The organism is Photorhabdus hainanensis (assembly GCF_018448965.1).
Taxonomy (GTDB): domain Bacteria; phylum Pseudomonadota; class Gammaproteobacteria; order Enterobacterales; family Enterobacteriaceae; genus Photorhabdus; species Photorhabdus akhurstii.
In genome coordinates this window covers 1-49,377 of the sequence record NZ_RCWD01000040.1, presented here as the reverse complement: position 1 = coordinate 49,377, position 49,377 = coordinate 1, and the positions used below count along the sequence as shown (strand labels likewise).

The following is a 49,377-nucleotide window of genomic DNA, read 5'->3' as shown; positions in this document are numbered from 1 at the left end:
GTTTGAATGTCGGGAAGCGCGCTTTCAGCTTCGGATTAAAAAAGTGGGAAAACGCCATATCGAGGTTAATCACCGCCTGCTGCAAGGCGATGGAATCATACGCTTTGAGCCAGGCATACCGGCGGGACTTTTTTGCCACTGACAGTAAGGGCTTGAGGTCTTTACGCAGGCTGAGGTTCACCCCGTGGCGTTGATGAGCGTGCTTCTTGATGTGCAGCGCCTTGTTGTACGCGAAACGAACTGCACCGAACTGAGCATTGAGATAATCAGCCTGTTCGGGTGTCGGGTAAATGCGGACTTTGGTGGCTCTTAACATCATCAGCGCTCATCGGGATAGTTTATGTATTTTAACCGCTTTTTGGGGCCGTGTCCCCCCCGGGCTGCCAGTGAACGTGATGGTTAATAACCTGAGAGCCCTGCGGGCTTTTCGCCTTATATCACCGCCCGCATTGGGCGAGGGTTTACGGCGGATTTTGCTAAAATCGCTGAGTATGAAAACAACAATGAACGCTTTGCTGCATTTAATAAAGCAGTGGATGACATACCAACCGGTGTAGCAGCGCTGCGTGTGTTGATGGATCAATACAGGCTCTCTTACTCAGACCTGAAAGAAGAAATTGGCTCCAAATCACTTGTCAGCCAGATTCTATCTGGTAAGCGCTCATTAACGATTGCGCATATTAAAGCGCTTTCCAAGCGCTTCAACGTAAGGCCGGATCTATTTCTGTGACTGCTCCCCGCCCTGTCGAGGGTTTACGGCGGATTTTGCTAAGTAAAGACTTTGCAACGCGGAGCCATATTGATTTGTACTTCCAGAAACAAGGAATCACACCGCGTATTGCAATTGAGGTCAACTCCATCAGTGCAATCGTAGAAATTGTCCGTCGAGGACGACTCGCAACTTTGTTACCTGATGTCATAGCCCACGAGCAGGCCGGACTCTATTCCATCGCAATTCAACCTACGTTACCACAGCGTAATGCGGTGCTATTGTGGCGCAGCGGTGCATATCGAAGCGCTGCAAGCCAAGCATTCGCCAATCTAATCACGCACCGTTTCGATGTACACCAAGAAAGTGATGATTTTTGATAATATGGAAAAAATATCGTGTCTGGCGGCTGCTGTAGTTAGGTATATAGTTAGGACAGCCAATTCATAAGCTTGTTTCTAATGTAATCAGATGAAAGACGCTCCTGCTCTAAACGTGAAGATTGGAACCGGCCAGAGATAAGATTATTAAACAAATTTGTTTCATCTTCATTTAGCGATGAAGGATTGGATTCAACTGGATTTGGTTCAGGAACCATTCTATCTTCATGAGCTTTAACGGTTTCAACATCCATCATCAGAGGCTCAATATCTACAAACTTGTTTCTGGCATCACTGAGAATAAACAACCCCCAAGTATCAATATCTCCCCAATATCCTACACGTTTACTTCTCAACCATGCCGCATCCATCCAAGCAATGTTTTTCCCGCCGCCAATCACCGCTATCGTGTCAGGCATTTCGGGTAATGACAAACCAGACTGTAGATTTTCTACTACTAGAATATTCGATGCCGGTAGTTCATGTTTTCTAAGTAATTCGCCGGGTATTTGTAGTATCGGCATTCCCCCAAGCGCCGCAGTCGCGGCATGGCAAAGCGGCCTGATAGTTAACCAACCTTTGGGATTTATTGCACACCCCAACCAAGCGATAAGGCCCCCTGACGCCGAAACAGCCCCCTTGTGAATGATATCGGCTAACTCTTCGATCAGGATTTGGTGGTTCTCAAGAAACTTAGTATCAATCCCAATGAGCGGCAGTGCTCTTAAATATTGTCCTTCCCCTAAGCCTTGCTTTAATTGTGGCAGCAATTTTGCCAATAATTCCGCGTCTCTCAACGAGAGTTTTTCCACAATATCTATACATTTAACCAATGCAGGATAGAGATCTTTATCAATCCGCAAAAATGGCTTCATATTTCTTTCCCATACCTTACTTCGGGAAAGGGCATCATTCCCTAAAAATTGAATCAAATGTCGCATTGATTCAATGACAACAAAAGTCGGGATTCGTTGCTCAGATAGTTCCCGGAAATTTTTGGAAGACCACTCCACAACATCTTGATAGGGAAATGATCTCCACTCATCAATAAATCGTTGAAAATGAGCGATATCTAATATGGCAGAATTCCCTTTGGGTGGTTTCAAGCCAACGCGAATAGGAAATGCCTTGTTGCCCAGTAGCCGGTCTTTTAGTGAGGAACGGTTATCCCACTCACGCTGTCTAATAATGCTCTTAACTTGCGCCGGCAATAACCCCCAACGCACCTCATACTGCCCTTTTTTCATGTCAGTTTCTCAAGCTCGATCCCCAGATTAGCAGCCTCATCAGGCAACTTTTTCTCCTTCTCTTCGCCCATTCTCCGGTCAATCTCTTCCCAAGTCACTTCACATAAATGGCTGTCATGGTTTTCCTGATCTCTTTCCGCAATGAGTAGTGAACGAGCCGATTCTCTTGCCAGATTCAAGTTTTTATAAGGCGTGATCAAATTAACGTGAATGTGAAGCTCTCTAAATACTCGGAGCACCCGCCGACTTACCGTTTCAGCCGTATTTGAGAATGCTTCGTCCAAGAAAACAGTACAGTAAACTGGTCGATCATAACCATCTGGCGTCAAAACATAGGCCAAACTTGCCGCTACAATAGTCGCCGCAAATGACTCTTTCTCCCCACCTGACTTTCCACTGGATGACTCCAATACATCACGAATCTCACCGGTATTACTATCCAACTCTTCGGCATAAAATGACATCTGATAACGAGGATCAAGTAACCTTAAACTTTCCAATGTATTTGAGGAACCCGGCGCACTTGCTTTCCCAAGTATTTCAACTACCTTAGCCAATTGACGAAACCGAGCTTCATGGTCATCACTGGTTACCTGACTAAGCACCTTACGCAAATGCTGTTCAAACTCATTAACATGTGGGAATTTCTCTCTCTTTGAGCCTAGCTTTAAATGTGTCCCTGCTCGAAACTCGGTACGCTTGAGGACCCGGTTAATGATATCAATCCGCTCAAGGATATCTTCCCGTTCAGATTCAAGCTTAGTTTTAATCCGCGCTAGCGACTGCGTTGCATGCTTATTCAAACGTTCAATAAACTGCTCCACAAGGTTGGGAAGCCCTTCTTCTTCCAGTTGTTGTAAATGATTAAGATAGTCAGGCAGGCTGCCAATATTACTTTGCCAGTCAACCGTGAAGACTTGCCATTTATCGTTAGACCTGAATGAAACCATAATGCTGATGGCGGACCTTTCCGCTCTGTCTTTACTGTTTCGACTAATATCTAACAAACGCTCCAAATCTTCTTCAACCTTCGACACCAATTCAGACATCTGGCTTAAATCATTTGTACTAAGCACGCCAACCCGCATAGCAAGTAATTGTCTGGCTGAATCAGGTAATCCTTTTGATGCTTTTGCCTGCGCTTTGCTCCATTCCTCTTTTGCATTTTTCAGCGTATTTTTGACGCCGCCAGAATCAGAGTTGAGCTGATTTAATACCGATTGGATTTGAACTAACTGCTCTTTCGCCGACTCCCAACGCTCTCTGGCCTTATCAAGATCGCCGCCTGACTGTTCTAATACCTTAAGGTCAGCCTGCAAATCCGAAAGCTTTTCGTGCCAATAAGGGGCGTTAATATCATCCCAACAATAACTTTGGATCTTCTCCCAAAGTATTTTACGATCAGAAACAGTATTCAAATCTTGACGGGCCTGACTCACCTTTTTCTCGGTTTCCGCCAATTGCAGAGTTAACTCTTTTTTATCGTTATTAAGAATGGCTAAACGTGATTTGTTTGAAAAACCCAAACACCAGCGTCTTCTGTCATCTATTCGGTGTTGATCCTTTTTCTCAAAGCGCCCCTTATCCATGTGCATTAGCCCCTGTTGTGTCATCGAAAACGGGGTCTTATCCAATTCTTCCGTATTCGAGACACATTGCAGGTCAAATCGCTGCAAATAATGCTTGAGCCACTCTCGATAAGGGTGAGTACGCCATACCAGTTTCTTTAAATAACCATCAGGCTTAAACTCCGCCGAATGACCCCGGTTAATCGCAGAATCATTCACAACTTGAACACGGACATGTAAACCTGTATGCCGGACGTTTAACCAGCGAGTCACCATCGAATAACAATGATGTGGCACAGCAAGCGTTGTTCGTAACCCGCCTAACGCCCTCTCTATCGCGCCTTGCCAGATTTTTTCACTATCTTCGACGTCGATAAGCTCACCAATAAATACGCATTGGTCTTTACTTAATTCTAAGGAATTAACCAGTTCATCCCGCAGTTGCTGATATTTCACATCGATATTGGAATCCGGCCTTGCCTCGATTTCCCGGATTTCCTGAGAGATATCATGGATATTGGCTTGTAGCTCACTGAATTTAGCACTGATGGCGGCAAACTTGTCCTGATACTCTTCCTCGTCTCGTTGAATACAGGCAAGTCTGGCTGATGCCGCGGATTGATTTTTAAGAAATACAGCCTCCTCCAATACCGAAGGCAGAGACAGCTCATTAACATGAGTTTGATATTGCGATGAATTCCTAACCACCCGATTCAACTGAGTTTGGGTATGACCAATTTCCTTTCGAAGCGACTCTATTTTATCCCCACCAAACTGAAGGTATTCCTCATGCCTTCTCTCAACCAACTTATCCGCATCTGTTTTCTGCTCTTCCGCTTGCTTAATTTCAAAGAGTAGTGCTTCGAGTTCAGACTCAATATCGGCAATTTTTTCGCTCCACAGTTGCGCGAAGACTTCCCCAAAGTAAACCGGAAGACTATTTTTTTCGGCCGTTAATTCTTCAAATTCTCTCGTCGTTTTTTCGATAATTGAGCTAAGTTCGGGTAACTTAGACAAGTGCATTTTTTGCGCTCTTGCATCCACTAATTGACTATGAATCGCCACCAAATCAGCAAACTCTTCCACGACCTTTTTAGCATCATCTTTAACTGTGCTCGGCTCAAGTACCAACTCACGAATCAACCCAGTTAAATCATCAATTTTTTTTAGACCTAACGCCCGTGACAACAGTGCAGGCGCATTCTTATTGTCCATATACAAAAGCTTTCGGTACAATTCCTGATAATCAGAAAAATTATCATCACAGCACGTAATCGCCGGGTCATCACGCAACCATTGCTTGAATGCCCGGGCATTACCATCGCCAAAAGCATTGAGCATTTCCTTAAGCGTCAGGTCTCTTTTGGCAACAACATAAACTCGCGTCACATCCGCCAGCACATTCGTCGATTTAGTAATCCAGAAAAGTGCCGCAAGCGTGATTTTTGAACCATCATCACCCTGATATAAAGCTCTAAGCCCGGTCACTACGCCAAACTCACGCTTACTTCTGACCCTCGTCCCCGCTCCGTCATGGGCAGATCCAAAACTTCCCCGCATATAGGAAAGTAAAGTCCGGTCAGAACGATCACCTTGAGCCGCGGCCACATTAAAAGTTGCCTTTCCGGCAGGAAGCAGCAAAGCCATAAGGCCATCAATAAACGTCGATTTACCGGCGCCATTATCTCCAGTGACCAGCGTTCCCATAGGATCGATCAACGCGGTATGCAAGCCATTAAATGACCCCCAGTTATAAACTGAGAGTTCAGCTAATCTGATTTGACCAACGTGAAATAACGAATTAGCCGAAAGAGTTTGATCAGTCATTTTCATCTCCTGTCTCTTTTCCTTCATCTTGATAATCAACAGCGTCGCCGCCATTTTTATTTAGCTCAATACCCTTCTCTCTCGCCATGTTCAGGTATTCATTAAGCATACTCTCAAGAAATTCAGCGCTGACTACATAGCGGATCACCGGCGTAATCTCGAAGCGATCTTCGCTTCCCCGGACCGAACTCAATATTTTTTTCGTCACCATTTTATCAAGAGCGCCCTTGAGTTTTCTCCGGTCAGATTTAGTACTGTTTGTCAGCGGTAAAAACGGTGTCAGGTGGGATTCTATACGTTCAATATCAATGATAATCCTTTGTTCTCCCGATGTTTCCCGATCTTGATAGTGTTTACGCAGCACTAACAGCAACAATGTATCGTATAAAGAGAGCGTCCTTCGGCTAATCAGAGAGACAACCTCGTCATCATCTATACCCAATGATTCAGTATCTTCCTCATTTTGAAAGCCAGCTATAAAGGCAACACCTGCTTTTTCATCCAAAACTAACTTCAAATAGACTTCTGATAGATGTTTGCGTACAGCAGATTGGTATCGACAAAGTAATTCAAACAATTTGGCTTTCTGTGAAGACAAAATAACGCCCTGACGCAGCAAACTAACCAGCACCCGACGCGCATCAGGCGGCATATCACTGTTTGAGTTCTCAGCGTGCTCACTGACTAATACATCATCAACGTCACAGGATGGGCTTTGATTAACAACCGAAAAAGCAACATTAGATTCAACACCGGCTGTATCTGTAAGCGGGTTATACTCTGATTGCGTATGGTGTTTTATCAACTGATCGAAGAACCCTGTTTTCTGTTCTTCTTGAGGATCAGAATTAGACTTCCCAAGGGTAGCGAGGATGCCATTATCTTTATTCAACTTTTTACCTTTGTGCATTTCAACCCTCACTATATAAATCTACAACCACTTTCTTTTCACCATTTAAAGAACCAATTCATCCAAACTGTCTGGAAACAGGTCGGCACTCAACAGAAAAGTAGGTATAGACGCCCGCAAGCGAACTCCCCGTTTATCGCTGATTTCAATTGATTCTTTTCCTTCCAATGATGCAGCCCCGACAGATTTCGCCACCCGCAAATAGGCAACTAACTCCTCCAACCCTGAATTAAGTGGGTGATAATTTGCAACAGATGCAATCGTCATTGGGCCAAACTCTTTTAACGTTGCTAATGTTCTCTCAGCGATTAATCGAATTTGAACAACATCAAGACAATCCAGCATCTGCATACTCGGTTCTCGAGAGTTGATCTGTTCTTCAGCACCTGAAGTATCTAGTTTTTCATCAGGTGATTTAAGGAGCATGCTTTCAGGAGAGCTAATACTTGCCGCGCCAACGGGCAGTGACAGAGTTGTCGCCGTTTGCAAGTCATAACCTGAGTTCCTCAATTCAACGGCGAGTCGTTCCAATTGACCAAGCAATCTATCAACAGCACGATTTTCTTGCGCAGTGCCACTCTCTATATAAGCACGCAAACTCTCTTCCGTTCTTCGCCTGATTTGAAAAACTCTGTCACTCTCGCGGCTCAGTTCCCTCATGAGCTGATTTAAGAACTGTCGTTGCTGGGTAGTCAAATGTTCTGCTGCGGGACGATTTAAAATGCTTCGAAGTTGATCCCGCAGTTCCATTGTTCTATTTTGATCGCATAACAAATCAAAGAAACTTTCAAACGCACTACCCGCATCCGTTTTCGCCAATAGCGCTTCTTTTTCTAAAACAGAGAGAAGAACATCCCCTCTGGTGGAATCTCCTTCAATAATTTGAATGCGAATTTCCTGATCCAGTTGACGAATTTCATCTTCAACACGACGAAAATCACCCGTTAAAACAGAGGCCAATTGGTAGATCTCACGAATTCTCTCCCGCTGCTCAAGCTCAGTCAGTTCAAGCACCACGCCAGCTCTCAGGGCATCAATCTCTCTTTGGATTTCAGCTTTTCTATGTTCCAAAAGCGTGACACGCTCATCAATATTTGGGCTAATAGCCACCGCAAATTCTCTGACCGCTTCTTGAACAATTCGAAGATGAGACGCGGTGGTTCCTGTACTGCGTTCATCAAGCCCCTGACTAAAACGAAGTGCAACTTCACTGGCATCCGTTTTGGTTAACATGTCGTCCATCTCACGCAACCAGCCTTCCCGAATCCATTTATTAAGATACGTACCCGCTCCCGTTTCAGTTTCCCAAAGACCAAGTTCACGACAGCGTACCAGTTCTGCATCAAGTGACACCCGGGCACGACTAAAAGGGACTTCACTTTCCTCGGAAAACAACTCCCCCAGAAACGCCAAAATTAAAGGGGAATTATCGGCTCTTAACAGTTTCCAGGCGGCACTTTCCTGAAATAGACGGCGATACTTTGCCTGTAACCCTTGGAAATTCAACTCGCCTCCCTCTGTGTGGTAACAAGTAAAAAGCTACCACCAAGAATTTTGTATAATTCACAATCGAATAAAAACCATATCATCACATTTTTTTATTATGTCAACCCGAATTACTGACTTTTATAACTATTAAGCGCTGTGACCAATGGGAAAATTAAGCTTATAAAGCCACCTATTTTGTGAAGAATAGCAGCAAGACGATAACGAAAAACAAAGAGTGATAATGTAGGAATATAATAAGGAGATAAATAATGCCTCAATTATCATCAGCAAGGAAAGCGGCGGGAGGACCCTTTCAAGGTAAAAATGGGCGGTCTGGACAAACCGCCCCGATGCAAACAATAGAAAATTCCTGCGTGTTACTTCCTGCGGACAGGCAAACCAGTACCACGAACACCATCCTGTGGCAGAACCAGCACCGCTACTGACCAGGCTGGTAACGTGACCGTGCCATCTTTCGCAATTCTAATACCCGCAGCCAACGAAGCTCTGCCTAGCTCGCTCTGAATATCATTCAACTTCAACTCTCTGACGTTAAGATCTCTTACGGTGGCAGGATGTGGAGCCGCATTAATCATCACCACCAAGCCGTCAAATCGCAAATCACGGTCATCACCAGTAGTATTACCGTCATCTATGGTCATCACCAGCAACCCAAGCTGCTGATACGGCCCAACGTTACGGAAATCAACACGTTGTTTAACCGATGCGCCATCACCAAGAGCCATCAATGGTGAAAATTGACGCAAACGCAACAATTCCTGATAAAAAGCCGTCATCTGTAATAATTCAGTCCGGCCCGGTTTATCTACCACATTTTTCACTTTTTCAATCAATGCGTAATTTTCGCCATCAACACGCTGATCCGGCATACCAACATCATAGTTATTATCCTGGTAGGTGTAGCTAACACGATTAAACCAATCACCGGAATTATAGGAATCGCGGGTAAAAGATTTTGAGCGCAGTAGCTCCGATCCATGTTGAGCAAAAGCCAGCCCCTGCCCAAGGAATGTCGTGGCGAGGGATATTGCCTGCATACGAACTCGTGTCGCCAAATCTGCCTCACGCGCCGCTTTGTAGCTGATTATGTCCCACAACGTTTGGTTATCATGCTTAGAGACATAATTAATCACCTCAATTGGATCAGCGGCATAACCGGCTATAGCGCCTTTGTAGTTAATGTCTCTACCCGTTTTCACTGCCCCATCTTTATCGATCATCACAAAATCAGCCAAATTACCCGCCATACCGAGACGTACCAAATCCGCCAGATGACGCGCCTCATTAGCATCGAACCACGCCATTTCGTTAAGTAACGTTCCAGCGCCGTTGCCTACCCCCTGATTAATGCGAATGCTATCAGCGGAATCAAACGGCCCGCCACCCTGTACCGCATCTCGTAGCCGATCAGAGAAAGTACCCACCCCTGTGCCTTTAAGATTAATCTGTGAAGCAATCTCGAAGCGGTCCTCCTGCCCTGAGTTCCAACCTTCACCAAAAAAATAGACCGATGGGTTAATCGCACGTACTTTTGCCAGCGCCGATAAAATCTGAGCCTTCGGATGATAGCCCATTAAGTCAAATCGAAATGCGTCGATCTTATAGTCCTTAACCCAAGTCACCAGCGAGTCTTCAATGAGTTTAGCGAACATGCGGTGCTCTGGCGCTGTATCGTGACAACAAGTGTTGGATTCAACATTACCACTGATTTCATTCAGGCGATGATAATACCAAGGGACTATCTTATCTAACACGGAAGATCTGTCTGTTGGACCTGCCGCATTGGTGTGGTTGTACGCTACATCCATAACCACATTCATTCCCAACTGCTGCTTAATAGCCTGAATCATGGCACGAAACTCTTTTATACGTACTGAACCTTCTGCATCAGTAGCATAAGAGCCTTCCGGTACCGAGTAATGAAATGGATCGTAACCCCAGTTGTAGGAGTCGGTTTCCGCAATCATTGCATTTAACTCTTGTACCTGCGGGTTATTGGCACTGTCACCACGCTGTAACTCCTGCAATACTTCACCCACAGTCTGTGAAATATTGCAATAATCAGCGAAACGGCTGCTCCTCACCTTTGGGTTGACTTGGTACAAACGACTGAATGGATGGTTGAGATCGGCTACTTGGTTGCTAAATTCATTAATGGAAGCCACATCGAATACTGGCAATAGCTCCATATGAGTCACCCCTGCCTGACTCAATGCCTTAAGGTGTTTGAACATATCGCTATTGTCAGCGGTGAGAGCCAGATACTTACCGCGCCAAGTTTCTGGCACTGTTTCATCTGCAACGGAGAGATCACGGACATGAGCTTCATAGATGGTCATACGCGCAATATCCGCCGGTGTATTTTGCGAATGCGGCATGAGCAAGCTATCCCAGTTGTATGGTTTTAGCGCTTCATCATCCAAGTTGATGACTTGGCTGTATTCCGAATTGGTGGACAAACTGTGGGAATAGGGATCGGTAACCTCATAGTGCTCTACATTACGGGAATATGGGTGGTATACCGTTAAAGCATAGCGGTAATAAGCACCAATCAAATCCTTATCACCTTGCCATGACCAAGAACCACTAGCAGGATCACGGTTCATGTCATGATTGGCAATGGCCTGTTTATCTTTATCGTAGATAACCAACCCAACATGTTGAGCAGTAGGCGCCCACAAGCGGAAAGTAACACTGGTATCGTTGATTAGCGCACCATATTCCAGTGTGTCAGCAGCACTGGCGAAATGGTCGTCCAAAACACCAGCCGTTTGTACTTGAGTAGCTGATAACAGCAAGCCCGCTTCATTGGTCGCTAATGCCACCAGATCACCGGTAAGTAACGTATCGACATCCGTATCCGCAGGCAAACGAAATGCGGTTAATTGCCTCAAGTGAGGAAATCTATCAGCCGTTTTCTGGCTCAAGGTGGTCGGTGTCAGTGTCAGATAGCTATCGATGAAATTTCCTTCATCATTAGCTTCTACTTTGCTGTTCTGATTGTAATATAAGCGGACATGGGGTTTATCCGCTCCGCCCGACCACAACAAAGTCTGGTTATCGACCCAGTGTGCCGAAGCCTGAGAAACGCCAAACACGGAATTAAAAGCTGCCGCACGACTGCTATAGATTTGATGACTGCTGGGTATCACAGAGACGGTACGGTTCTTGAAATCAGAGAAGGAGATTTTTAGGTCACTGTCGATCAATTTATTGTTGTTACCATCACGCACGATAAAATTGATACAGCCCTCGTTCTTGTTCAACGGCACCACCCAGTAAGGCCCATAATTATCGCTGCCTGTGGGAGTTGCACTGGTGTCGTTCCAACTTGATGAAGGGGAAGCCAAGGCATCACAATTTTTATCGTTCCACAAGTAGAGGGTGTTAGTACTGTAATCACGGTTTGTTGTTGGGCTTTGACTTAATTTAGCAATGTCCACCAAGTGGATCACTGCCTGAAAATTGCCGGCAACAGCAGCTTCACTGGGTACTTTATTAGGGATATGCGCCATCGGCTCCTCCGGGGATTCGGGTAAAGAACTATTGTTATCACAGCTTGCCAGTAGTAAAACGAATGTACTGCTTAATAGGGCCAGGTAAGCCCTTTTCCAGAAGTGAGCTACCATAATCAGACCTTTTTAATAGAAATAAATCGTCGCCGATATTATTGTTAATAAAATGGGAATGAAATATTAAATAATGTCTCAGATGAGTCAGCATCCTCCTGGTTTTGATACTAAGAGGGAGGAGGGATTAGGAGGAGATATTTTTTCGTGATATTGCGCACAATAATAATGTAATAATCTTTTATTACATAATCCTAATGTGAGTTTATTTGTGTTATTCCATCAGATACAGATTAAAATGATGTCAAATGCAGTCATTGTCATTTTTATATATTTTCACAAACTTTATTGTTTCTGCAAAAAAGCATTTTTTGTTATGCAGGATTATTAAGGCATTCCTTTCCTCCTAATCCTGCGTTTTTTCTTGCATTAGATATAAGTGTAACTTGTTACAGGACCTAAACCTGTATAAAAACGTAAAGCTTGATCATTTCGACCAAAACAATAGCCTAAAACAAGATTATAATCGGGAGAATTAATAATATGCACTCTTGGATTCACATTATAACCACCTTTTCTATCATCTCTGTCTTCATTAAAAGATGATATTTAATGTAAGTCTATCCTTCTACGTCATTTTATATTCTCACTCCAATTAAAACCAAACTCACCTAATTGAATAAAATTCGCCAAATAGCCTATTCACTTTAATTTGTAATGTCATTATAAGACAAACAATAGAGTCAATTATATACACTTTAACTAAGAATATATTTAAATAAAGCTGAGGATAAAATTGACATATTAACTATAAAAAACAAGAGACAATAACTTAATTCTTAGTTATTGTCTCTATGCAAGAGTACGATCATGAAAGATACTAAACCTAAATTCCACATTCCTAAAATGAATACAATGAGTATTGTCATCATGAGTAGAAATGGAGATTTAATTCATTATCGTTACCCCGGTACATTTTATAAATCGTTATGATTAAGATAAATCTGATGAAATTTTCTGAATTGCATCAAGAGCACACTGTTGGTCTAAAGAACCACTCGGTGCGCCGCCAATACCAATTGCGCCAATCACTTCATTACCAGATTTAACTGGAACACCTCCACCAAGTAATAGGAAGCCTGGAATATCCCCTAAATATTGAGCGCCAAGATTTGATTGCGCCGTTTTCATTACGTCCTCTGACGTTCTCTGAGTAGATAACGCGGTATAAGCTTTCATTTTACTCGCCTCAACAGTATGCAAACCGGCTTTATCCATACGCTGAACCGCTTTCAAAACCCCACTTTTATCAATAACAGAAACCGCCACGTTATAATTATTCGATTGACAAGACTGAATTGCCTCAGAAGCTAATTTATTTGCTATCTCAAGGGTAATATTACGTTCAGTAATTAATGATGAAGCAAAAGCCGTCTGAGCGAATAACCCTGCTGCCAGGACAGTATAGAAAAGAGAATGTTTCATAGGTAAACCTCATTAAGTTTAAGTTGATGAATTATCCTGTTCTAAATTAATGAGGTTTATCGGCTATAGCTATTCGGCCAATTACTTATTCGACTCAGTAGAAATACTTAGTCATAAGATAATGACTTAAATAACTCATACTCTTTGACTAACTGCGGTAAAGAATGTATATCCAATTTATGAAATATATTGGCACGATGAACCTCAATAGTACGTGGTGATAACGATAACTGTTGAGCAGTTTGTTTGCTGGTTTTACCTTCTAAAATAATTTTCATCACTTCCCTTTCACGTTCAGATAACTGGCTGAATTTCGTTTTCAATTGTTCATATATCTGACGTTGCTTAAATACTTTCTGATGAAATAATAATGCACTTGAAACTGTTTCAATTAATAAATCCGCATCAATAGGCTTGGTTAAAAACTCGAAAGCACCATTTTTAAAAGCACGACGGCAAATATCAATATTTCCGTGTCCGGTCATGATAATGACCGGTAATGTACTATTGAGTTTCAATAGATCCGCCTGCAATGCCAATCCAGGTTTTCCCGGCATACGAATATCCAATAAAATACATCCCTGAAGCGCTACAATATTTTTGCTACCAATTTCATCAAGAAATTCTTGCGCACCAGGAAATGAATTTACCTGCCAATTCATTGTTTCTAATAACATAGATAATGAGTCACGGATCGCTTCATCATCATCAATAAGATAAATCACTGCCGCCATTATTTCTCCTTACCTTTATTAGTTGGTAGCCAAATAATAAAACGCGCTCCTCCCGTTTCACAATTTTCAGCATTGATATCACCACTAAGTTTATGAATTAATGTTTCCGTTAACGTCATTCCCAATCCCATACCTTGTTGGCGTGTTGTGAAGAATGGAATAAACACGTTTTTTAAAGCTTCATCACTTAATCCAGGACCACCATCTGTTACCGTGATTCTCATCATTTCATTAATACAGGCGATATCGATGCAGATCCAATTTTGATATTCTGACTGACCTTGCTCTTGCTGTGCCTGAATGGCATTGCTGATTAAATTATGAAATATTTGTTCAATCCATAGCGGCTCGGCAGATATCATCGGCAGCTCATCACAAATATGCTTTATTATCTTAACCTTACCAGCCTTAATTTCATTTTCGAGCAATATCTCAACTCGACCTAATATCGATTGAATATTTATAGATTGAAAAATAATACTACCGGCCGTCAGTTTTTGGCGGTATTGCGTTAATAAATTTGCGATGCGTTGAGTTTGCAAAATTGATGAATCCAGTATCGGCGTCACTTTATCATATTGCTGCTTTTTCATTAACCGCAATGCAGTTTGGTTATAACTCATAATCGCTGTCAAAGGCTGATTTAATTCATGAACAACACCCGTTGCCACTTCATCCATTGTATTTAAGCGGGTAAATTCAAAGAAACGTGCTCGTAAATCAGAAATTTTCCTCAATCTTTTATTCTTCTGAATTAAAAAGATAAAACAGATAATCACTGCCCATAAAAAACTAAGACAAGCAATATAGCCCCACGGAAGTTTAGACCATTGTTGGTCGTTACCCACTTTAAGCACAAAAGGCTGAAAACGATTGGTTAACTTTTTCTCCCAGTTCCAAAAATAGTGCTCTTTCTCCAGCCCATAGGTAATCAATGGGCGACTATTCCAATCCAGTTGTACCATCCGAAATTGTGATAATAATGATAGATCTTTCATCAGAATATTGAGATCTATCAATAACCGGATACTATCACGTTTACTATTAAGCCAATATCTTCCTTCTCCCTCTGCACTGATTATAGGGAAGATTAATACATTCATTGGCATCTCTTGCAATCCGACAATTTGCGGAAAGTTTTCCTGTAGCTGATCTAATTCGATATTAGTATCCGTTAGCGATACAATAGCGTCATGTTGTGCCAACTTTTCACTCAGCTCGCGATAAAGAATATTAAATGAAACTGTTTGTTGTTGATAATTCTGATTTAGTGAATGATTAATCATTCCCCAAACAGTCAAACTTGTTAACATAATCCACGCCAAAAAATGCCACATATAATTACCTGAAAAGATATCTTTCATGACGTTAAAACACAGTCAGAATATATAAAGGAAACAGCTTATTAGAGTAAATAAATTCAGAATGGGTAAATTTTAGAGAAAATTTGGCGTTGAGCCGCACATTAAAATTCATTACAGCATAATTATTTCATCAATACATTTTGCAAAATAAATAGCTGGCTACGGTAAATTAAATTCCAACGCTATATTAGTTTTATTCAACTTTTCTAAGCACTTTTCAGCCCTGAATAAAATAATTTTAACAAATAAACCTTGGATAAGGGTTTACGGTAACTTCTGTTAAGACTCTTAATAAAATGTCAAATTTACTGAATAATTTAGGATGATCACTTAACAAATCGACTCGGTGAAATCGTTTGCTTTCCCTTAAAAATCACACTGAACTCTATATAAATAACAATATTTATCAAATAGTTAGAATAAACCTTCACCATTATTCTATCTTTGACCAGAAAAAACGCTTTACAATCGATAGTGATAATTATTATCATTCGTATCGCTTTCAGATGAACCGTCTTCAGGGTACAGATGAAAGCACGACATTGCTCACATTGCTTCCAGTGTTTACTTTAGCCAGCCGGGTGCTGGCTTTTTTTTATTAATTAATCCAATCGCCAATTATTCAAAATATTTGAAAATTTAAGTCAGCTTTTTAAGCTTTAATGCTAATTCTTCTCAATTAGACTATAAAAACTATTGAGGAGATTTGAATATGATCCATTTACGTAAAGCATCAAATCGCGGCCATGCCGATCATGGCTGGTTAACTAGCTGGCATACCTTCTCATTTGCCAACTACTACGACGCCAATTTTATGAGTTTCTCAGCGTTGAGAGTGATTAATGAAGATTCCATCCAAGCAGGTCAAGGTTTTGGCGCCCATCCGCATAAAGATATGGAAATACTGACCTACGTTCTTTCCGGCACCGTTGAACATCAGGATAGTATAGGAAATAAAGAACGGGTACCTGCCGGTGAATTCCAAATTATGAGCGCAGGTACCGGTATTCGTCATTCAGAATACAACCCGGACAGAGAGCGCCAATTGCATCTATATCAAATCTGGATTAGCCCAGATAAAACAGGCTTAACACCACGTTATGAACAGCGCCGTTTTGATGATGTACAAGGTCGCCAATTGGTGCTCTCGCCTGATGCCCAGGATGGTTCACTGAAAGTATTTCAGGATATGACTTTATGGCGTTGGGTACTTAAGGATCACGAAACCGCCGAATATGTTGCAGAAAAAGGTCGTTATATTTGGATACAAGTCATTCGTGGCGAAGTGACGGTTAATGGTATCAAAGCCACCACCAGCGATGGTCTGGCTATCCGGGATGAAATCAATCTTCAACTTAACAGCAGCAACGATAGTGAAATATTGTTGTTCGACCTTCCTCCGGCATAAATATCAAATAAGCCTCACCCTAACGGATGAGGCTAAAAAATTCACAATTACAGTTTAGGGCCCGCTTTCACTAAAGCTTCCCCCGCCGGGGTATCGGTATATTTATCAAAGTTGTCGACAAAACGATGGGCCAAATCTTTCGCCTTCTCTTCCCATTGAGATTTATCTGCATAAGTCTTACGTGGATCAAGAATATCGGTATCAACACCCGGCAACGCTGTCGGAACCGCCAGATCGAAAATAGGTAATGTAATGGTATCTGCTTCTTCAATATCACCATTTAGGATGGCATCAATGATCCCGCGGGTATCCTTAATCGAGATCCGTTTACCCGTACCATTCCAGCCAGTATTCACCAGATAAGCCTTAGCGCCTGCCGCCTGCATACGTTTTACCAATACTTCCGCGTATTGGGTTGGATGCAAAGTCAGGAATGCGGCACCAAAACATGCAGAGAATGTGGGTGTCGGTTCAGTCACACCACGTTCGGTACCTGCCAATTTTGCCGTAAAACCAGACAGGAAGTGATATTGAGTCTGTTCAGGTGTCAAGCGAGATACTGGAGGCAACACACCAAATGCGTCCGCAGTCAGGAAAATGACCTTAGTTGCATGGCCCGCTTTGGAAACCGGCTTAACAATGTTTTCAATATGGTGGATAGGATAAGAAACACGGGTGTTTTCCGTTTTTGAACCATCATTGAAATCAACCGTGCCATCTGTCAGTACAGTAACATTTTCCAGCAACGCATCACGTTTAATCGCATGATAGATATCGGGTTCCGCCTCTTTAGACAGATTGATGGTTTTCGCGTAACAACCCCCTTCAAAGTTGAACACACCGTCATCATCCCAACCGTGCTCATCATCACCAATCAGCTTACGTTTTGGATCAGTAGAAAGTGTGGTTTTACCTGTACCAGACAAGCCGAAGAAGACCGCAACGTCCCCTTTTTCACCCACGTTGGCAGAACAGTGCATCGAAGCAATACCTTTCAGTGGCAACAGGTAGTTCATTATAGAGAACATCCCTTTCTTCATTTCGCCGCCGTACCAGGTACCGCCAATAAGCTGCATACGCTCTGTCAGGTTGAACGCAACAAAGTTTTCAGAGTTCAAACCCTGCTCTTGCCATTGCGGGTTGGTGCATTTTGCACCATTCATTACAATAAAATCTGGTTTGAACTCAGCCAACTCTTCATCTGACGGACGGATAAACATGTTTTTAACAAAGTGGGCCTGCCACGCAACTTCTGTAATAAAGCGGACTTTCAATCGTGTATCTGCATTAGCACCACAGAAAGCATCAACCACAAACAAACGTTTGCCTGAAAGCTGTTTAGTGACCAAACCTTTCAGATGTGTCCATGTTTCCTGCTGTAATGGCTTGTTATCATTTTTACCTTTTCCCTGGTCGGCCCACCATACGGTGTCACAGGTGACATCATCACGAACAATGTACTTATCTTTGGGTGAACGACCCGTGAAGATCCCCGTATCGACAGCCACAGCCCCCAGGTTGGTCAGAGTGCCACTCTCGCAGCCTTTGAGTGAAGGTTTAGTCTCTTCTGAAAATAACAACTCATAGCTTGGATTATAAATAATTTCGTTAACATCATGAATTCCGTAGCCCGCGAGTTCCTGCGGGGTAATGCCTTTAACACTCATGTCATTGCTCCTGGTGGGTAGTCACGCTTTTTCTGTGAGCAATAATAAATAGTTATGATTAATTAACAGCGATAGTTATCAAAAAATTGAAAACCCACTATTTTTTTAAGTTTGATCTTGGGCCAAAGGCACGAAAATAGTTCTGAGTATTATGGATAATTGATAGAAAGGCGCGGAGCCGCGCCTTAAAAGGTGAAAAAGTTTGTTTAGATCGAATATCAATGGAATCGGTTCTTTTTTTCCGTCCTGATTGCAGCAAGATCATCAGCATCAAAAATATAGTGCGTGCCGCAATACTCACACGCCATATCAATGTTGCCATCTTTCTGCAAAATATGATTAACATCCTCATCGGAAAGTGTGACTAATGTGTCAGCACAACGTTGGCGAGAACAAGTACAACGGAATTCGACCGCTTGCGGTTCATATAATATGACATCTTCCTCATGATAAAGACGGTGCAAGATTTCCTTAACTTCCAATGAAAATAACTCTTCACCTTTAATGGTTGCAGTAAGTTGCACCAGATGATCAAAAGCTTCTGCACTCCCCTGTTCCGCAGCTGGCAGAATCTGTAACAACATACCACCAGCAGCAATCCTTCCATCCTGAATGCCAGTACGGATAAATAAACGAGTCGGTAGCTGTTCAGACTGTCTGAAATAATCATCAAGGCAATCCGCCAGTGTTTCACCTTCCAGCGCAACCACGCCCTGATAACGCTCACCATGAGTTGGCGTAATGGTAATAACCATATAGCCTGTACCAACCATCTGTTTCAAACTGCTATTTTCAGTCACTAATCCATCAATACGAGCGACACCTCGCATTTGTTGCTGATGATTACCATTAATCACAGCCAATTTGACCGGACCATCCCCCTGAATCTGAACCGTAATATCGCCATCAAATTTCAGGGTTGCAGTTAATAGACTGGTTGCTACCAACAGTTCTCCCAATAATTGCTGTACCGGCTGCGGGTAATCATGATTCTCCAAAATATGCTGGTAAGTTTCACTGGCTAAAACCAGCTCACCACGTACAGAATAATTCTCAAATAAAAAGCGGTGCAATTGGTCTTGTTTAAACATAACTATCTCTCATTCGAACAGGTTATTCCTGCCCACTTAATTTGGTGTTCTTAAACTTAATCAGCGTGCGTCTTTCTTTTTTATCCGGTCGGCGATCAGGATGAGGCATAGTTAATGCATTCATTTTTCGAGCAATTGCCATTTTTTCCCGGTTAGCAATACTCGCTTCCGTCTCCTGGTAAAGTTGCTGCGCCTCCGGCGCACTACGTCGATGATTGCTCAACGCAAGAACTTCAACTATACGTTCATCATTACCTTGACGCAGTTTAATTTCAGCCCCTGGTTCAACCAATTTACTTGGTTTACTTCTTTGACCATTATAGTGAACTTTACCACCGTCTATCATTTCTCGTGCAATAGCCCGTGTTTTATAAAAACGGGCCGCCCACAGCCATTTATCCAGACGGACAGCTTGATCGGAGTCTGAATTACCCTTCATTTTTCCTCTTACCATCAGCTTTGGCAAATAAAGCAAAGCCTAACATACCATTGTCGATTATCGCCAACGCGTAGGCGGAAAAAGTGTATTAAAACAGTTATCGTAATATTGACTGATTTTGTTTAGACGTTGTTTATTCTGCCGATTTTTCTTAACAACCAGCACAAAGTTAATGATTAAGGTCGTAAAAAGAGTCAAGAATAAAACAGTAGTACCAATACAACGAGCAAGCGTCATGGAATCCAGTTCATTATGCAACACAATCCGGCGAGTTCCATGACTGTCTACGGACAATTCCGTGATAATTCCCGTTGTCTCAAAGGGTGTTTGCAATACCATATCCGATAACCGCTGTAATTCACGCCATTGTTCCAACGCACTATGGTCATAAGAGATGATAGCCGGCGTTATATATTCAACCAGTTGTTTGCCTTCATCACTGATAAGCAGAACACCGCCAGGAGAAGGACTATTAAGCAGCATTGCGACTTTATCTATTTCCCGGTAGATAAATGATGATGTAGTCGCATCAACCAATTTCCCCAAAGCTTCAGCGCCAGCCGGACGTAATAAAACATGAGTACCATCCAATTTGCCACTTTCCGCATTCTTTAACAAAGTGAGCCAATCACTAGCATTACCCAAGTTAACCAAAGCATTTTTCAATCGTAAACAGTCTGTTTCTTTTTCACATAATTCTTTAGTTTTCAATACAATATCAGGGAAATTATCCAATAAGATCATACCAGATTTGAAAATCTCCTGAGCAAGATCTGGATTTATTACATCGTCATTTTCCTGTAAACGTAATTGCTTATTAACAGTGGCAATCAGTTTAGCGGCATTTTCTATAATTTCTGATTCTGGTATTGGCAGTGGATTAACTCTATTCCAATATATCCCCGAACAATCGAATGGAGAAAAATAGGTGTCTCCTTTACCACTCATATTGTTTGGCGGCATATAACACATACCAACCCCTTTTGCTTTCAGGATATCCCCAACTCGCAATTCCATCCCTTCCATCATATTAGCGTCAGTGACGACTTTTGTGCTGCTGCCACGCAACCAGGCAAAACTGAGTTTCATCGGTACACTAACCGGCTGATAAAAATAGAGCAGTAACATAATCAGCAAGCTACTAACGATCATCATGAGATTTTTCCCATAACGATGGTAAGGGTAATTTTTTTCTTCCTCATGCAAAGAGAGATAATGCCCTTGACTGACTACCTGGCCGTTAGTGTAAATATCAATATTGGTTTTTTGATCAAGATAGTGAGCAACATAAGGCTCCCAATGAGGAGGATAAATCAAATCAATTCCACCAAGTGAAATATTGCTCATTTGCCCTTGTTCAAATTCGCCAAATAATCCCCATCGTTTTGGTATACCGGTAAAACAGTGAATATCCTGGCGCCTGCATATTGAGAGTGGACAAAATAGCGGCCAAAAACTGACAACGACTAAACTGCCTGCAATCAACATCAGCCACGGCAAAAGCAGTGTTGGTGAAAGTAATGCAAGAAACCAAATGAAAAATCCAAAACACAAAAATCCCCCCTCCCAAATCCCCGATGAGTGATTTAACCGGTACTCTTCCAATGTCTCTTTACGGATATTTTGTAATTTTACGCTGGTTTCACCGTTTTTCTGGATCGATGCCTGTTGATGAGATACCTCTGAAATTACCGGAGCAGAAGGAAAATCCTGTTGAAAATCTTTCAGAAAGTGACCATTAATCGAAATAACCAGTGGTATTGTCGCAGTGTGAACAACATCAATAATATTCTGTTGTTTAATAAAAGGCTCAAGGAAAAACGGTAAATGAACTTCTGCCATATCAATATAATAACGCCAGCTATGTAGTTCATCTGAGGCAACAGAAAATCGGGTAATGGAATGACAGATAGTATAAACCATATCATTTTTACCCATCAGAATTGGCCAACTTGTTTTATTAATACGGTCTGTTACAACTGGCAGCAACACTCGACTCAAATAACATTCAATAGCCTGATACTCATCAGCATTAAGTTTACGATAGGTTGGTGTAGCAACAGAAGGTAGATAACTGGCATTATCATGTAACTTCCATTTGAGAATCAGAAAGGAAGCCATGACAATCAAGCTAATTATCAAGATAGCCAATATAACGACTGTTACGCTCATTTTATCCCCATACCCATGACAATCTTGCTATTGTTGTTTGCAAATTATCAACTACACGTTAAGTTTTGAATTAGGTTATTTCTATTTGTTTTTTAATTTATTTTACAATGAGTTATATAATCACGCACTAAACTATCCACAACATAGATCTATTTCCAAAGAGGATAAAGATAACAGTAACAACAATAACCAGCGATAATCACTATACCCAATGGATTTCAAGGTGCATCGCGACGGCAAGGGAGCGAATCCCCGGGAGCATAGGGAACTATGTGACCGGGGTGAGTGAGCGCAGCCAACAAAGAGACAACTTGAAAGATAACGGGTATATCATTTATCAAAATAATCGGCCATATTTAGTCAACTTATGGAGTGTACCTAATTTCATCATAAAATCTAAGGTTAATGAAATAATTCATGACGTAATAATGCACAGACACTCAACTCAACCAATACTAAACCATCAGGGGCAATTATGAATGACCTGAAAAACCCTAAAATCCTAAACATAGAGGACATTGCTCATTCACGTTTATTTCATATTCAGTCAGTTGATCTCGAATTCAGTAACGGTGTAAAACGCGTTTATGAACGAATGCGTCCGGTCAATCGGGAAGCTGTTCTGATAATCCCAGTCATTGGGGATGAATTGTTGCTTATTCGTGAGTATGCAGTCGGCATTGAGCAGTACGAATTGGGCTTTCCTAAAGGCGCGATCGACCCTGGGGAAAATATCTTCGAAGCCGCTAACCGTGAATTAAAAGAAGAAGTCAGCTTTGGTGCCAGAAAAATAGAACAATTAGCCAAACTTACTATGGCCCCAGCCTATTTTTCTCACAAAATGAATATTGTTATTGCTGAAAATCTCTATCCAGAAAGACTGGAAGGAGATGAACCTGAACCACTACCACAAATACGTTGGCCAATAGCAGATATGATGTCATTACTAGATCACGTTGATTTCAACGAAGCACGTAATGTCTGCGCCCTATTTTTGGCACAAAAATATTTAAAGCACCGTTGAAGTTCACAGGCACAACAACGCTTCCGTTGTGCCTGTGTCTTATCCTCAGAATAATTCTTGGCTTTCACCATTCTCAATTAAAGTTGTGCCAACTTCTTGCACCGCACTCTCTGTAGGTTGAGTTCCGTCAATGAAGTATTCACTACGGGTATCCCCGCCTCCGCCAGCAAGTTTACCTGTCTTACGATCTATCACGACAGAAACAACCCCCGGAGGAGGTGTGACTTCTTTTTCAGGAACCCCTTCCAGCGCGATTTTCATAAAGTCATCCCAAATTGGCTGCGCACTCTTAGCACCCGCTTCACCGCCTCCGGCCGCGGTACGACCAAGGCTTCTACGGTGGTCATCAAAGCCAATCCAAACCGTGGTGACAATATCCGGCCCATAACCTGAAAACCAGGCATCTTTTGAGCTGTTAGTTGTTCCAGTTTTGCCGCCGATATCACGACGTTTCAGATCCCGTGAAGCACGCCAACCCGTACCAGACCAACCCGGCTCGCCAAAAATATTGCTATTCAAAGCATCATGGATCAAAAATGCCAACTGAGTACTGATAACATGAGGAGCATATTTTGGCGCCTTTTCATGGCTATCAATTACCGGGGCTTTTTCCAATTCAGGTAACGGCAATATCTCTTGCTGGCTGACATGAGATTGAGCAACATTCTCAATCGAGTTTTCAGAAAGTTCGATTGAACGTGCCGTATCCCCATAAATTACTGGAATATCGCACTGCGGACATGCAATTTTAGGTTTAGCCTCAAATAGAATATCGCCATCTTCGTTTTCAATCTTAGTAATAAAGTAAGGATCGATCAGATAGCCGCCATTGGACATGACCGAATAGCCACGTACCATTTGCATTGGTGTGAATGATGGCGATCCCAAAGCCAGAGATTCTGTACGTACTATATTTTGTGCCGGAAAGCCAAACCGTTGCAGGTAATCAGCGGCATAATCGACTCCCATTGCTCGCATTGCCCGAACCATCACGACGTTCTTCGATTGCCCTAATCCCTGACGCAAACGGATCGGCCCAACATAAGTCGGTGGTGAGTTTTTCGGACGCCAGTCAGTACCGGCTCCAGCATCCCAACGGCTAATGGGTAAGTCATTCAGCAATGAAGCCAATGTCAGCCCTTTATCCATCGCCGCGGTATAGAGAAATGGTTTGATATTGGAACCAATCTGACGTAACGACTGAGTGACGCGGTTAAATTTACTCAAGTTAAAATCAAACCCGCCCACCAGCGCCTTCACAGCACCATCATTGGGATCAATAGAGACCAAAGCCGCGTTAACTTCCGGCACTTGCGCCAACCACCAAATATCCTTTACTTTCCGAACCCAAACCTGTTCACCAACCCGAACCACTTCATTCACACTACGAGGAACCGCACCCTGCGCACTATCAGATCTGAACTTTCTGGCCCAACGGACACCCGCCATTGGCAATTCCGCACTACTGCCATCAGGCAACATCACTATCGCCTGATCACTACCGGCTTTAGTCACCACAGCCGGCATTAATGACCCATAATTTGCCAAGGTCTTAAGCTTCTTGACAATCTGTTCCCGATCCCAAGCAGGTTCGCCCACTTTCCACAATACTTCCTGTGCTCCACGGTAACCATGACGCACATCATAATCAATGAGGTTATTACGAACCGCATCCACGGCAGCCAACTGAAGTTTACGGGTAATCGTAGTGTAAACTTTATAACCGTCGGTATAAGCATTCTCACCATAACGCTCAATCATCTCCTGACGCACCATCTCGGACAAATAGGGCGCGGAGAAAGCAATCTGGGGCGCATGGTAATTAGCGACCAACTTTTCACTTCTGGCTTGATTATATTGCGGCTGAGTAATATAGCCCTCATTAAGCATACGACTCAGAACCACATTCCGACGGTTAATCGCCCGACTATACGAATAAAGCGGGTTAAACGTAGAAGGCGCCTTTGGCAAACCGGCAATCGTGGCTATTTCACTCAATGTCAACTCTTTGACACTCTTACCAAAATAGACTTGAGCCGCCGCCCCGACACCATAAGCCCGGTAACCAAGGTAAATTTTATTGAGATAGAGTTCGAGGATCTCATCCTTATTCAGCAATTGCTCAATCCTGATGGCCAGAAAAACTTCCTTGATTTTACGCATCAACGTCTTCTCTGGAGTGAGAAAGAAATTTCTCGCCAGTTGCTGAGTAATGGTGCTCGCCCCTTGTGACGCATGGCCTGAACTCATCGCTACAGACGCTGCCCGGATGATACCTACAGGGTCAACCCCATGATGCTCATAAAAACGGCTGTCCTCCGTTGCAATGAACGCTTTCACCATAATTGGTGGAATTTCGGACAGCTCAAGAGGCATACGGCGTTTTTCACCATATTGGGCAATAAGCTCGCCATCCGCACTGAACACCTGCATTGGTGTCTGTAATCGAACATCCTTTAATGTCGCCACATCAGGTAACTGAGGCTCGATATATTTGTACATACCAAAAATCGAGGCCGTTCCCAGAAAAATGCAACTTACGACAAAGACTAGAAAATACTTTACGAACTTCACCTGAAATTTCCCATGCCACGTTAGTCGGGTGGTTTATAAACAATCGGCGCGTAGTATAAAGGTTACACAGCACCTTGAATATGGTCTTTTATTAAAATTACTGATATGGAGATCGATAGATGTATTCACCAAAATGGTATGTCGGATTAGACATCCAAAATGGCGCCCTTCGCGCCGTCGCAGCTATAAAACGCCGAGATGGCTGGCAGCTTCGCCACTGCTGGCAATATCTTTTATCTGATGCGGTTATGCCAGAGGGCCGTTTACAACGGCCAGAAATATTATGTGATATTTTAAATCAATGGCGCCAAGAATTACCTAAAAAAGTCAGTTTCAGACTCGCCCTACCTGTACAACAAACATTGCAGAGGAGTCTGACTTTACCTCCAGAGATCAATCTTAAAGAGCCGGAACAAGGCTGGTTTATCAATGCCAGCGCCGAGAAACAATTTCCCTTTAACACCCGAGAACTGGCGCTGGATTACCGTATTATTGAACAAAACGCCTACATCAGCGCCGCTCGCCAGAAAGACCTCAACCTCTGGCTACAATGTCTTGCACAAGCAGGAATATTTCCAGACGCCATTGATATTGCTCCCTGTGCCCTACGCTATATAGCGCAATACGCCGGCGTCCCCGCTGATAGTTGGTTGTTACACAGGCAACAATCTGGTTGGCTATGGGTATCTCCTGCCAATGCCCCCTTCGCTTATGATCTGGTATCAGCAAATACGGCTACTTCTCCACAGCAGATTATCCGCCAGTTATCCGCCTCATCTATGGCTGAACAGCCTGTTTACTACAGTAGCTACCAACAAGAAGCCCCACCTGAAGGAACTTACTCTTGGGATATGTTGACAGCATTTCGTCACTATCAACCACCACTGCCAATTCAACTGATGGAATATGTGATAGCCGGTGGTTTAGCACTCAGGCCGGATGATAAGTAATGATGCATCAGGTTAATTTTCTGCCTTGGCGACAAACCCGGCTAAGACATCGTTATCGTTGGTGGGCGATTTTTCTCCTATTGCAACTGATGTTGTGGCTGACAGTGCTCGTCTGGATGTTATTAAAACAACAGGAAACGATTAATCAGTACCAAAGGCAATTACAACAACTCAGCCAGCAACAATTACATTTGCAACAACAGATAGTTCAGACAGAGGAGGCGGTTAATCTTCACAACAAACTGACCTATAAATTAAAACAACAACAAACGTGGCTGAAACAGAACCAACAACATTGGCGATTATTTAATGAATTACCTGCATTATTACCGGATGGAAGTTGGCTGACTGCTTTCGATGATCAGGCTGGTCAATTAAAACTGGTTGCTAATAGTCTGGATTACTCCAGTATGACATCTCTACTGGATAATCTCGAAAACAACGGGCAATTGTCTGAAATTCAACTAAAAAAGATGACCACCACCGAACAACAAATCAGACAATTTATTATTGACGCTAACTGGCAGACGGAGATAGCCAATGATAAAAAGTGACTACCTATGGTGGTTTGCCAAACCAACCTGGCTGCTCTTCCTCTGGCAGCAAGCTATCATTATGTCATTTCTGATTCTGTTTTATCTTTTCTTCTGGCAAGAAAGCGCTGAACAAAGAAGTAGCCTGACAGAAAAAATAGCAGCTCAACAAATCAATACAAAAGCAACCAATGAACGACTAAATCAGCTACCGCTATTGGAAGATATACAACAACATATCAACCAAATAGAAAATGAACTCAGTAAGCCGCGACAAAATGCGGTAAAAATTACCGCAATAAAACAACTGCAACAGCCATTGATAAATTCTGGCGCACAAGTTCTTGAGTGGCAACGTAAAAAAGAAGGGGAAAAAACGCTCTGGCAAATCACAATTTATTTGAACTACGAACAGATGTTGAGTTTTCTTGAAGCGTTACAAACGTTACATCCACCGCTGCTGATTAAACAGCTTTCCATTTCGCCATCAGGTGAATCCCTAAACGTCAAAATCACTCTGTCAGAAACCTCACATGAGGAGTTTTATGACTAAAAAATTTATTCTGTTGATCCTTTTTCTGCCCGCTATTGTTGTTGCAGAAATAAGAAATCCTTTTGCTCCCCCGATGATAGAGACAGAAGAGCAATCGGTTGAGTTATTTGATCAATCAGTCAATGAGACCGAAATTCAGTCCCTCTCAACCGTATTACACTATGCAGACGCAGAAAGAATTGCTCTGAATCTCAAGCAAAATAGACCCGCACTGATAACAAAAGAGGGCAAAGTTGATTTTGATCCTGAAACTAATAGTCTGATTTTACAGGATACCCCTATCGCAATCGCACAGATAAAAAGCTGGCTGAAAGAGATAGATACACCACAACAGCAAGTGCAAATTACGGCACATATCGTGACCAGCAGCAGGGAAGCACTACATGAACTCGGCATTTACTGGGGCATGCCGATAGGAGAACAGATTAACACAACAACGGGTATAAACCGCCTCAATATCAACCAAGCAGCCAGCGATAACATGCATCGATTCGCGTTCAATATTGCCCGCATTCACACCAGTTTGCTGGAAATGGAACTCAGTGCCTTAGAACAAGAAAACCAACTAGATATTATCGCTAGTCCAAGACTAACCGCCTCACATCAACAGCTAGCCAGCATCAAGCAAGGCTCTGATATTCCCTACGTCAGCCAAGAAAAAGAGAAAAGTACCGTGCAATTTAAAGAAGCCGTACTAGGAATGGAAGTTACCCCCCATATACTGAGAAAAAATAAAATCAGACTCTCTCTGAAAATCAGCCAAAACATGCCAGGGATTTCAATAAGTCAAGGAGGCGGTGAGAATTTAACCATCGACAAACAGGAAATAATAACTCAAGTTACTGTAAAGAATGGTGAAACACTTATTCTCGGTGGAATTTTTCAACAGAAAAAAGGCGAGCAAACCCAAAAGGTACCTTATCTATCAGACATTCCATTGTTCGGTTCACTATTTAACCAAAAGGGCCATAAACACAGCCGACGAGAGTTAGTCATATTTATTACGCCTCAACTGATGGACATTTGATCAAAAATAAAAATATAACCATTATATCAGTGAGTTGGACATAAAAAACTTAACTATTCTGTATGATGATACGCAGATTTTTCCAACTAATCTTGTTTATAGATTTGACGCTGAGTCCGATTTAGCATACAAGAGTTAGCTAATTGAGTGGTCGGGTTTAACATCACAATAATCAGCCAATGAAACCAGAGCTTTCGTTACAAAAAGCTCATCATTGATTTATATAGTTGCAAAACTGGCTGATGTACTGAGATAATTTTGTTATCTGATCTCACATTACCGCTCATGAGGTTTCAGTTTAGGTCCCGCTGCTGATTTGATTAGCGGGGCGGGTTATCATTAACGAATAGTCTTAGTAATACCAAAAACATGGCAGAGAAACGTAATATCTTTCTGGTTGGGCCTATGGGTGCCGGCAAAAGCACTATTGGTCGTCAGTTAGCTCAGCAACTCAATATGGAGTTTTATGACTCCGATCAAGAAATTGAGCGACGTACCGGAGCTGACGTGGGCTGGGTATTCGACGTGGAAGGCGAAGAAGGCTTCCGCGAGCGCGAAGAAAAAGTGATTAACGAACTCACTGAAAAACAAGGCATTGTACTGGCGACTGGCGGAGGTTCTGTGAAATCCAGAGAAACCCGTAATCGTCTGTCTGCCCGTGGTGTCGTGGTCTACTTGGAAACCACCATTGAAAAACAGTTAGCACGCACCCAGCGCGATAAAAAACGCCCCTTACTTCAAGTCGATGCACCAGCACGCGAAGTTTTAGAAAATTTAGCAAGCGAACGTAACCCTCTATATGAGGAAATTGCTGACGTCACTATCCGTACCGATGAACAGAGCGCTAAAGTTGTCGCTAACCAAATCATTGAGTTACTGGAAAAGAACTGATTCAAGCAAGTCTGTACAGCGATAAATAATTAAGGCGAAGGCTGCTTATGGAAAAGATCACTGTCACTTTAGGGGAACGTAGTTACCCAATTACCATTGCAAAAGGGTTATTTGACGATCCTTCTGCTTTTGCACCACTAAAAGCAGGCCAGCAGGTTATGCTGGTAACGAATCAAACCCTAGCTCCGCTGTATTTGGCAAAAGTAAAAGCCGCCTTGCAGCAAGCCGGGATTCGGGTAGATGAAGTGATTCTCCCTGATGGTGAACAGTACAAATCTCTTTCCGTATTAAATGACGTATTTTCTGCTTTGCTGGAAAATAACCACAGCCGGGACACAACACTTATCGCTCTCGGTGGCGGCGTAATCGGTGATTTAACTGGTTTTGCCGCTGCCTGTTATCAACGTGGCGTCCGTTTTATTCAAATGCCTACCACCCTTCTTGCTCAAGTTGATTCCTCTGTCGGAGGAAAAACCGCAGTAAACCATCCTCTTGGCAAGAATATGATAGGCGCATTCTATCAACCCGCCTCTGTAATGGTCGATCTCAACTGCCTGCAAACGCTTCCAGCCCGCGAACTCTCTTCCGGTCTGGCTGAGGTCATTAAGTACGGTATCATTCTCGACAGCGCATTTTTTAGCTGGCTTGAAGATAATATGGGTAAACTCCTGGCTCTCGATACCCAAGCAATGGCTTACTGCATCCGTCGTTGCTGCGAATTGAAAGCTGAAGTTGTCGCAGCAGATGAGAAAGAATTGAGTGGCTTGCGTGCCCTGTTGAACCTTGGTCACACCTTTGGTCACGCCATCGAAACAGAAATGGGATATGGTGTCTGGTTACATGGAGAAGCAGTTGCCGCAGGAATGGTCATGGCAGCAAGAACAGCTCAACTTGCTGATAACTTCTCCGAACAGGATACTCAACGCATTATCCGATTGTTGGAACGGGCAAATCTGCCTGTACACGGGCCACAAAACATGCCGCCAGAAGCCTATCTCCCACATATGATGCGAGATAAGAAAGTTATAGCAGGTAAATTACGGCTGGTTCTTCCAACAAAAATAGGTAAAGCTGATCTCCGCTCAGATATTGAACACAATTGTGTTATTGACGCTATTCGTCAGTGCTTACCATGAAAATGTGTAAATTTTAAGTAAGTTGTATGCTTATGGCATTAAATTAAATGTTTTTTTGCATACATCTGATTGTTGTGTCATAAAATAACAATTCTATCAGACAAATTTCTATCTTAGTTAAGTCAGCCGGCCGGACTGGCTTCAATTGCAATTGGCAGTATTGGCTCTGTTTGGAGGGCTATATGGACGAATTCAAATCAGAAAATGAACAAAGAGCGGCTCAAAGAGTAGACAGTGAGTTTAGGCCAGATACCTCAGATCGCCGTCCTTCACGCTCGCGTCAGCCATTAAACAAACCTAAATTTGCGATTTCACGTCAGCAAATGATGCTCGGCATTGGAATTTTAGTGCTGGTACTACTGATTATTGCTATCAGTTCTGCTTTAAAAGCCCCAACTGAACATGAAAAACAGCAATCGCCAAATGTTGCCGAGAAGAATATTGACTTATCCGGTTCATCGTCCAACAACGATAACAATCAATCCATAACATCAGAGAGTAACACCACAAATACAATTAACAGGCCACAGGAAATCCATGTTCCTCCTGTTAGTGGTGCTGCAACTCAACCTCATCAACCTCAAACCAACAATGGCGAAACCCAAAATCAGCGCATTGAATTACCAGGAAATATTCCTGATGCACTGACTCAACAACAAAGTAATATAAATCATGCAGTGCAAAATCTGAATCAGGCCCAACAACAGACAGTAACACCGCCGCCAGTGATACAGCAGAAATCGGAAAATATCCGTCCACTGAAATCAGAAACACCGGCTAAATCAAAACCATCGACAAATCATGCTAGCAGTAAAAACCATGAGGTCAGCGGCACCAGTAGTGATTTATCGAAAACCCCGGCAAACCACTACACTTTACAATTAAGTAGTGCCAGCCGCTCAGATACACTGACCGCTTTTGCTAAAAAGTATAATCTTACTCATTACAAAGTTTATGAAACTAAACGTAATGGAAAAGTTTGGTTTGTTTTAATTCATGGTGATTACCGTTCCGTTTCTGAAGCTAAACGGGCTGTTTCATCTCTACCGGCCGAGATTCAGGCGAAAAAACCTTGGGTCAGAACGATGCAGCAAGTGCAACAAGACCTAAGAAAATAAAACAATATTTATTAGGCGCTGATATGCTGTCCTAAACAGAGTACAATCTGCGGCTCTGGAACGATTGAGTACTTATTGACAGCATGAAAAAAAAACGCGCTTTCTTAAAATGGGCCGGTGGAAAATACCCGTTGGTAGATGACATCAAACGTCATCTGCCAGCCGGTAGTTGTCTGATAGAGCCATTTGTTGGCGCAGGTTCTGTCTTTTTGAACACAGACTACGATTCTTATATCCTCGCTGATATCAACAGTGACCTGATTAACCTGTACAACACAGTAAAACTCAGGGCTAATGAGTTTATCGTCCACACACGCCCTCTGTTTACCCAAGAATACAATACAGCCGAACACTTTTATCAGTTACGGGAGCAATTTAACCAAAGCACTGACCCGTTCTATCGCAGCGTGTTATTCCTTTATCTCAATCGCCATTGTTACAACGGCCTCTGTCGTTATAATTCTCATGGTAAATTTAACGTACCTTTTGGCCGTTATAAAAAGCCCTACTTTCCTGAAGAAGAACTACACTGGTTTGCTGAAAAAGCCAAAAATGCGACTTTTATCTGTGAGCACTACCAACACACGTTGAACGAAGCACATAAAGGCTCGGTTATCTATTGCGATCCACCTTATGCGCCTTTGTCAGCAACAGCGAACTTTACGGCGTATCACACTAATAGTTTTAACATTGCAGATCAGGAAAATCTGGCAAATATTGCATTTAAGTTATCATCAGAACGTGCAATTCCTGTTTTAATATCCAACCACGATACGCCAATGACACGAAAATGGTACTATCAAGCTTCACTTCATATTGTCAAAGCACGTCGTACTATCAGCAGGAATATCCTTGCCCGCAGTAAGGTAGACGAACTTTTGGCATTATATCGCTGATTTATCCACTCCCCTTTTGCCTGGCAATTAAGGGATGATAGAAACGATTTGGAGAAGATAATGAAAGATTTTCTGATTGCCCCATCCATTTTATCTGCAAATTTTGCGCGACTGGGTGAAGATACCGCTAAGGTGCTGGCAGCCGGGGCAGATGTTGTTCACTTTGATGTTATGGACAACCATTATGTCCCTAACCTGACTATCGGGCCTATGGTCTGCCAGGCTCTGCGGGATTATGGCATCACTGCGCCAATCGATGTCCATTTGATGGTAAAACCGGTTGACCGCATCATCCCTGATTTTGCCAAAGCAGGGGCGACTTACATTACCTTCCACCCAGAAACCAGTGAGCATATTGACCGCAGTTTACAACTCATCAAAGAACATGGTTGTAAAGCTGGCTTGGTATTCAATCCTGCAACTCCATTGAGTTATCTTGATTATGTCTTGGATAAACTGGATATCATTCTATTGATGTCGGTAAATCCCGGTTTCGGTGGCCAATCTTTCATCCCTGGAACACTAGAGAAATTGCGTCAGGTTCGTAAAATCATTGATGAAAGCGGTTATGATATCCGTCTTGAGGTAGACGGTGGTATTAAAGCTAGCAATATTGCCGCGGCAGCAACCGCGGGGGCAGATATGTTTGTTGCTGGCTCAGCCATTTTCAGTCAACCAGATTACAAAACTGTTATTGATAATATGCGTAGTGAATTGTCAAAGGTATCTCATGGCAAGTAAGGTATTAACAGGTATTCGTGCTATCGCTTTTGATCTGGACGGCACACTGGTAGACAGTGCCGGTGGTTTGGCTGATGCATTGGATCAAGCGCTGCTAGCCAAAGATCTCCCTGCTGCGGGAAAAGAGCGGGTTGCTGCCTGGGTAGGTAATGGCGCAGATATTATGGTGGAACGGGCGTTGACATGGGCCAACGTCAAATTGACCGCTCAACTGCATAAAGAAACCCGTGAGTTGTTTGACCGTTTCTATGAAACAACTGTAACAACAGGCAGTCAGTTATTCCCGGAAGTCAAAGTTACATTGGCTGAACTGGCAAAACACAACTTACCAATGGGTATCATCACCAATAAACCAACACCTTTCATTGCTCCTCTGCTGGCTTCTTTAGGCATCAGTGAATATTTCTCATTAGTGTTAGGTGGTGATGATGTTAAAGAGAAAAAGCCACATCCGGCACCTATTTATTTAACAATGGGCACATTCGGACTGCGTAAGGAAGAACTGCTCTTTGTCGGTGATTCCCGTAATGATATTTTGGCGGCACAAGCGGCTGGCTGCCCTTGTGTTGGTTTAACTTATGGATATAACTACGGTGAATCTATTGCATTAAGCAATCCAGATTGCATACTAACGGATTTTTCGGATCTGCTATCCACAATTGGACTCCCATCTTTGAAACTTCAGGAAGCATAATAAAATGAATGAACCCACTGTATCTGAAACACTAAACTCCCAAAAACCTATTGTATTCAGCGGCGCACAACCTTCCGGTGAATTAACCATCGGTAACTACATGGGAGCGTTACGCCAGTGGGTTAAAATGCAAGATGATTATGACTGCATCTATTGCATTGTTGACCAACATGCAATCACGGTCCGCCAGGACCCAAAAGAGTTGAGAAAACGCACTCTGGATACACTAGCGCTCTACCTAGCTTGTGGCATCGACCCGGAGAAAAGTACTATTTTTGTCCAATCTCATGTCCCACAACACGCCCAATTAAGCTGGGTTCTGAACTGCTATACCTATTTCGGTGAACTCAGCCGTATGACCCAGTTTAAAGACAAATCAGCTCGTCATGCCGAAAATATCAATGCAGGCTTGTTTGACTATCCAGTACTGATGGCTGCGGATATCTTGGTATACCAAACAAACCAAGTTCCAGTAGGTATCGATCAGAAACAGCATCTTGAATTGAGCCGTGATATCGCTCAACGATTTAATGCCATCTATGGCGATATCTTCGCTATACCAGAACCGTTTATCCCAACCGGTGGCGCCCGTGTTATGGCTCTTCAAGACCCAGAAAAGAAAATGTCCAAGTCAGATGATAATCGCAACAACGTTATCGCTTTGTTGGAAGATCCAAAATCAGCCGCTAAAAAGATAAAACGCGCCGTCACAGATTCAGAAGAGCCTCCCCGTGTTCGCTACGATCTGGAACAAAAGCCGGGGGTTTCCAACTTATTAGATATCCTCGCGGGTGTTACTGGCAAAACTATTCCTGAACTAGAAGCAGAATTTGAAGGCCAAATGTATGGTCATTTAAAAAGTGCTGTTGCTGATGCCGTTTCCGGTATGTTGACTGAGTTACAAGAGCGTTTCCATCATTTCCGTAACGATGAAGTCCTTCTGAATAAAATCATGGCGGAAGGTGCAGCGAAGGCAAAAGCCCGCGCTCAGACTACGCTAGATAAAGTGTATGAAGCTGTTGGCTTTATTGCCCATCCTTAAATCGATAAAATGTGCACGTTCACTACGTGCACATTTCAAGCCACAGAAAAACCTATTTAAAAAACGAGGCGTATTTTTACATCATCAATGGTGAAAAGTCTGATAGTTTAATCTGACAGAAAAGCAATACGATTAAACAGATTAAAAACAGCGTAAAGCAAGCTTAAACTGACCTATTTAAGGTATTCCGATTTTTCATATTCGATTATTTAACTGGTTTATCAAAAAGTTTATTCCGCGGTTGAAAATATTATTAAAACGGTTCATTTTCCATTAATAGTTTTATGACGGGCATATTTTAAACCATTATTAAAGGCCGTTGTTTTACCTTCTAGTTTTAATCGGTATAAGGTTTTGACCGTTGTTTTTACCACTTTTAACACCTGCTTTTTATTAGGTTTAATCGGAAGTTTTTTGGCATCTTGATACAGATGTACTATGACGACCACAACCACCCCGCTTTCACGCCTACTACGATGAACATACGGAAAACATCCCAAAATAAGCCTATTTATTGTACAGATCGATATCTAATTCAAAAAAATAAGTCATTAAAAATCAGTTAACTATAAAAAAATCATTTTTTTCTCATATTCACTGTAAGAAATTAATGTGTGGTGCGACTAATGGAGTGAAGCAAATGCTCGTTTAAGCGAAGCAGTAATTCACCTTCTACACCAATATAAAAGGAACGTTCTATGACTAAACAAACTACAAAAGCATTACTGGCTCTGGCCTTAGGTAGCGCGCTGATTACGGTAGGTACTTCAGCAATGGCGGATTCCGGTAGCAAAATGGAGAAATGCTATGGCGTTTCTCTGAAAGGGAAAAACGACTGTAAAGCAGGTGCAGGCACCACCTGTGCTGGTACCTCAAAAAAGGATTATCAAGGTAACGCCTGGAAAATGGTACCCGCGGGCTCCTGCGTAAAAATGAAGTCTCCGACCTCCCCGACCGGTTTTGGTCAACTGGACGCGTTTAAAGAAGTGTAATTCCAACATCAGGCAGGAGCTATACGATGACAATTTCTTTACCCTCACACAGCGTCTCTCGTGATGCTCCTGACTGCCTCATGCTAAATAAGCTCCCGGCCAGAACAGGGATTGGGTTAAAGCCGGAGCATTTTCGCGCTATCCTGCGCGATAAACCCGACATTGGTTTTTTTGAAATTCACGCGGAAAATTATCTGGTTGCGGGTGGTCCGTTTCACCAGGCACTGACCGCCATTCGCCAGGATTATCCGCTCTCTATTCATGGCGTGGGCCTCTCCATCGGCGGAGAAAATCCTCTGAATCAGACCCATTTACAACGTGTTGCCGCGCTGGTTGAACGCTACCAACCTGCCATTTTTTCTGAACACCTTGCCTGGTCGACGCATAATGATCTATTTCTCAATGATCTACTGCCTCTGCCTTACACCGACGTCACGCTGACGCGAGTCTGCGAACACATCGATCAGGTACAGAATGCGCTGCGTCGCCCCATTCTGTTGGAAAACCCGTCCACCTACATTGAGTTCAGTGCCTCAACCATGAGCGAGACTGACTTTATCTCCGAGGTGATACGCCGCACCGGATGCGGACTACTGCTAGACGTGAACAATCTCTATATCAGTGGCGTCAACCATAATCGCTGCCCACAGAAGATGCTATTCGAGCTGCCACTTCACCGTGTCGGTGAGATTCATCTGGCGGGCTATACGGAAAGTCGCGATGGAGCAAACGATCTGCTGCTGATTGATTCACACGACAGTCATGTGACCGGACCAGTCTGGGATCTCTATAACAAGACCCTGTGTGAAACGGGGCCGATCGCCACCCTGATCGAATGGGACAGCAATATTCCACCATTAGACGTGTTGCTGGACGAAGCCGGTCATGCCCAACGTTACATTACGGAGAGCACGAAAAATGCAACAACAACTGTATAAAGCCCTCCTTAACCCTGACCTCATGGTGCCAGAAGGGCTGACAGCTTGGAACGGTAGCGATCCAGCGGTACGTTTTGCGGTTTATCGTAATAATGTCATAACGTCGCTGATCGACGCACTGGCCGAAAACTGCCCCGTCCTTGTCGACCAGCTCGGAGAAAGCTTTTTCCGTGCGATGGCTGCGGAGTTTATACGTCAACAACCGCCTTCTTCTCCTGTTTTAGCAGGCTATGGCGCACAATTGCCGGACTGGATTGCAACGTTTCAGCCGTTGGCAGACTGGCCCTGGCTGAGTGATCTCACCCGGCTGGAAATGTTGTTTATTGAATCGCTGCACGCAGCGGACCCTATAGAACAGACAACAGAAGCGCTCCCCGTTGACGATCCCACACAGTTGCGGATGATGCTCCATCCTTCGGTACGGCTTTTCAGTTCAGATTATGCCGTCTTCAGCCTGTGGGCCTCACACCAACAAAGTGAAAACGAGATGGCGCTGGACCCATTCCAGCCGGAACATATGCTACTGTGCCGCGTTGCCGACGACGTGCGAATAATGTTGCTCAACCATGCGGAAATGCAATTTGTTGCTATGCTCCAGTCTGGTCGGCGTCTTACCGAAGCCCTGGAGATTGCCGCTCGGGAGGATGCAAATTTTGAGCCTCAGCCGGTTTTACAACGCATGCAGCACTACGAACTGATCCTTTCTCTATATAGCAACACGGAGCGCTAAGATGGCATTACTCAAAACATTAGTGTTAAAAGGGCAACACATTGCGCAGGAAAGTGTTATCCCACTTCTGGCGCGCATTAGCCTTGCCGCAACATTCTGGCTGTCAGGCCAAAGCAAAGTGGTGGGATTAAACATAGATATTCTGGAAACACGCACACCCTGGCAATTAGGTATCCCGCGCGTTACCGACAGCTCCGTGTCGCTCTTTACCAACGAGTACAAACTTCCTCTGCTACCACCCGATGTTGCTGCCGTCATGGCCGCAACCGCAGAACACTTGTTTCCGCTGCTGCTGATTGTCGGATTAGCGACACGCTTCTCCGCGCTAGCATTAATGGTGATGACACTGGTGATTCAGATATTTGTTTATCCGGATGCCTGGCCTGTTCACGCTACCTGGCTGACAGCTCAGTTGTATCTGGTGACGTATGGCGGTGGGAAGTTTTCGCTTGATCGCCTGATTTACCGCCATCGTACCTGATTCCCCTTCCCTACGTTACTTTATTTTGATTCTCGTTTTCGCCACGAGAGAATGCGGAAGTGATAGTGCGCAGATCGGCAAGCTGTTGTCTGACGTTTCGGCACCCGCTGCATATTCGCAAATGCAGCATTAGCTGAATATGTTGGGAAAGCACGATTTTTTCATCCAGCGCCTGAGACATCAGGCGCGTAGCTTGATAACAACTAAGCATATTTACCCTCCTGGGAAAACCAACGTTGTGACAAACATTCGCGTAAACGCATACGCGCACGCCAGAGCATCACATTCAGGTTGCTGACAGAAAGCGCCATTTCCTGACAGATCTCCTGAGTTTCAAGGCCAATAAATTCGCGCATCATAAATGCCCGCGCATTTTGCGTTGGCAACTGCGTCAAACAAAGCTCGAAAACCGTCCAGAACTGCTCCTGCTCGACCGCTTCATCCGGTAAATGCCAGCGCTGTGGATGCTCATTTCGCGGCCAGTGACCAGACTCATCAAACAGCGCTTCGAAATTTTGCTCATCAACATCATCAGTCAATTGCACGTTGCTGTGCCGATAACGCATACGCAAAGCGTCCGAGATTTTGTTGCGCAGGATCGTAAACACCCAACTCTTCCAGGCGGCTCGTCCGGCAAAAGAATCGGCATTCTTCATTGCCCCTTCCAGCGCCTCTTGGACAACATCTTCCGCCTGATGAAAATCATTCAACTGTAAGCTGGCAAACTGCAACATCTGTTTATGCAGCATGGAAAAAAACTGCGGATCCCGCAGCAGATTACTGATATCGGACATCGTGGTTTCTATCTCAACAGGATTGTTCGGAATAACCGGGTATTACGAAACACTATTTTGGTGGAATCGCTTAAATTCACTCACATGACTTAGGAGCTGTTTGGGGAACAAACGTAATTTTAAATTAAATCTGTTTTTTGTACAGCAGAGAAAAAGCCTTTTCCCCAGATACGCCTGCTTTTTTGTTCAACCTCATTGAATTCGTTTACGCTCAGTATCATAGGCTTTCTCATCCTCGTATTTACCAACAACAATAACCTATATCACGATTTCTTCATCAATCACTTGATAAATCAACCGAAAACCAGATGTGCGTAACTTTATTTTAAAACAACCTGCCAGATTACCGTTTAAACGAGCAATTTTTGCAAATCTAATGGCTTTTCCATTTTCATTAAACTGATGCTTAAGTTTTCTCATTTTTCCTATATTTGATTTATTTTAGGTTTAAAACCAAAAAGGATAATAGATATGCTAATAGTATTAAAATCAAATTCCATTTATTTAATGGTTTTAATATTGTTAAATGTTTTTATTCTTTTTTCGCTGTAATCTGGCTAATCTAAAAATCTATCTGCTTTTCTTAACTACTGTTTTATCACTTTCAGATAACACATTTAAATAAGTAGAATTTTATATAACCATTTGTTTTTAAATGGTATAAAAAAGATAATCCATATGATTTAACCTGATAAATCGGACTTAGAAAAGTCAATAAAAAGCACTAAATCGCAAGGTTAATAAAGGAATAAAAACAACGTTAAAAATCAGCAATCTAAAATGTGCACGTTCATCACGTGCACATTTTATTATTTCCCGAATAACCTACGGTTAAAATCCTCAATCTTTCCGAACATCACCCGCTTTTGCATAGTCAGGCTCCAACTAGCAGATAAACCAGCGGCACTCATCAGTCGACGATATTGCTCCTCGTCAAATGGCATATTAAAAGCAATAGCTATCGCTTCCTTAATTAAAACATCACTATTACGGGAAACAAGAACAAGAGGCTCATCTGGGCTGACATTTCCTGTGGAAATAATTCTATAAAGCCAGCCACAACGGCCACTTTCCTGCATAATGGCAGAAAAATTGCTGATACCAGAATGACAGTTAAGTTTGTAACAAGGCGAACGAGGCTGAGTTACCTGAATCATTGCCCCACCCCAACTGAAAATGTCACCAATACAAACATTTTCTTCAGTCAACCCCGTTGTGGAAATATTTTCACCAAACGCTGGAGCAATAAAAAAATCTTCTTGATCAGGAAATTGATGTTTCCAGAAATCATAGTGTTCACGAGGATAATGACAAAGTGCACGATCAGGACCACCGTGGATACGGGGTTCAGCCTGCTCATCACCTTCCAATCCTAGAGAGGTCAGACTCAGGCTACCATCAACCATTCGTTTATTAATCGCGCTAGCAGAAAGTTTCCCTGATATTTCAATTTTACCTGTATATACCTGCGGACAATACATAATTCACTTTCCTTATTGAAATCAGTCTGACATCACCATCATAAACCAACATTCAACCAATAAAAATGCCGGCTGTCATATCAGCCGGCATAGCAGAAAAGAGAAATTATTTAGCCAGTTATTTCACTTTTTCCTGATAACGTGTTGCTGCTTCATCCCAGTTAACAACGCTCCAGAATGCTTTAATATAGTCAGGACGACGGTTTTGGTACTGTAAATAATAAGCATGTTCCCAAACATCCAGACCAATAATCGGATAACCAGATGCACCAGAAATAGCTTCGCCCATTAATGGGCTATCTTGGTTAGCAGTCGATACAACCGCCAGCTTGCCATCATCTTTCAGTACTAGCCAAGCCCAACCAGAACCAAAACGAGTAGCCGCTGCCTGCTCAAATTTCTCTTTAAAAGAATCGATGCTACCGAAATCACGTTCAATAGCGTCTTTTAATGGACCTTGCAGAGTTGTACCTAATTTCAGACCTTTCCAAAACAAGCTATGGTTAGCGTGTCCACCAGCATTGTTACGTACAAAAGTACGCTTATCAGCAGGTATTTTATCTAATTGCTGAATCAGATCATCAATATCCAGTCCCGCTAGCTCTGGGAAAGCTTCCAAAGCACTATTGGTATTATTGACGTAAGTCTGATGATGCTTGGTATGGTGAATTTCCATCGTCTGCTTATCAAAATGAGGCTCCAGAGCTTCATAAGAATAAGGAAGAGAAGGTAATGAATAGCTCATATCATGTACTCCAGTCATATAAGAATGGTTCAAAGTCCACACCTTGTGAACAACGTGATCATTATAGTTAATTAAATATTATTGGAAATGTTTATCAATACCATATTCTCATCATGGTTTTATTATATGACTGTGTTTCAGCTACTTATCAGTCAATTTATCTATATTTAACATTATTATTGGATTAGGATTTTGAATTACTATTTTTGGTTAGCAATTAAACCTAAAGAAACCCGCCACACTAAATGACGATTACGTGAAAAATATTCTTTTTATTGCGTGATCTTCCGCGCAAAAAAAAAACAAAAATTCTCTTTACACTTTAGTTAACTTTGATTTGACATAATATTAACATTCGTAAGGAGAATATTACATGACCAAAATAATGAAGCACCCTATTCCTGCCTCCATCGCAGAACATGCCCTGATGAATAAACAACAATATCAACAAGATTATCAATTATCGTTGCAAGATCCCGAAAGGTTCTGGGGTGAGAAAGGCAAAATTATTGACTGGATTAAGCCTTACACCAAGGTAAAAAATACCTCTTTTGATCCTGGACATATCAATATCCGTTGGTTTGAAGATGGAACACTAAACTTAAGCGCAAATTGTCTCGATCGTCATCTAAAAGAACATGGTGATCAAACCGCCATTATCTGGGAAGGTGATGATCCAACAGAATCCAAAGCAATAACCTATCGTGAACTACACCATGATGTATGTCAGTTTGCCAATGTATTAAAAAATCTAGGTATTAAAAAAGGCGATGTTGTTGCTGTTTACATGCCGATGGTGCCAGAAGCAGCGGTTGCCATGTTGGCATGTGCCCGCATTGGTGCTATTCACTCTGTTATTTTCGCAGGTTTTTCTCCCGACGCCGTATCCGGGCGCATCATCGATTCAAACACAAAATTGGTCATTACCGCCGATGAAGGATTGAGAGCCGGACGCACCATTCCCCTGAAAAAGAATGTTGATGACGCATTAAATAATGCAGCCGTTGTCAATGTATCCAATGTGATCGTTTTTAAACGTACTGGAAATATTAGTCACTGGCAATCTGGCCGTGACCTTTGGTGGCATGAGTTGGTAGCAGACGCTAGTGCTGATTGCCCAGTCGAAGAGATGAATGCAGAAGACCCGCTATTTATTCTCTATACATCAGGCTCTACCGGTAAACCTAAAGGTGTACTGCACACCACCGGAGGTTACCTTGTCTATGCATCTCTAACATTTAAATATGTATTCGACTATCAGCCGGGGGAAGTCTATTGGTGCACAGCAGATGTGGGATGGGTTACCGGGCATAGTTACCTGCTCTACGGCCCCCTTTCCTGCGGCGCTATTACTCTAATGTTTGAAGGCGTACCAAACTATCCTGCGGTTAACCGTCTGAGTCAGATTATTGACAAACATCAAGTCAATATCCTGTATACAGCACCCACAGCAATTCGTGCCCTGATGGCTGAAGGCGACAAAGCTATTGAAGAAACAAAACGTACTTCTCTGCGGATTATGGGATCAGTTGGCGAGCCAATTAACCCGGAAGCCTGGGAATGGTATTACCAGAAAATTGGTAACAGCAATTGCCCGATTGTCGATACCTGGTGGCAAACAGAAACTGGCGGCTTCATGATCACACCACTACCGGGCGCAACCGAACTAAAAGCAGGTTCTGCAACGTTACCTTTCTTTGGTGTTCAGCCCGCGTTGGTTGATAATCTTGGTGAACTACTAGAAGGGGTTTGTGAAGGAAACCTGGTTATTACCGATTCCTGGCCAGGACAAGCACGCTCACTATTTGGCGATCATGACCGCTTTGAACAGACCTATTTTTCCACCTTTAAGGGAATGTATTTCAGTGGCGATGGCGCACGCCGTGATGAAGATGGCTACTATTGGATAACTGGCCGTGTTGATGATGTGTTGAATATTTCCGGCCACCGTCTAGGTACTGCTGAGATTGAATCTGCTTTGGTCTCCCATCCTAAAATTGCAGAAGCTGCTGTCGTAGGTACCCCGCATAACATTAAAGGGCAGGCAATTTACGCTTATGTCACCTTAAATCACGGTGAAGAACCCTCTCCAGAATTATATACAGAAGTCCGTAATTGGGTACGTAAAGAAATCGGCCCGATTGCTACACCAGATATCCTACACTGGACAGACTCCTTACCAAAAACTCGTTCAGGAAAAATTATGCGTCGTATCCTGCGCAAAATAGCCTCCGGCGATACCAGCAATCTAGGAGACATTTCAACACTGGCAGATCCAGGCGTAGTAGAAAAATTGTTGGAAGAAAAACAAACAATGAGAATTTCGTAACAGATCATGCCGCCGTAAGGCGGCTGTAATCAAAATATAATAAATATAAGAGGATATATTCCGATGAATGACGATATTTACCAAGGGATCGAAAATAACCCTCGTTTTAAAGAATTGGTTGAAAAGCGAGGACGTTTTGCATGGTTGTTATCAATAATCACATTAATTCTGTATGTCAGTTTTATTTTTCTCATTGCATTTTCACCCGAATGGCTAGGTACTCCCCTTTATAATGACTCCAGTATTACCCGTGGAATACCGGTTGGTATTGGTTTAATTATTATTTCATTCATCTTAACCGGCTTATATGTCATCAGAGCCAATAACGAGTTTGATCACCTTACCTCACAAATTCTCAGTGAGGTAAAAAAATGAAAAAGTTCCTGCTATTAGCAATAATGCTATTTCCTCATCTCACCTGGGCTAATGCAATCTCTGAAACCGGAGAAAGACAACCTGTCAACGTTCAGGCTATTATCATGTTTGTCCTGTTTGTTGGTTTTACACTCTATATCACTTACTGGGCCTCAAAAAAAACACGCTCCCGTACTGATTACTACACGGCAGGTGGACGCATTACAGGTTTTCAAAATGGAATGGCAATTGCGGGAGATTTTATGTCCGCAGCATCATTCCTTGGTATTTCCGCTTTAGTCTATACCTCTGGTTATGATGGACTAATTTATTCTATCGGCTTCCTGATTGGTTGGCCTATTATCCTATTTCTGATTGCCGAAAGATTGAGAAACCTTGGACGCTATACTTTTGCCGATGTCGCTTCTTACCGGTTACAGCAACGCCCAATCCGTACGTTATCTGCAATTGGCTCTCTGTTTGTTGTCGCCCTTTATCTTATCGCTCAGATGGTTGGGGCAGGTAAACTTATCGAATTGCTTTTTGGGCTTAATTACCATGTAGCGGTCGTATTGGTTGGCATCCTGATGGTACTTTATGTTCTGTTTGGCGGTATGCTAGCAACGACCTGGGTACAAATTATCAAAGCTATTCTATTGCTAGCTGGCGCCACCTTTATGGCGCTTATGGTCATGAAAACAGTAAACTTCAATTTCAATACGTTATTCAAAGAAGCTGTTGCTGTTCACTCAAGAGGTGAAGCCATCATGAGTCCAGGAGGGTTGGTATCTGACCCAATATCCGCACTCTCTCTCGGTCTGGCATTGATGTTTGGTACTGCTGGTTTACCTCATATTATTATGCGTTTCTTTACTGTAAGTGATGCGAAAGAAGCACGAAAAAGCGTTTTCTATGCTACTGGCTTTATTGGCTATTTTTACATTCTAACCTTTATCATCGGCTTCGGTGCTATTTTACTGGTTAGTCCAAATCCTTCCTTTAAAGATGCTACCGGCGCGCTCATTGGTGGGACTAACATGGCAGCCGTTCACCTCGCTAATGCGGTTGGAGGCAACTTGTTCCTGGGTTTCATCTCTGCTGTCGCCTTTGCCACAATTCTAGCTGTTGTTGCGGGGCTAACGCTGGCTGGCGCATCAGCGGTATCACATGACCTATATGCAAACGCCATTAAACGCGGTAAAGCCAATGAACGAGATGAACTGAAAGTATCAAAAATAACAGTTGTGATACTTGGGTTTATCGCAATCGGATTAGGTATTTTATTTGAAAACCAGAATATAGCCTTCATGGTTGGATTGGCATTTTCTATTGCGGCAAGCTGTAACTTCCCAATTATTCTTTTATCTATGTACTGGCGTAAACTCACTACCCGTGGCGCCTTAGCCGGGGGTTGGCTAGGATTAATTACAGCGGTAGTTTTGATGATTCTCGGCCCAACAATCTGGGTCAGCATTCTCGGTCACGAGAAACCAATCTATCCTTATGAATATCCAGCATTATTCTCAATGATTATCGCTTTTATTGGTTCATGGCTATTTTCTATCACCGATAATTCACAACAAGGTATGCAGGAAAGAGAACAATTTAGAATCCAGTTTATTCGATCACAAACAGGACTTGGTATCGCACAGGGAAAAACACATTAATTACGTTTTTATGTCCAGCCTCTCCTTCGGGAGAGGTATTTTCATTAGAAACCACCTGAATTCAGAGCTATTTCACAAGTTAACCTCTTGTTTTAATCTCAGGTTAATGATTAACTCTTTTATTTCAATTTATTAATTAAGCTATTAATCTATATGCGAAATAAATTGCCGATTATTATTATTTTGATTCTCTCTTTACTACCGGTAATTTTCACTAGTGATTTGGCCGGTGAGTATAAGTTAAAAATAATATTGCTGAGTTTCTTGCTAGTGAGTGTTAACGCTTTTTTTTATTGTTATAAATATCTTAAACCATTGGTTTTACTTATTTCTCTACTGTGGTCGCTTAATATATCCACATCTTTTTTCTTCTTTAATGAACATCAAATAAGTTTTTCTTCAACTATTGCCAATACTTTTATTAATACAAATAGCAATGAAGCCGTAGGTATGTTGTCCTACAATAAATACTATGTGCTTTTCTTTATTTTCATGTTGTTAATATATTTTTTGTCTATTATATGGCTATCAAAAAATATAGACAAAAGATTACTCAAATCCAGTTTATGGGCTTTTATTTTTGTCTGCTTGTTAGTGCCTGTTAACTACTATATCTCAGGAAAGAAATATTCAGATGATATTATTCTATCAGAACACTTTTTAATGGGAACACCATTCTATAATTCATCATCAATGGTAAAAGCAATATATGAAAATCAACAAATTAAAAATATTTCTTCTGTTAAAGTGAATTTTAATTATATAAAAGAAGATAAAGATATTGATGTTTACATATTGCTGATAGGAGAATCAGCAAGAAGAGATCATATGTCTCTGTACGGTTATAACAAAACCACAACACCAACATTAGACACGATACAGAGAAATATGTTGATATTCAATCAAGCTATTTCTCCAGCGCCAGTTACTATATTATCCTTACCTATTTCGCTTTCCAATATTACACTATATCAACTTAGAAATAAGGTTCATTATGCTGATAATATTATATCTTTAGCTAAAGATGCAGGTTTTAGGACAACTTGGATAAGTAACCAAGGAAGATCAGGTAAAAGCAATAGCCTAATCACAGTTATTGCTAATATGGCTGAAAGTCAAAAATGGAATGAATATATTGGATACGATGAAGAGTTACTACCCTATCTAGATGATGCACTAAAACAGAAAGGTAAAAAATTTATTATTATGCATATCTACGGCAGTCATGAGCCATCCTGTAACCGATTTCCCGAAAAAAAACTGATATCTTTCTCATCAAACGAAGATGATAATTGCTATGACAGCTCAATAATTTATACAGATCAGCTAATAGAGAAAATTATTAATAAAATCACAGATCATAAAGCATCTATTCTCTATTTTTCAGATCATGGATTACAACGCTTAGATAAAAACGGTGACATTCGTTATCACCACGGAGTTAGTCATCCTCGAAAAGAGGCTTATAATATCCCCTTATTTATCTGGTATAACGATAATGTCGATCAGAAATATCGTCATACTGGTGTAATAAATACCCCTTTCTCAACTTCAGATAATTATTACCTTATCAGTGATTGGCTAGGTATTTATCATAAATTTCCAGAATACTGCCGTTCACCATTAAGCAATTGTTTCAAATCACAGAAAGAGCTAATGGTGATCGATGGTAATAAAAACCTGATGAAATATAGCGAGCTTTCTGATGAGAAAGATATCAAAGCTTTAGGTAAATGATTTGGATTCCAATATCCAAGTATCATATACAATACATGGCTGACTTGAATGAAAATAGGTTTACGTTTTCTTATGCCCTAAATAATGTATTTATGATTGATATCATGGCTAAGTTAGCCATGAGAATGCACATAGAAGTAGTAACCAAGCAACAATATATACCCGCTTAACTTGAAGATGCAGGATTCAAAACCTGGAAGTCGTCATTAATACGACACGACAGGTTCCCGGCAAGTTCCGGTAATATTTCCGTAAAAAAGCGATGTATTGCCTGCCTGAACAAGGTCGTCGAGGCGAAATAATGGTTATTTCTGACTTGTTCATTCATCACATAAGCCCAGTCTTGCACCAGCTCACTCCGGTGGTAACCGACTCCGTTTGCGGTGATTAAGGTAATCGCTGATATGACGATTAACGGTCATTTCATGAAAACGCAGGGCCTGAGCGATCACACTCTCTTTTATCACGGCAGGTGTGATGGAGGTGCTCAAGTTCAGCTTTTTGTTCATCGGTGGCGGGTTCGACTAATAAGCGCAATTTTTCAGAAGGGCGGTCAGTTGCTATAGTAGGCATCTTTCCCGCCACAGGAGAATGCGCTATGGCCTATACACAACTGACCGAAACAGAAAGGTACCAGATTTCCAGTTTAAAAACAGCGGGGTTTTCACAGCTTTTCATTGCTGAGTCACTTAAGCGAAATCCGTCGACCATCAGTAGAGAGTTGAAAAGAAATCAGGAAGCTCAGGCATACTGTCCTAAACAGGCTCATTTGAAGGGATTAGCTCGTCGTCATTTTGCTAAGAAAGCCGTGAAAATAACGCCGGAAGTCGAAAAATGGATAAAACGGTTAATTTGGAAAGATTTAAGTCCTGAACAAGTGGTTGATTATTTGAAGCGACATAAAGGGATATCGTTGCATCATGAGACGATTTATAGGCTGATTTATCAAGATAAAATAGAGGGAGGTGATTTATGGCAACATCTGCGAATTGCCAGAAAACCTTATCGCAAACGCTATGGTCGCTATGAAAGAAGAGGCAAAATTAAAAATCGGGTTAGTATTGATGTTCGCCCGGAAGTTGTTGATAAAAAGGAACGTATTGGCGACTGGGAAGGGGACACGATAATGGGGAAAGACAAAAAAAGTGTTTTATTAACTCTGGTTGAGCGCAAAACGCTGTATACCATAATTGTTAAACTTGATAGCAAGCGGGCATCAGAAGTCGCAAAAGCGGTAGTGAAAGTATTATGCCAGTTAAAACAAAGGGTTAAGACCATCACATTCGATAACGATTTGGAGTTCGCAGATCATGAAATCATGAGTAAAAAATTAGAAACCCAAATTTACTTTGCTCACCCTTACTCGCCTTGGGAAAGAGGGATAAATGAGAATATCAATAGATTAATCAGACAATACTTTCCCAAAGGAACTAATTTTAATGAAGTCTCTGATCAGGAGATAAATTTTGTGGTAAACCGATTAAATCATCGTCCCCGAAAAACACGGGGTGGGAAAACACCGAATGAATTATTTAAGGGAATACGAACATGTTTACTTCCCGATTAACGATGTTGCACTTATTATGTAAATCTACCGGTAATGAATATTTTCATGACTGATACCATGAACTTCATTTAGGGGGAAATCACGCAGTTTCAATAAGCATGGGTATATAAGCAAACAAAGTGAGACATACCTCAATACGCAAAAACCCCCAGCTTGCGCTGAGGGTTTCCACTGTATTTAAAGCCTGGCAGTGTCCTACTCTCACATGGGGAGACCCCACACTACCATCGGCGCTACGGCGTTTCACTGCTGAGTTCGGCATGGGGTCAGGTGGGACCGCCGCGCTATCGCCGCCAGGCATATT

The 49,377-nt window shown here is 42.4% G+C and carries 43 protein-coding genes, 1 rRNA gene and 4 pseudogenes; 24 read left to right on the top strand and 24 right to left on the bottom strand.

Annotation, left to right across the window (positions count from 1 at the left end; genetic code table 11):
- The coding region (locus EAE92_RS19640; protein WP_214069301.1) for a helix-turn-helix domain-containing protein at positions 1 to 316 on the bottom strand (316 nt) is incomplete at its 3' end.
- Positions 317 to 475: 159 nt separating this feature from the next.
- Between EAE92_RS19640 and EAE92_RS19635 the strand changes: the two are divergent.
- Both EAE92_RS19635 and EAE92_RS19630 read left to right on the top strand, forming a co-directional pair.
- Positions 476 to 730, top strand: a pseudogene (locus EAE92_RS19635) (helix-turn-helix domain-containing protein); the annotation flags it as partial.
- Positions 727 to 1,089 (top strand): LysR substrate-binding domain-containing protein, encoded by a 363-nt coding sequence (locus tag EAE92_RS19630; RefSeq protein WP_339959404.1) that lies wholly within the window; start codon positions 727 to 729, stop codon positions 1,087 to 1,089. The pseudogene EAE92_RS19635 and the gene EAE92_RS19630, both read left to right, overlap by 4 nt.
- Before the next feature lie 50 nt (positions 1,090 to 1,139).
- Here the strand turns inward: EAE92_RS19630 and EAE92_RS19625 are convergent, their stop codons facing one another.
- The 9 genes from EAE92_RS19625 to EAE92_RS19585 form a co-directional block, all read right to left on the bottom strand.
- Positions 1,140 to 2,336: a DUF3322 domain-containing protein gene (locus tag EAE92_RS19625; protein ID WP_214069300.1), complete on the bottom strand. Its 1,197-nt coding sequence runs from the start codon at positions 2,334 to 2,336 to the stop codon at positions 1,140 to 1,142.
- Positions 2,333 to 5,731, bottom strand: a complete 3,399-nt coding sequence (locus EAE92_RS19620; protein ID WP_246545303.1) for an ATP-binding protein — start codon at positions 5,729 to 5,731, stop codon at positions 2,333 to 2,335. Before EAE92_RS19620 ends, EAE92_RS19625 begins: the two co-directional genes overlap by 4 nt.
- Entirely contained in the window at positions 5,724 to 6,641 is a 918-nt protein-coding gene (locus tag EAE92_RS19615) for a DUF4194 domain-containing protein (protein WP_214069298.1), read from the bottom strand. Before EAE92_RS19615 ends, EAE92_RS19620 begins: the two co-directional genes overlap by 8 nt.
- A 45-nt stretch (positions 6,642 to 6,686) precedes the next feature.
- A complete protein-coding gene (locus tag EAE92_RS19610) occupies positions 6,687 to 8,147 on the bottom strand; it encodes a DUF3375 domain-containing protein (protein ID WP_036779416.1) in 1,461 nt (486 codons plus the stop codon).
- A gap of 359 nt (positions 8,148 to 8,506) precedes the next feature.
- The gene (gene pulA / locus EAE92_RS19605; protein ID WP_214069297.1) at positions 8,507 to 11,779 is read right to left on the bottom strand and encodes a pullulanase-type alpha-1,6-glucosidase; all 3,273 of its coding nucleotides are present in this window, start codon (positions 11,777 to 11,779) and stop codon (positions 8,507 to 8,509) included.
- Between the two features lie 369 nt (positions 11,780 to 12,148).
- A complete protein-coding gene (locus EAE92_RS25460) occupies positions 12,149 to 12,268 on the bottom strand; it encodes a hypothetical protein (protein WP_422616067.1) in 120 nt (39 codons plus the stop codon).
- A gap of 444 nt (positions 12,269 to 12,712) precedes the next feature.
- A complete protein-coding gene (locus EAE92_RS19595; RefSeq protein WP_065388948.1) occupies positions 12,713 to 13,204 on the bottom strand; it encodes a GlcG/HbpS family heme-binding protein in 492 nt (163 codons plus the stop codon).
- Between the two features lie 107 nt (positions 13,205 to 13,311).
- Positions 13,312 to 13,938, bottom strand: coding sequence for a response regulator transcription factor (locus EAE92_RS19590; protein WP_214069295.1), 627 nt, complete (start codon positions 13,936 to 13,938; stop codon positions 13,312 to 13,314).
- Entirely contained in the window at positions 13,938 to 15,251 is a 1,314-nt protein-coding gene (locus EAE92_RS19585) for a sensor histidine kinase (RefSeq protein ID WP_246545302.1), read from the bottom strand. Before EAE92_RS19585 ends, EAE92_RS19590 begins: the two co-directional genes overlap by 1 nt.
- A 763-nt stretch (positions 15,252 to 16,014) precedes the next feature.
- Between EAE92_RS19585 and EAE92_RS19580 the strand changes: the two genes are divergently transcribed.
- Positions 16,015 to 16,710, top strand: coding sequence for a pirin family protein (locus EAE92_RS19580; protein ID WP_214069293.1), 696 nt, complete (start codon positions 16,015 to 16,017; stop codon positions 16,708 to 16,710).
- Between the two features lie 47 nt (positions 16,711 to 16,757).
- Here EAE92_RS19580 and pckA read toward each other — a convergent pair whose 3' ends face one another.
- From pckA to EAE92_RS19560, 4 genes are all read right to left on the bottom strand, one after another.
- Positions 16,758 to 18,377, bottom strand: coding sequence for a phosphoenolpyruvate carboxykinase (ATP) (pckA, locus tag EAE92_RS19575; RefSeq protein WP_036779424.1), 1,620 nt, complete (start codon positions 18,375 to 18,377; stop codon positions 16,758 to 16,760).
- Between the two features lie 218 nt (positions 18,378 to 18,595).
- Positions 18,596 to 19,468 carry an Hsp33 family molecular chaperone HslO gene (gene hslO, locus EAE92_RS19570; RefSeq protein ID WP_214069292.1) on the bottom strand — a complete coding sequence of 291 codons (873 nt, stop codon included), beginning with the start codon at positions 19,466 to 19,468 and terminating at the stop codon, positions 18,596 to 18,598.
- A gap of 22 nt (positions 19,469 to 19,490) precedes the next feature.
- Positions 19,491 to 19,907 (bottom strand): ribosome-associated heat shock protein Hsp15, encoded by a 417-nt coding sequence (gene hslR, locus EAE92_RS19565; protein WP_036779429.1) that lies wholly within the window; start codon positions 19,905 to 19,907, stop codon positions 19,491 to 19,493.
- 57 nt (positions 19,908 to 19,964) lie between these two features.
- Positions 19,965 to 22,079: an intracellular growth attenuator family protein gene (locus EAE92_RS19560; protein ID WP_214069291.1), complete on the bottom strand. Its 2,115-nt coding sequence runs from the start codon at positions 22,077 to 22,079 to the stop codon at positions 19,965 to 19,967.
- Positions 22,080 to 22,554: 475 nt separating this feature from the next.
- Between EAE92_RS19560 and nudE the strand changes: the two genes are divergently transcribed.
- Positions 22,555 to 23,103, top strand: coding sequence for an ADP compounds hydrolase NudE (gene nudE / locus EAE92_RS19555; protein WP_214069290.1), 549 nt, complete (start codon positions 22,555 to 22,557; stop codon positions 23,101 to 23,103).
- A gap of 45 nt (positions 23,104 to 23,148) precedes the next feature.
- On the opposite strand, the gene mrcA is transcribed toward nudE, so the two are convergent.
- Positions 23,149 to 25,677 carry a peptidoglycan glycosyltransferase/peptidoglycan DD-transpeptidase MrcA gene (mrcA, locus tag EAE92_RS19550; RefSeq protein WP_214069289.1) on the bottom strand — a complete coding sequence of 843 codons (2,529 nt, stop codon included), beginning with the start codon at positions 25,675 to 25,677 and terminating at the stop codon, positions 23,149 to 23,151.
- Between the two features lie 119 nt (positions 25,678 to 25,796).
- On the opposite strand from mrcA, the gene pilM reads away from it, so the two are divergent.
- From pilM to trpS, 11 genes are all read left to right on the top strand, one after another.
- Complete coding sequence (gene pilM, locus EAE92_RS19545) at positions 25,797 to 26,627, top strand: pilus assembly protein PilM (RefSeq protein WP_214069288.1); 831 nt, start codon at positions 25,797 to 25,799, stop codon at positions 26,625 to 26,627.
- Positions 26,627 to 27,181, top strand: a complete 555-nt coding sequence (locus tag EAE92_RS19540; protein WP_214069287.1) for a PilN domain-containing protein — start codon at positions 26,627 to 26,629, stop codon at positions 27,179 to 27,181. Before pilM ends, EAE92_RS19540 begins: the two co-directional genes overlap by 1 nt.
- On the top strand, positions 27,168 to 27,713 hold the full coding sequence (locus EAE92_RS19535) for a hypothetical protein (RefSeq protein WP_214069286.1): 546 nt from the start codon (positions 27,168 to 27,170) through the stop codon (positions 27,711 to 27,713). The genes EAE92_RS19540 and EAE92_RS19535 overlap by 14 nt, the downstream gene beginning before the upstream one ends.
- Positions 27,706 to 28,740 (top strand): type IV pilus secretin PilQ, encoded by a 1,035-nt coding sequence (gene pilQ, locus EAE92_RS19530; protein WP_214069285.1) that lies wholly within the window; start codon positions 27,706 to 27,708, stop codon positions 28,738 to 28,740. The genes EAE92_RS19535 and pilQ overlap by 8 nt, the downstream gene beginning before the upstream one ends.
- Before the next feature lie 369 nt (positions 28,741 to 29,109).
- Complete coding sequence (gene aroK / locus EAE92_RS19525; RefSeq protein ID WP_036779445.1) at positions 29,110 to 29,631, top strand: shikimate kinase AroK; 522 nt, start codon at positions 29,110 to 29,112, stop codon at positions 29,629 to 29,631.
- A gap of 47 nt (positions 29,632 to 29,678) precedes the next feature.
- On the top strand, positions 29,679 to 30,767 hold the full coding sequence (aroB, locus tag EAE92_RS19520) for a 3-dehydroquinate synthase (RefSeq protein WP_214069284.1): 1,089 nt from the start codon (positions 29,679 to 29,681) through the stop codon (positions 30,765 to 30,767).
- Positions 30,768 to 30,949: 182 nt separating this feature from the next.
- A complete protein-coding gene (locus tag EAE92_RS19515; RefSeq protein WP_214069283.1) occupies positions 30,950 to 31,885 on the top strand; it encodes an SPOR domain-containing protein in 936 nt (311 codons plus the stop codon).
- 83 nt (positions 31,886 to 31,968) lie between these two features.
- On the top strand, positions 31,969 to 32,781 hold the full coding sequence (dam, locus tag EAE92_RS19510) for an adenine-specific DNA-methyltransferase (RefSeq protein ID WP_036779452.1): 813 nt from the start codon (positions 31,969 to 31,971) through the stop codon (positions 32,779 to 32,781).
- Positions 32,782 to 32,841: 60 nt separating this feature from the next.
- The gene (rpe, locus tag EAE92_RS19505; RefSeq protein WP_036779454.1) at positions 32,842 to 33,522 is read left to right on the top strand and encodes a ribulose-phosphate 3-epimerase; all 681 of its coding nucleotides are present in this window, start codon (positions 32,842 to 32,844) and stop codon (positions 33,520 to 33,522) included.
- Entirely contained in the window at positions 33,512 to 34,216 is a 705-nt protein-coding gene (locus EAE92_RS19500; RefSeq protein WP_036812562.1) for a phosphoglycolate phosphatase, read from the top strand. Before rpe ends, EAE92_RS19500 begins: the two co-directional genes overlap by 11 nt.
- A 4-nt stretch (positions 34,217 to 34,220) precedes the next feature.
- On the top strand, positions 34,221 to 35,258 hold the full coding sequence (trpS, locus tag EAE92_RS19495; protein WP_214069282.1) for a tryptophan--tRNA ligase: 1,038 nt from the start codon (positions 34,221 to 34,223) through the stop codon (positions 35,256 to 35,258).
- A 263-nt stretch (positions 35,259 to 35,521) separates the two neighbouring features.
- Here the strand turns inward: trpS and EAE92_RS19490 are convergent, their stop codons facing one another.
- On the bottom strand, positions 35,522 to 35,707 hold the full coding sequence (locus EAE92_RS19490; RefSeq protein ID WP_146111055.1) for a hypothetical protein: 186 nt from the start codon (positions 35,705 to 35,707) through the stop codon (positions 35,522 to 35,524).
- Positions 35,708 to 35,956: 249 nt separating this feature from the next.
- Between EAE92_RS19490 and EAE92_RS19485 the strand changes: the two genes are divergently transcribed.
- From EAE92_RS19485 to EAE92_RS19470, 4 genes are read left to right on the top strand one after another with little or no spacing between them, the layout of a single operon-like run.
- The gene (locus tag EAE92_RS19485; protein WP_036779464.1) at positions 35,957 to 36,250 is read left to right on the top strand and encodes a BufA1 family periplasmic bufferin-type metallophore; all 294 of its coding nucleotides are present in this window, start codon (positions 35,957 to 35,959) and stop codon (positions 36,248 to 36,250) included.
- A 26-nt stretch (positions 36,251 to 36,276) separates the two neighbouring features.
- On the top strand, positions 36,277 to 37,188 hold the full coding sequence (bufB, locus tag EAE92_RS19480; protein WP_214069281.1) for an MNIO family bufferin maturase: 912 nt from the start codon (positions 36,277 to 36,279) through the stop codon (positions 37,186 to 37,188).
- On the top strand, positions 37,169 to 37,918 hold the full coding sequence (locus EAE92_RS19475) for an HvfC/BufC N-terminal domain-containing protein (RefSeq protein WP_046396770.1): 750 nt from the start codon (positions 37,169 to 37,171) through the stop codon (positions 37,916 to 37,918). The genes bufB and EAE92_RS19475 overlap by 20 nt, the downstream gene beginning before the upstream one ends.
- A 1-nt stretch (position 37,919) precedes the next feature.
- The gene (locus EAE92_RS19470) at positions 37,920 to 38,399 is read left to right on the top strand and encodes a DoxX family protein (protein WP_046396771.1); all 480 of its coding nucleotides are present in this window, start codon (positions 37,920 to 37,922) and stop codon (positions 38,397 to 38,399) included.
- 10 nt (positions 38,400 to 38,409) lie between these two features.
- Here EAE92_RS19470 and EAE92_RS19465 read toward each other — a convergent pair whose 3' ends face one another.
- From EAE92_RS19465 to sodA, 5 genes and pseudogenes are all read right to left on the bottom strand, one after another.
- Positions 38,410 to 38,610 (bottom strand): anti-sigma factor family protein, encoded by a 201-nt coding sequence (locus EAE92_RS19465; protein ID WP_214069280.1) that lies wholly within the window; start codon positions 38,608 to 38,610, stop codon positions 38,410 to 38,412.
- Positions 38,603 to 39,193, bottom strand: a complete 591-nt coding sequence (locus tag EAE92_RS19460; RefSeq protein ID WP_214069279.1) for an RNA polymerase factor sigma-70 — start codon at positions 39,191 to 39,193, stop codon at positions 38,603 to 38,605. Before EAE92_RS19460 ends, EAE92_RS19465 begins: the two co-directional genes overlap by 8 nt.
- Before the next feature lie 192 nt (positions 39,194 to 39,385).
- A pseudogene (locus tag EAE92_RS25050) lies at positions 39,386 to 39,613 on the bottom strand (type II toxin-antitoxin system RelE/ParE family toxin).
- Positions 39,614 to 40,002: 389 nt separating this feature from the next.
- Positions 40,003 to 40,674 carry a 6-hydroxyaminopurine reductase gene (gene yiiM, locus EAE92_RS19450; RefSeq protein ID WP_214069278.1) on the bottom strand — a complete coding sequence of 224 codons (672 nt, stop codon included), beginning with the start codon at positions 40,672 to 40,674 and terminating at the stop codon, positions 40,003 to 40,005.
- 118 nt (positions 40,675 to 40,792) lie between these two features.
- On the bottom strand, positions 40,793 to 41,419 hold the full coding sequence (gene sodA / locus EAE92_RS19445) for a superoxide dismutase [Mn] (RefSeq protein WP_214069277.1): 627 nt from the start codon (positions 41,417 to 41,419) through the stop codon (positions 40,793 to 40,795).
- A gap of 373 nt (positions 41,420 to 41,792) precedes the next feature.
- Here sodA and acs point away from each other — a divergent pair, with 373 nt between their 5' ends.
- The 4 genes from acs to EAE92_RS19425 all read left to right on the top strand — a co-directional run bounded on the left by acs (position 41,793) and on the right by EAE92_RS19425 (position 47,506).
- Complete coding sequence (acs, locus tag EAE92_RS19440; protein ID WP_214069276.1) at positions 41,793 to 43,748, top strand: acetate--CoA ligase; 1,956 nt, start codon at positions 41,793 to 41,795, stop codon at positions 43,746 to 43,748.
- A 63-nt stretch (positions 43,749 to 43,811) separates the two neighbouring features.
- Positions 43,812 to 44,123: a DUF485 domain-containing protein gene (locus EAE92_RS19435; protein ID WP_214069275.1), complete on the top strand. Its 312-nt coding sequence runs from the start codon at positions 43,812 to 43,814 to the stop codon at positions 44,121 to 44,123.
- Positions 44,120 to 45,769: a cation/acetate symporter ActP gene (gene actP, locus EAE92_RS19430; protein ID WP_214069274.1), complete on the top strand. Its 1,650-nt coding sequence runs from the start codon at positions 44,120 to 44,122 to the stop codon at positions 45,767 to 45,769. The genes EAE92_RS19435 and actP overlap by 4 nt, the downstream gene beginning before the upstream one ends.
- Before the next feature lie 153 nt (positions 45,770 to 45,922).
- A complete protein-coding gene (locus EAE92_RS19425) occupies positions 45,923 to 47,506 on the top strand; it encodes a phosphoethanolamine transferase family protein (RefSeq protein ID WP_214069273.1) in 1,584 nt (527 codons plus the stop codon).
- A 166-nt stretch (positions 47,507 to 47,672) separates the two neighbouring features.
- On the opposite strand, the pseudogene EAE92_RS25455 reads toward EAE92_RS19425, so the two are convergent.
- A pseudogene (locus tag EAE92_RS25455) lies at positions 47,673 to 47,837 on the bottom strand (IS630 family transposase); the annotation flags it as partial.
- A 46-nt stretch (positions 47,838 to 47,883) separates the two neighbouring features.
- Positions 47,884 to 48,079: pseudogene (locus EAE92_RS25450) on the bottom strand (hypothetical protein); the annotation flags it as partial.
- A gap of 25 nt (positions 48,080 to 48,104) precedes the next feature.
- Between EAE92_RS25450 and EAE92_RS19415 the strand changes: the two are divergent.
- Positions 48,105 to 49,073, top strand: a complete 969-nt coding sequence (locus tag EAE92_RS19415) for an IS30 family transposase (protein WP_214069272.1) — start codon at positions 48,105 to 48,107, stop codon at positions 49,071 to 49,073.
- A 182-nt stretch (positions 49,074 to 49,255) separates the two neighbouring features.
- On the opposite strand, the gene rrf is transcribed toward EAE92_RS19415, so the two are convergent.
- Positions 49,256 to 49,371 (bottom strand): 5S ribosomal RNA (rrf, locus tag EAE92_RS19410).
- Between the last annotated feature and the right edge of the window lie 6 nt (positions 49,372 to 49,377).

What these genes read in the sequence shown, in the direction of transcription:
- EAE92_RS19625 (WP_214069300.1), bottom strand. Translation starts at nt 2,336, where the DNA reads ATGAAAAAAGGGCAGTATGAGGTGCGTTGGGGGTTATTGCCGGCGCAA.
- EAE92_RS19620 (WP_246545303.1), bottom strand. Translation starts at nt 5,731, where the DNA reads ATGACTGATCAAACTCTTTCGGCTAATTCGTTATTTCACGTTGGTCAA.
- EAE92_RS19615 (WP_214069298.1), bottom strand. Translation starts at nt 6,641, where the DNA reads ATGCACAAAGGTAAAAAGTTGAATAAAGATAATGGCATCCTCGCTACC.
- pulA (WP_214069297.1), bottom strand. Translation starts at nt 11,779, where the DNA reads ATGGTAGCTCACTTCTGGAAAAGGGCTTACCTGGCCCTATTAAGCAGT.
- EAE92_RS19595 (WP_065388948.1), bottom strand. Translation starts at nt 13,204, where the DNA reads ATGAAACATTCTCTTTTCTATACTGTCCTGGCAGCAGGGTTATTCGCT.
- EAE92_RS19590 (WP_214069295.1), bottom strand. Translation starts at nt 13,938, where the DNA reads ATGGCGGCAGTGATTTATCTTATTGATGATGATGAAGCGATCCGTGAC.
- EAE92_RS19585 (WP_246545302.1), bottom strand. Translation starts at nt 15,251, where the DNA reads ATGTTAACAAGTTTGACTGTTTGGGGAATGATTAATCATTCACTAAAT.
- EAE92_RS19580 (WP_214069293.1), top strand. Translation starts at nt 16,015, where the DNA reads ATGATCCATTTACGTAAAGCATCAAATCGCGGCCATGCCGATCATGGC.
- pckA (WP_036779424.1), bottom strand. Translation starts at nt 18,377, where the DNA reads ATGAGTGTTAAAGGCATTACCCCGCAGGAACTCGCGGGCTACGGAATT.
- hslO (WP_214069292.1), bottom strand. Translation starts at nt 19,468, where the DNA reads ATGTTTAAACAAGACCAATTGCACCGCTTTTTATTTGAGAATTATTCT.
- hslR (WP_036779429.1), bottom strand. Translation starts at nt 19,907, where the DNA reads ATGAAGGGTAATTCAGACTCCGATCAAGCTGTCCGTCTGGATAAATGG.
- EAE92_RS19560 (WP_214069291.1), bottom strand. Translation starts at nt 22,079, where the DNA reads ATGAGCGTAACAGTCGTTATATTGGCTATCTTGATAATTAGCTTGATT.
- nudE (WP_214069290.1), top strand. Translation starts at nt 22,555, where the DNA reads ATGAATGACCTGAAAAACCCTAAAATCCTAAACATAGAGGACATTGCT.
- pilM (WP_214069288.1), top strand. Translation starts at nt 25,797, where the DNA reads ATGTATTCACCAAAATGGTATGTCGGATTAGACATCCAAAATGGCGCC.
- EAE92_RS19540 (WP_214069287.1), top strand. Translation starts at nt 26,627, where the DNA reads ATGATGCATCAGGTTAATTTTCTGCCTTGGCGACAAACCCGGCTAAGA.
- EAE92_RS19535 (WP_214069286.1), top strand. Translation starts at nt 27,168, where the DNA reads ATGATAAAAAGTGACTACCTATGGTGGTTTGCCAAACCAACCTGGCTG.
- pilQ (WP_214069285.1), top strand. Translation starts at nt 27,706, where the DNA reads ATGACTAAAAAATTTATTCTGTTGATCCTTTTTCTGCCCGCTATTGTT.
- aroK (WP_036779445.1), top strand. Translation starts at nt 29,110, where the DNA reads ATGGCAGAGAAACGTAATATCTTTCTGGTTGGGCCTATGGGTGCCGGC.
- aroB (WP_214069284.1), top strand. Translation starts at nt 29,679, where the DNA reads ATGGAAAAGATCACTGTCACTTTAGGGGAACGTAGTTACCCAATTACC.
- EAE92_RS19515 (WP_214069283.1), top strand. Translation starts at nt 30,950, where the DNA reads ATGGACGAATTCAAATCAGAAAATGAACAAAGAGCGGCTCAAAGAGTA.
- dam (WP_036779452.1), top strand. Translation starts at nt 31,969, where the DNA reads ATGAAAAAAAAACGCGCTTTCTTAAAATGGGCCGGTGGAAAATACCCG.
- rpe (WP_036779454.1), top strand. Translation starts at nt 32,842, where the DNA reads ATGAAAGATTTTCTGATTGCCCCATCCATTTTATCTGCAAATTTTGCG.
- EAE92_RS19500 (WP_036812562.1), top strand. Translation starts at nt 33,512, where the DNA reads ATGGCAAGTAAGGTATTAACAGGTATTCGTGCTATCGCTTTTGATCTG.
- trpS (WP_214069282.1), top strand. Translation starts at nt 34,221, where the DNA reads ATGAATGAACCCACTGTATCTGAAACACTAAACTCCCAAAAACCTATT.
- EAE92_RS19485 (WP_036779464.1), top strand. Translation starts at nt 35,957, where the DNA reads ATGACTAAACAAACTACAAAAGCATTACTGGCTCTGGCCTTAGGTAGC.
- bufB (WP_214069281.1), top strand. Translation starts at nt 36,277, where the DNA reads ATGACAATTTCTTTACCCTCACACAGCGTCTCTCGTGATGCTCCTGAC.
- EAE92_RS19475 (WP_046396770.1), top strand. Translation starts at nt 37,169, where the DNA reads ATGCAACAACAACTGTATAAAGCCCTCCTTAACCCTGACCTCATGGTG.
- EAE92_RS19470 (WP_046396771.1), top strand. Translation starts at nt 37,920, where the DNA reads ATGGCATTACTCAAAACATTAGTGTTAAAAGGGCAACACATTGCGCAG.
- EAE92_RS19465 (WP_214069280.1), bottom strand. Translation starts at nt 38,610, where the DNA reads ATGCTTAGTTGTTATCAAGCTACGCGCCTGATGTCTCAGGCGCTGGAT.
- EAE92_RS19460 (WP_214069279.1), bottom strand. Translation starts at nt 39,193, where the DNA reads ATGTCCGATATCAGTAATCTGCTGCGGGATCCGCAGTTTTTTTCCATG.
- yiiM (WP_214069278.1), bottom strand. Translation starts at nt 40,674, where the DNA reads ATGTATTGTCCGCAGGTATATACAGGTAAAATTGAAATATCAGGGAAA.
- sodA (WP_214069277.1), bottom strand. Translation starts at nt 41,419, where the DNA reads ATGAGCTATTCATTACCTTCTCTTCCTTATTCTTATGAAGCTCTGGAG.
- acs (WP_214069276.1), top strand. Translation starts at nt 41,793, where the DNA reads ATGACCAAAATAATGAAGCACCCTATTCCTGCCTCCATCGCAGAACAT.
- EAE92_RS19435 (WP_214069275.1), top strand. Translation starts at nt 43,812, where the DNA reads ATGAATGACGATATTTACCAAGGGATCGAAAATAACCCTCGTTTTAAA.
- actP (WP_214069274.1), top strand. Translation starts at nt 44,120, where the DNA reads ATGAAAAAGTTCCTGCTATTAGCAATAATGCTATTTCCTCATCTCACC.
- EAE92_RS19425 (WP_214069273.1), top strand. Translation starts at nt 45,923, where the DNA reads ATGCGAAATAAATTGCCGATTATTATTATTTTGATTCTCTCTTTACTA.
- EAE92_RS19415 (WP_214069272.1), top strand. Translation starts at nt 48,105, where the DNA reads ATGGCCTATACACAACTGACCGAAACAGAAAGGTACCAGATTTCCAGT.